The organism is Campylobacter showae (assembly GCF_004803815.1).
Lineage (GTDB): Bacteria > Campylobacterota > Campylobacteria > Campylobacterales > Campylobacteraceae > Campylobacter_A > Campylobacter_A showae.
In genome coordinates this window covers 631778-688023 of the sequence record NZ_CP012544.1, presented here as the reverse complement: position 1 = coordinate 688023, position 56246 = coordinate 631778, and the positions used below count along the sequence as shown (strand labels likewise).

General features: G+C 45.9%; 57 protein-coding genes and 1 tRNA gene (2 of these 58 running past the window's edge). 17 read left to right on the top strand and 41 right to left on the bottom strand.

Features of this window, described 5'->3' with window-relative positions; genetic code table 11:
- On the top strand, window positions 1–393 hold the 3' portion of the coding sequence (locus CSHOW_RS03375; RefSeq protein ID WP_002948561.1) for a DNA alkylation repair protein. Its footprint begins 345 nt before the window's first position; 393 of the gene's 738 nt are visible here — the last part of the coding sequence; its start codon lies beyond the left edge, outside the window; its stop codon occupies window positions 391–393.
- Window positions 394–785: 392 nt separating this feature from the next.
- Here CSHOW_RS03375 and CSHOW_RS03370 read toward each other — a convergent pair whose 3' ends face one another.
- The 4 genes from CSHOW_RS03370 to ybeY form a co-directional block, all read right to left on the bottom strand.
- On the bottom strand, window positions 786–1148 hold the full coding sequence (locus CSHOW_RS03370; RefSeq protein WP_002948557.1) for a hypothetical protein: 363 nt from the start codon (window positions 1146–1148) through the stop codon (window positions 786–788).
- A 9-nt stretch (window positions 1149–1157) separates the two neighbouring features.
- The gene (locus CSHOW_RS03365; protein WP_002948555.1) at window positions 1158–1958 is read right to left on the bottom strand and encodes a phosphatidylserine decarboxylase; all 801 of its coding nucleotides are present in this window, start codon (window positions 1956–1958) and stop codon (window positions 1158–1160) included.
- The gene (locus CSHOW_RS03360; protein WP_232502001.1) at window positions 1955–2989 is read right to left on the bottom strand and encodes a metallophosphoesterase; all 1035 of its coding nucleotides are present in this window, start codon (window positions 2987–2989) and stop codon (window positions 1955–1957) included. The genes CSHOW_RS03365 and CSHOW_RS03360 overlap by 4 nt, the downstream gene beginning before the upstream one ends.
- A gap of 413 nt (window positions 2990–3402) precedes the next feature.
- On the bottom strand, window positions 3403–3819 hold the full coding sequence (ybeY, locus tag CSHOW_RS03355; RefSeq protein WP_039895206.1) for an rRNA maturation RNase YbeY: 417 nt from the start codon (window positions 3817–3819) through the stop codon (window positions 3403–3405).
- 396 nt (window positions 3820–4215) lie between these two features.
- Between ybeY and queC the strand changes: the two genes are divergently transcribed.
- Window positions 4216–4887: a 7-cyano-7-deazaguanine synthase QueC gene (gene queC, locus CSHOW_RS03350; protein ID WP_002948545.1), complete on the top strand. Its 672-nt coding sequence runs from the start codon at window positions 4216–4218 to the stop codon at window positions 4885–4887.
- 370 nt (window positions 4888–5257) lie between these two features.
- On the opposite strand, the gene CSHOW_RS03345 is transcribed toward queC, so the two are convergent.
- Genes CSHOW_RS03345 through mobB form a run of 5 tightly spaced genes read right to left on the bottom strand, consistent with a single transcriptional unit; the run spans window position 5258 to window position 9757 of the window.
- Complete coding sequence (locus CSHOW_RS03345; RefSeq protein WP_002948543.1) at window positions 5258–6265, bottom strand: hypothetical protein; 1008 nt, start codon at window positions 6263–6265, stop codon at window positions 5258–5260.
- A gap of 6 nt (window positions 6266–6271) precedes the next feature.
- Window positions 6272–8191 (bottom strand): methionine--tRNA ligase, encoded by a 1920-nt coding sequence (gene metG / locus CSHOW_RS03340; RefSeq protein ID WP_002948541.1) that lies wholly within the window; start codon window positions 8189–8191, stop codon window positions 6272–6274.
- Window positions 8192–8208: 17 nt separating this feature from the next.
- A complete protein-coding gene (locus CSHOW_RS03335; RefSeq protein WP_002948536.1) occupies window positions 8209–8427 on the bottom strand; it encodes a hypothetical protein in 219 nt (72 codons plus the stop codon).
- Window positions 8424–9278 carry a class 1 fructose-bisphosphatase gene (locus tag CSHOW_RS03330; protein ID WP_002948534.1) on the bottom strand — a complete coding sequence of 285 codons (855 nt, stop codon included), beginning with the start codon at window positions 9276–9278 and terminating at the stop codon, window positions 8424–8426. The genes CSHOW_RS03335 and CSHOW_RS03330 overlap by 4 nt, the downstream gene beginning before the upstream one ends.
- Window positions 9275–9757: a molybdopterin-guanine dinucleotide biosynthesis protein B gene (mobB, locus tag CSHOW_RS03325; protein WP_002948533.1), complete on the bottom strand. Its 483-nt coding sequence runs from the start codon at window positions 9755–9757 to the stop codon at window positions 9275–9277. Before mobB ends, CSHOW_RS03330 begins: the two co-directional genes overlap by 4 nt.
- 100 nt (window positions 9758–9857) lie before the next feature.
- Here mobB and CSHOW_RS03320 point away from each other — a divergent pair, with 100 nt between their 5' ends.
- Window positions 9858–10352, top strand: a complete 495-nt coding sequence (locus CSHOW_RS03320) for a membrane lipoprotein lipid attachment site-containing protein (protein ID WP_039895203.1) — start codon at window positions 9858–9860, stop codon at window positions 10350–10352.
- Here CSHOW_RS03320 and CSHOW_RS03315 read toward each other — a convergent pair.
- The 3 genes from CSHOW_RS03315 to gltX are packed head-to-tail and all read right to left on the bottom strand — an operon-like array spanning window position 10258 to window position 13458.
- Window positions 10258–11889, bottom strand: a complete 1632-nt coding sequence (locus CSHOW_RS03315; RefSeq protein WP_002948531.1) for a lytic transglycosylase domain-containing protein — start codon at window positions 11887–11889, stop codon at window positions 10258–10260. The two genes, CSHOW_RS03320 and CSHOW_RS03315, sit on opposite strands and share 95 nt — an antisense overlap.
- The gene (locus CSHOW_RS03310) at window positions 11873–12160 is read right to left on the bottom strand and encodes a YggT family protein (protein WP_002948529.1); all 288 of its coding nucleotides are present in this window, start codon (window positions 12158–12160) and stop codon (window positions 11873–11875) included. The genes CSHOW_RS03315 and CSHOW_RS03310 overlap by 17 nt, the downstream gene beginning before the upstream one ends.
- Window positions 12157–13458 (bottom strand): glutamate--tRNA ligase, encoded by a 1302-nt coding sequence (gltX, locus tag CSHOW_RS03305; RefSeq protein WP_002948525.1) that lies wholly within the window; start codon window positions 13456–13458, stop codon window positions 12157–12159. Before gltX ends, CSHOW_RS03310 begins: the two co-directional genes overlap by 4 nt.
- A gap of 124 nt (window positions 13459–13582) precedes the next feature.
- Between gltX and mscL the strand changes: the two genes are divergently transcribed.
- Both mscL and CSHOW_RS03295 read left to right on the top strand, forming a co-directional pair.
- The gene (mscL, locus tag CSHOW_RS03300; RefSeq protein WP_002948523.1) at window positions 13583–13990 is read left to right on the top strand and encodes a large-conductance mechanosensitive channel protein MscL; all 408 of its coding nucleotides are present in this window, start codon (window positions 13583–13585) and stop codon (window positions 13988–13990) included.
- Between the two features lie 9 nt (window positions 13991–13999).
- A complete protein-coding gene (locus CSHOW_RS03295) occupies window positions 14000–14638 on the top strand; it encodes a Crp/Fnr family transcriptional regulator (RefSeq protein WP_002948519.1) in 639 nt (212 codons plus the stop codon).
- A 309-nt stretch (window positions 14639–14947) separates the two neighbouring features.
- Here the strand turns inward: CSHOW_RS03295 and mrdA are convergent, their stop codons facing one another.
- The 13 genes from mrdA to CSHOW_RS03230 all read right to left on the bottom strand — a co-directional run bounded on the left by mrdA (window position 14948) and on the right by CSHOW_RS03230 (window position 26686).
- Complete coding sequence (gene mrdA, locus CSHOW_RS03290) at window positions 14948–16801, bottom strand: penicillin-binding protein 2 (RefSeq protein WP_039895200.1); 1854 nt, start codon at window positions 16799–16801, stop codon at window positions 14948–14950.
- Entirely contained in the window at window positions 16798–17283 is a 486-nt protein-coding gene (locus CSHOW_RS03285; RefSeq protein WP_039895198.1) for a hypothetical protein, read from the bottom strand. Before CSHOW_RS03285 ends, mrdA begins: the two co-directional genes overlap by 4 nt.
- A 136-nt stretch (window positions 17284–17419) precedes the next feature.
- Complete coding sequence (gene yihA, locus CSHOW_RS03280) at window positions 17420–18043, bottom strand: ribosome biogenesis GTP-binding protein YihA/YsxC (protein ID WP_002948513.1); 624 nt, start codon at window positions 18041–18043, stop codon at window positions 17420–17422.
- Window positions 18040–18516, bottom strand: coding sequence for a lipopolysaccharide transport periplasmic protein LptA (gene lptA / locus CSHOW_RS03275; RefSeq protein WP_002948510.1), 477 nt, complete (start codon window positions 18514–18516; stop codon window positions 18040–18042). Before lptA ends, yihA begins: the two co-directional genes overlap by 4 nt.
- A gap of 8 nt (window positions 18517–18524) precedes the next feature.
- Complete coding sequence (lptC, locus tag CSHOW_RS03270) at window positions 18525–19052, bottom strand: LPS export ABC transporter periplasmic protein LptC (RefSeq protein WP_002948498.1); 528 nt, start codon at window positions 19050–19052, stop codon at window positions 18525–18527.
- A complete protein-coding gene (locus tag CSHOW_RS03265) occupies window positions 19043–19531 on the bottom strand; it encodes a KdsC family phosphatase (RefSeq protein ID WP_002948495.1) in 489 nt (162 codons plus the stop codon). The genes lptC and CSHOW_RS03265 overlap by 10 nt, the downstream gene beginning before the upstream one ends.
- Complete coding sequence (gene hisB, locus CSHOW_RS03260; protein ID WP_002948493.1) at window positions 19528–20091, bottom strand: imidazoleglycerol-phosphate dehydratase HisB; 564 nt, start codon at window positions 20089–20091, stop codon at window positions 19528–19530. Before hisB ends, CSHOW_RS03265 begins: the two co-directional genes overlap by 4 nt.
- Before the next feature lies 1 nt (window position 20092).
- Window positions 20093–20902, bottom strand: coding sequence for a septal ring lytic transglycosylase RlpA family protein (locus tag CSHOW_RS03255; protein WP_039895230.1), 810 nt, complete (start codon window positions 20900–20902; stop codon window positions 20093–20095).
- A 40-nt stretch (window positions 20903–20942) separates the two neighbouring features.
- Window positions 20943–22154: a lytic transglycosylase domain-containing protein gene (locus tag CSHOW_RS03250; RefSeq protein WP_002948485.1), complete on the bottom strand. Its 1212-nt coding sequence runs from the start codon at window positions 22152–22154 to the stop codon at window positions 20943–20945.
- A gap of 12 nt (window positions 22155–22166) precedes the next feature.
- Complete coding sequence (locus CSHOW_RS03245) at window positions 22167–22952, bottom strand: TatD family hydrolase (protein ID WP_002948483.1); 786 nt, start codon at window positions 22950–22952, stop codon at window positions 22167–22169.
- A complete protein-coding gene (locus tag CSHOW_RS03240) occupies window positions 22952–24205 on the bottom strand; it encodes a GGDEF domain-containing response regulator (protein WP_002948480.1) in 1254 nt (417 codons plus the stop codon). Before CSHOW_RS03240 ends, CSHOW_RS03245 begins: the two co-directional genes overlap by 1 nt.
- Before the next feature lie 71 nt (window positions 24206–24276).
- The gene (locus CSHOW_RS03235; protein WP_002948478.1) at window positions 24277–25800 is read right to left on the bottom strand and encodes an AAA family ATPase; all 1524 of its coding nucleotides are present in this window, start codon (window positions 25798–25800) and stop codon (window positions 24277–24279) included.
- Entirely contained in the window at window positions 25793–26686 is an 894-nt protein-coding gene (locus CSHOW_RS03230) for an NAD(+) kinase (protein WP_039895228.1), read from the bottom strand. Before CSHOW_RS03230 ends, CSHOW_RS03235 begins: the two co-directional genes overlap by 8 nt.
- A 93-nt stretch (window positions 26687–26779) precedes the next feature.
- Here CSHOW_RS03230 and aspS point away from each other — a divergent pair, with 93 nt between their 5' ends.
- From aspS to CSHOW_RS03205, 5 genes are all read left to right on the top strand, one after another.
- Window positions 26780–28531 carry an aspartate--tRNA ligase gene (aspS, locus tag CSHOW_RS03225; RefSeq protein WP_039895195.1) on the top strand — a complete coding sequence of 584 codons (1752 nt, stop codon included), beginning with the start codon at window positions 26780–26782 and terminating at the stop codon, window positions 28529–28531.
- Window positions 28532–28820: 289 nt separating this feature from the next.
- On the top strand, window positions 28821–29387 hold the full coding sequence (locus CSHOW_RS03220) for an adenylate kinase (protein ID WP_002948469.1): 567 nt from the start codon (window positions 28821–28823) through the stop codon (window positions 29385–29387).
- A gap of 137 nt (window positions 29388–29524) precedes the next feature.
- Window positions 29525–29908, top strand: a complete 384-nt coding sequence (locus tag CSHOW_RS03215; RefSeq protein WP_002948466.1) for a YgiW/YdeI family stress tolerance OB fold protein — start codon at window positions 29525–29527, stop codon at window positions 29906–29908.
- A gap of 249 nt (window positions 29909–30157) precedes the next feature.
- Entirely contained in the window at window positions 30158–30676 is a 519-nt protein-coding gene (gene ppa / locus CSHOW_RS03210) for an inorganic diphosphatase (RefSeq protein ID WP_002948463.1), read from the top strand.
- A gap of 78 nt (window positions 30677–30754) precedes the next feature.
- A complete protein-coding gene (locus CSHOW_RS03205) occupies window positions 30755–31288 on the top strand; it encodes a DUF937 domain-containing protein (protein WP_002948457.1) in 534 nt (177 codons plus the stop codon).
- 258 nt (window positions 31289–31546) lie between these two features.
- Here the strand turns inward: CSHOW_RS03205 and mnmC are convergent, their stop codons facing one another.
- From mnmC to CSHOW_RS03140, 13 genes are all read right to left on the bottom strand, one after another.
- The gene (mnmC, locus tag CSHOW_RS03200) at window positions 31547–33646 is read right to left on the bottom strand and encodes a bifunctional tRNA (5-methylaminomethyl-2-thiouridine)(34)-methyltransferase MnmC2/FAD-dependent 5-carboxymethylaminomethyl-2-thiouridine(34) oxidoreductase MnmC1 (protein WP_002948454.1); all 2100 of its coding nucleotides are present in this window, start codon (window positions 33644–33646) and stop codon (window positions 31547–31549) included.
- Entirely contained in the window at window positions 33643–35364 is a 1722-nt protein-coding gene (locus CSHOW_RS03195; RefSeq protein ID WP_039895192.1) for an N-acetylmuramoyl-L-alanine amidase family protein, read from the bottom strand. The genes mnmC and CSHOW_RS03195 overlap by 4 nt, the downstream gene beginning before the upstream one ends.
- Window positions 35348–36439, bottom strand: a complete 1092-nt coding sequence (locus CSHOW_RS03190) for a nitronate monooxygenase (RefSeq protein WP_002948452.1) — start codon at window positions 36437–36439, stop codon at window positions 35348–35350. The genes CSHOW_RS03195 and CSHOW_RS03190 overlap by 17 nt, the downstream gene beginning before the upstream one ends.
- Window positions 36439–37647, bottom strand: a complete 1209-nt coding sequence (gene tyrS / locus CSHOW_RS03185; protein WP_002948451.1) for a tyrosine--tRNA ligase — start codon at window positions 37645–37647, stop codon at window positions 36439–36441. The genes CSHOW_RS03190 and tyrS overlap by 1 nt, the downstream gene beginning before the upstream one ends.
- A gap of 17 nt (window positions 37648–37664) precedes the next feature.
- Window positions 37665–39863 carry a RelA/SpoT family protein gene (locus CSHOW_RS03180; RefSeq protein ID WP_002948450.1) on the bottom strand — a complete coding sequence of 733 codons (2199 nt, stop codon included), beginning with the start codon at window positions 39861–39863 and terminating at the stop codon, window positions 37665–37667.
- The gene (locus CSHOW_RS03175) at window positions 39847–40065 is read right to left on the bottom strand and encodes a DNA-directed RNA polymerase subunit omega (RefSeq protein ID WP_002948448.1); all 219 of its coding nucleotides are present in this window, start codon (window positions 40063–40065) and stop codon (window positions 39847–39849) included. The genes CSHOW_RS03180 and CSHOW_RS03175 overlap by 17 nt, the downstream gene beginning before the upstream one ends.
- 15 nt (window positions 40066–40080) lie before the next feature.
- Window positions 40081–40800 carry a UMP kinase gene (gene pyrH, locus CSHOW_RS03170; RefSeq protein WP_002948445.1) on the bottom strand — a complete coding sequence of 240 codons (720 nt, stop codon included), beginning with the start codon at window positions 40798–40800 and terminating at the stop codon, window positions 40081–40083.
- A 71-nt stretch (window positions 40801–40871) separates the two neighbouring features.
- Window positions 40872–42122, bottom strand: a complete 1251-nt coding sequence (locus CSHOW_RS03165; RefSeq protein WP_002948436.1) for a murein hydrolase activator EnvC family protein — start codon at window positions 42120–42122, stop codon at window positions 40872–40874.
- Window positions 42119–42928: a cell division protein FtsX gene (locus CSHOW_RS03160; RefSeq protein ID WP_002948435.1), complete on the bottom strand. Its 810-nt coding sequence runs from the start codon at window positions 42926–42928 to the stop codon at window positions 42119–42121. The genes CSHOW_RS03165 and CSHOW_RS03160 overlap by 4 nt, the downstream gene beginning before the upstream one ends.
- Entirely contained in the window at window positions 42915–43586 is a 672-nt protein-coding gene (locus CSHOW_RS03155) for a cell division ATP-binding protein FtsE (protein ID WP_002948434.1), read from the bottom strand. Before CSHOW_RS03155 ends, CSHOW_RS03160 begins: the two co-directional genes overlap by 14 nt.
- Window positions 43570–44748 (bottom strand): tRNA (guanosine(46)-N7)-methyltransferase TrmB, encoded by a 1179-nt coding sequence (gene trmB, locus CSHOW_RS03150; RefSeq protein ID WP_002948433.1) that lies wholly within the window; start codon window positions 44746–44748, stop codon window positions 43570–43572. The genes CSHOW_RS03155 and trmB overlap by 17 nt, the downstream gene beginning before the upstream one ends.
- Window positions 44748–45965: a fibronectin type III domain-containing protein gene (locus tag CSHOW_RS03145; protein ID WP_100066931.1), complete on the bottom strand. Its 1218-nt coding sequence runs from the start codon at window positions 45963–45965 to the stop codon at window positions 44748–44750. The genes trmB and CSHOW_RS03145 overlap by 1 nt, the downstream gene beginning before the upstream one ends.
- Window positions 45895–46911 (bottom strand): RluA family pseudouridine synthase, encoded by a 1017-nt coding sequence (locus CSHOW_RS03140; protein ID WP_050770750.1) that lies wholly within the window; start codon window positions 46909–46911, stop codon window positions 45895–45897. Before CSHOW_RS03140 ends, CSHOW_RS03145 begins: the two co-directional genes overlap by 71 nt.
- Before the next feature lie 52 nt (window positions 46912–46963).
- On the opposite strand from CSHOW_RS03140, the gene CSHOW_RS03135 reads away from it, so the two are divergent.
- A complete protein-coding gene (locus CSHOW_RS03135; protein ID WP_002948430.1) occupies window positions 46964–48070 on the top strand; it encodes an FtsW/RodA/SpoVE family cell cycle protein in 1107 nt (368 codons plus the stop codon).
- A gap of 246 nt (window positions 48071–48316) precedes the next feature.
- On the opposite strand, the gene CSHOW_RS03130 is transcribed toward CSHOW_RS03135, so the two are convergent.
- Window positions 48317–48393 (bottom strand) — tRNA-Ile (locus tag CSHOW_RS03130).
- Window positions 48394–48503: 110 nt separating this feature from the next.
- Between CSHOW_RS03130 and CSHOW_RS03125 the strand changes: the two genes are divergently transcribed.
- Window positions 48504–48920, top strand: a complete 417-nt coding sequence (locus tag CSHOW_RS03125) for an SseB family protein (RefSeq protein WP_002948429.1) — start codon at window positions 48504–48506, stop codon at window positions 48918–48920.
- Between the two features lie 81 nt (window positions 48921–49001).
- Window positions 49002–49865: a CbrC family protein gene (locus CSHOW_RS03120; RefSeq protein WP_002948427.1), complete on the top strand. Its 864-nt coding sequence runs from the start codon at window positions 49002–49004 to the stop codon at window positions 49863–49865.
- 1034 nt (window positions 49866–50899) lie between these two features.
- Here CSHOW_RS03120 and CSHOW_RS03115 read toward each other — a convergent pair.
- Together CSHOW_RS03115 and putP are read right to left on the bottom strand one after the other, a co-directional pair.
- Complete coding sequence (locus CSHOW_RS03115; protein ID WP_002948424.1) at window positions 50900–52147, bottom strand: DUF2130 domain-containing protein; 1248 nt, start codon at window positions 52145–52147, stop codon at window positions 50900–50902.
- Window positions 52148–53638: a sodium/proline symporter PutP gene (putP, locus tag CSHOW_RS03110; RefSeq protein ID WP_002948423.1), complete on the bottom strand. Its 1491-nt coding sequence runs from the start codon at window positions 53636–53638 to the stop codon at window positions 52148–52150.
- A gap of 141 nt (window positions 53639–53779) precedes the next feature.
- On the opposite strand from putP, the gene CSHOW_RS03105 reads away from it, so the two are divergent.
- The 4 genes in view from CSHOW_RS03105 to CSHOW_RS03090 are tightly spaced (at most 59 nt apart) and all read left to right on the top strand, a layout consistent with a single transcriptional unit that may run on beyond the window.
- Complete coding sequence (locus tag CSHOW_RS03105) at window positions 53780–54490, top strand: amino acid ABC transporter permease (RefSeq protein WP_002948422.1); 711 nt, start codon at window positions 53780–53782, stop codon at window positions 54488–54490.
- Window positions 54483–55211: an amino acid ABC transporter ATP-binding protein gene (locus CSHOW_RS03100; protein ID WP_002948421.1), complete on the top strand. Its 729-nt coding sequence runs from the start codon at window positions 54483–54485 to the stop codon at window positions 55209–55211. Before CSHOW_RS03105 ends, CSHOW_RS03100 begins: the two co-directional genes overlap by 8 nt.
- 12 nt (window positions 55212–55223) lie before the next feature.
- Window positions 55224–56045, top strand: a complete 822-nt coding sequence (locus CSHOW_RS03095) for a transporter substrate-binding domain-containing protein (RefSeq protein ID WP_002948420.1) — start codon at window positions 55224–55226, stop codon at window positions 56043–56045.
- 59 nt (window positions 56046–56104) lie between these two features.
- Window positions 56105–56246: the start of a basic amino acid ABC transporter substrate-binding protein gene (locus CSHOW_RS03090; RefSeq protein ID WP_002948419.1), read on the top strand. Its footprint extends 575 nt past the window's final position; 142 of the gene's 717 nt are visible here — the first part of the coding sequence; the start codon lies at window positions 56105–56107; its stop codon lies beyond the right edge, outside the window.

The following is a 56246-nucleotide window of genomic DNA, read 5'->3' as shown; positions in this document are numbered from 1 at the left end:
ATTGAGGAAATCACGAAGCGCGGCACGGGCGAGTATGCGGTGCGCGCCTTTATCAAAAAATATCCGCAAGACTCGCTCAAAACCATGACACAGTGGGCGCGCTCGTCAAATTTTCATCTGCGCAGGCTGGCGTCAGAGGGCCTACGACCAAAGCTACCGTGGGCTAGCAAGCTGGAGCTTTTCATTAGCGATCCGAGCCCGGTTTTTGCAGTACTGGAGATACTTAAAGAGGACGAGGTGCGCTTCGTGCAGCGCTCGGTCGCAAACAACGTCGCCGACTATCTAAAAGTAAATTTCGCCGCCACAAAAGAGCTGCTCGTGCGCTGGCAAAGCTCGCCAAACAAAAACACGCAACAAATAATCCGTCACGCGACGAGAAAGATCAAAATTTAGCTTTTGTGCAGACACGCAAGCTATCGGGCGTGTAAATTTGGGATTTAAATTTTTATAAAATTTAAAAAGCAAACGCGCTTGATAGACGATGCGCAACAAGTAGATGCAAGCTTAATGGTCGGCGCGCTAAAATATAATATAAAATTTACAGCCACAGCCCGAAATCAAATTTGAGCCAAGCACGCAACAACAAGCAAATTTTAAAAGCCGCCGTGCTCAAATTTAAAGCAAAATACCCAAGCAAATCCAAAAATCAAAGCGTCAAATTTAAGCTCTCACGTCCAAGCCCCAAGCAGTCGTGCGATTAACAAGTCAAATTTGCCCAGGCAAAAACCGAGCAAAATAAACTCCCGGCGCGCAAGCGTACCAAGCGGCCGAGCCCAAAACCAAATCTATCCCGCAAAAATTCTAAATGCCGCCCAAACGCAAAGAGCGCCTACAAAAACGCCGCCCGCAAAGGCCGAAGCGACATAGAGTTTTTGTTTTTTTCTGATCTGCTCGAATTTCTTTTCGTGATGCTTTTTCACGCCCTCAAAGGTCAAATTTAAGATCTTTTCGTTCGTTTGATTTAGCACATCGGCAAAGCTCTTTATCTGCTCGTCGTTGATATATCGCATGGTCTTGCGCGTCGCGTTAGCTAGGCGCTCGTAGTCCTCACTGTTTTCCCAGAGTTCGACCACCGTGTTGTTTTCGATGCGCTCTTTTAGTTCTAGCGTCTCTTTTAGCTCGTTTTGTTCGACTAGTTGCGTTCCCATTGCGCCTCCTTAGTTGATAGTTCCTATTTTGTCGCCGTATTTTAGCTTTTGCTCGACTGCTAGATCAAATTTGACCGCGCCCTGCTCGCTAAGGATGAGGATCGTAGAGCCCAGCTCAAACATCCCCAGCTGCTCGCCCTTTTTCGCGCTTAAATTTTCGTATTCGTAGAGCGCGACGTTACCGGCGCAGGCGTTAGTCTGTATGCGCGCGTCAAAGTCGAATTTCATCTTGCCCACGTTTAGCGCGCCGACAAAGACCAGCCACATCTTTTTGCCGCTTGCAAGCTCGCATTTTAGCACCACGCGCTCATTTTTGGCGTAAAGATTTGGCACCTTTAGCAGCGCGCTAACGGCCACGCTATATAGCTCGCCAGGCACGTATAGCGCGGATAATATCCTCATATCGCAAGGCGCGTGGTAGCGGTGATAGTCGCGCGGGCTAAGATAAATATTTACGTACTTTAGCTCGGCGTCTCGCTCACTGCGGTCCATACTATCGCCCAGAAGCTCAGCTATGCCGTACTCGTGCCCCTTGACGCTGATCGCCTTTAGCTCCTTGCTAACTCCGCGCTCCAGGCACGTGCCGTCGCTGGGACTGATGAAGGCTTGCGGTGAAACGTCGAAATTTCGCGGACGCTGAAGCTCGCGGGTAAAAAGCGCCGTGAGGCTCTCGTACTCCTTTGGCTCTTTAAACTCACTCATGTCGATTTTAAAGCCGCTTACGTATTTTTCATTGATAAATGTTTGCAAAACCCTCGGAAATCTAACCGCCGCTACAAACCCGAATATCCTAGAAACAAGTCCCCTCATACCTCTCCTTTTAGTCTTAATAACGAAATCTCGCTAGGCGCCATCACGCGCACCGGCGGCCCCCAAAATCCAGCACCGCGGCTAACATAAATTTGCGTATTTTTGTTCGCGCTATATAGCCCGGCAACGTATTTTTGATCGAGCTTTACCAGCAACGAAAACGGGAAAATCTGTCCGCCGTGCGTGTGTCCGCTCACCACCAGATCCACGGGCGCGCTTTCATCCATGTATTTTAAAAACTTAGGCTGATGCGCGAGCAAAACGGTGGGCAAATTTACGTCGCGACCGCCTAGAGCCGCAACTAGATCTGGCTCGTACGCTTTAAATCTAAAACCGATGATATCATAAACGCCGGCTAAATTTACCCCGCCGACTTGCACGTTTTCATTGCCTAAAATTTTAAAATTCGTCGTCTCGCGGATCGCTTTTAACGTGCCGTCGATACCGTTATAGTACTCGTGATTGCCCGGCACGTAAAATGTGCCGTATTTGCTCTTTAGCTCATTAAATGGCGCGATAAACTCGGCCAAACGGTGCGGCGGGAGATCCGCGATATCGCCCACGATCGCGACCGCATCGGCATCAAGCTCGTTTACGCGCCTAGTTACCGCCCGCGCAAAGTCCGCTCCTAAAAAATCGCCTAGATGGATATCAGTTAAAACCGCTATCTTTAGCTCGCCATTTAGCCCCTTTAGCTCGATATCCTGCGCTTTTACTTCGGGTAATTTTACGGCATTAAAGATGCCTCTAAAAAAGTAGCTAAACGCCAAAATAAGTATCGTGACGTCGAGGTAAAGACGCAAAAATTTACGCCTGCTCTCGCTAAACGCGTGCTTGGTTACGGGACGAACCGCGAGCGCGACGACGTTCGTAAACAGCACGAATGAAAAGATAATAAACGTCAACGCCAGCATCAGCGAACAGGCGATACGAAGGCTCGGCCCCAAAAAGTTAAACCGTAGCGAAAAAGCCAGCGCGACGCCGCCCATGGCAAGCGTCAGGAAAAACAGCCCAAGCGCCCTTTTATGCACAGCAATCGGCCTGAGCGCGGCATCTGCAAAAAGCCCGCGATAAGAAACGTAATTCATAAAAATGATGATCAAAGACGATAGAACATAAAACATTTCGTAAATTTAGCCAAAATTATTAAATATCTAACCACTGCGCGCGGCAAATTTGAGGAAATTTAAACGAAGAGGCAAAGCGTACACTAGAAACGTCTTTTTTACGAGGCGATATCCGTGCGGACGGAGGGTAAATTTGATAGCTTGTTTGAACGAATTTAGCGCTTAACGCTGCGTTGATTTACGACGCCAAAATGCAAATTTGATTTTTACGGGCTGCTTAAAACGCATTTTAGCAGGCAGCTAATCCAAATTTTATCGCCGCGCTTAGTTTTACGCTCTGCATAACCCGCACCTTTACAAAGCTAGCGAAATTTGATTTATTCTTCGCCAGTATCCTGTGTTCGCACGATGAGGCTCTTTGGTAGGCTAAATTTCTCGATCACCTCGCACTCCTTTGCCCTCATCTCGCCCGCGTCGCTCTCGTGATCAAAGCCTAGTACGTGAAGCAGTCCGTGCGTGAAAAGCAGCGCCGTCTCGTCATCCTCGCTGTGGCCTAGCTCAGCGGCTTTAGCAGCGACTAGCTCGGTGTTTATCACGATACAGCCAAGCGGCGCGTGCAGATGCATCTCAAGCGGGAAGCTCAGTACGTCCGTAGTCTCGTAGATGCCGCGCTGGCGGACGTTTATCTCCTTCATCTCCTCGGCGTCCACGAAGCTTAGCTCCACCTCGCCAGCGGTCAAATAGTCGCAAATTTGATCCAAAATCCTCGGATAATCGTCCTCGCAAAGTATCATTTTTGGCTTTCCTTTAGTAAAATTTGAGTATGATTTTAGCAAAAATTTGGGTTGATCTTAATAAAACTAGCTTTTGTTTGTTAAAGGGGAAAGGGCTTGAATTACAAAGTCGCTCCCTTCCCCTTTAACAATCCCCCAACCCCTACGACGTGAGAGGTGGCGACACGGCTTTGCTGGCGCAAAGCGTCGCAAATTTAAATTTGGATTTAGCATTTTCAAGGTGCGGGTCTCGGCGAGTAAAATTTGAATATAAGAAATCAAGGCGAAGTGTTTTGAGATGATTTTTGGGGTTTTGAAGTTAAAATTTGACGAAGATAAGGCATATAGCCTATCGAGTCAAATTTTAACAAAATCCGCAAAAAGCACTCAAAAGACAAGCCGAAAAAAGGAGAAAAAGTGAAAAAAGCGGTTTGCATAATGAGCGGCGGCATGGACAGCACTCTGTGCGCCGTCCTCGCTAAACGCGCAGGCTACGAGATCATCGCGCTGCATTTTGACTACGGCCAGCGCACGATGAAGCGCGAAAAACTAGCGTTTGAGCAGATCAGCGAGCGTATCGGCGCGCTAAAAAAGGTAAATTTAGACGCTAGTTTCATAGCAAGTATCGGCGGCAACGCGCTAACGGACGAGAGCCTAGCCATCCGCAAAGACGGCGCCAAACCAGACACTCCTACCACCTACGTGCCGTTTCGCAACGGCATCTTTATCTCTATCGCTGCCGCGCTAGCCGAAAAAGAAGGCGCGCAGGCGCTATATATCGGCATCGTCGAGGAGGACGGCTCGGGCTACCCCGACTGCACGGCGGATTTTATCGGCAAGATAGAAAGCGCCGTAAACGCCGGCACCTCAAAGGACTTTAGCCTGCGCATCGTAACGCCGCTGGTAAATTTAAGCAAGGCTGACATCGTGCGAAAGTCGATTGAAGCGGGCTCGCCGCTAGAGCTAACCTGGAGCTGCTACGAGCGCGAGGACGAGGCCTGCGGCGAATGCGATAGCTGCCGCCTAAGACTGCGAGGATTTGAGCTGGCGGGCGAAAAAGATAGGATAAAATACGTAAATTTGAAGTAAAATTTGGCCGCGTGCAGTTCTGTCCGTAAATTTAGCCCAAAATCAAATTTATCCGCCAAAATGCACTAATCTTTTTGGCGGGGATTTTGGGGATTTTGCATGGCGGACATTTGCAACAAGATCCGCCTTTGCGGACGGTAAAATAAAAAACGACCTCTTTTAAAATTTGACTGTATCTGCGTCGCTACACCAATCACCTATGCAAAGCACACAAGCACGATTTGCGACAAGCTTTAATGCTTTTCCGTCTTAAGCAATTTTTATCCGTCAAATTTAACGGCAAATTTGCGATTATAAAGCGGATAGTTTCAAAGATTAGGCTAAATTTGCAGTAGATAAAGCCGTCAAGCTCGGGCCAAATTTGAGCTTTTTATAAAATTTCGCCGAACAAATCAGGCTCTGGTGCGGCTAAATTTAGCATCGCTTCAAGCTCCTCTTTTTGGCATTTAACGAGCGCGTAGTGAAAATTTGAAAGATTTTTTAGCTCGTTAAGCTCCTTAAATCTCATCGTAGCCGCCGCGCTTCCGGCAAAATCATCCGGCACGCAGATCTCGATACCGCCGCTAAAATTTCGCTCTAAAAACGCTGCCTCCATACCAAAAAGCTCGTCGTCGCACTCGGCGATCAAGGCCTGAGAGCTCGCGCCAAAAGGCATGACGCGAAAATTTTTATTTATGAAAACGGGCTCAAAATGCCCCAAATTTCGCGTATCGCCGAGCTTAAAAGAAAAGCCCGCTCGGATCAGATACCTCAAAAGTCCGCAAAGATAGTGCGTGAAAACTTTTGGGAAATTTAAGTTTGGATAGTAAATACCCTCGCAAACGACGCTAGAGGCAAATAGTGAACCGCCCTGCGCGGAAACCGCGTCTATGTCGCTAAAAACGGTGTCGTATAGCGGCGCGATCTTGGATAAAATTTTAAGATCGTCCGTGAAAAATAGATCCCCCGCGCCCGCCTTCATTATCTTTATAAAAAGTCGCGTCGCATCCTCGGGTAGTAAGCTACCTGCGTTGCCATCGGCGTTTTTACCCAAACTCATGCGCGCTAGCAAGGCCTTTTGCACGGGATTAACGGAGCAAAATTTGAGATTTTTGTAGCTGGCCTCAAAGCGCATCAGCCGCATCAGCGCGGCGCTCAGGCTATCGACCTTGATAAAGGCGACCTCGGGATCGATGACCTCGCATCTTTGCTCGACGAGTACGGCGTAGGCGCCGTTTGCGACGGCCGCGGCTATCTCGTCCGCGCCCGCGCCAAGCCCGATGTAGGCGTAGCCCTGGCGCACGTTTTTACTCTCAAACGCAAAGCCCTCCACGGCGCTGACGCTTGGTTTATTTAGCGCTTCGCCGTTGATGAGGCGCCTTAGGTTTTCGATATTCACGCCGTTTTAGCCTACTTCTGAGCCGTTTTTGACCGCAGCCATCGGCGCGATGAGACACAGCGATCCATCCTCGGCGCTAAGGATCATACCCTCTGATATATGGCCGAAAATTTTAGCCGGTTTTAGGTTTGCCAGCACGCAGACCTGCTTGCCGACGAGATCCGCCGGAGCGTAAAATTTAGCAATCCCCGATAAAATTTGACGCGGTTGCTCTTCGCCCAGATCGATCTTAAATTTAAGCAACTTCTCGCTGCCTTCGATATTTGAGCACTCAAGCACGGTGCCTACTTTTATGACGCATTTTTTAAAGTCGTCGATTTTTATTTTCGCGTCCGATTTTTCTTGCGGCGCGGCGGCGGTTTTGGCAGGTTCGCTCACGCTCGGCACCGCAGTCGCCATCAGCTCTTTTTCGATTTTCGGGAAAAGCGGCTGCGTTTTTTGCGCTTTAAAGTCCAAAATTTCGTTGTTTAGGATGATTTTTTCATAAGTGGCCGTCGATATCTCAAAGCCTAGCGTCTGCGCGATCTTTTCGCAGGTTCTTGGCATCGCAGGGCTTAGTAGCACGGCCACGCGAGCTAGCAGGTTCGCACACAGCGACACGAGTGCGTTTGCTTCATCTTTTTTGCCGCTTTTCATTAGATTCCACGGCTCAAATTTAGCTATGCTCGCGTTTGCGAGCGTTAGCGCTTTAAATAGCTCCTCAAGATAGCGGTTTGTGGCGAAACTCTCTAAATTTTTGATAGCGTTTTGCAGATATTCATTGCCGCTATCTAAAACCTCGCCGTAAAATTTGCGTAAATTTTCGCCCTTTATCTCAAAGTCCGAGTATTTTTCGCTCATGCCGACTATACGGCTTAAAAGATTGCCCAAATCATTGCTAAGCTCGGAGTTTATGCGCTCGATCATAGCCTTTTGCGAAAAGTCGCCGTCCTGACCAAACGGCACTTCACGCAGCATAAAATAGCGGAAATTTTCCAGTCCGTACGCGTCTGCGACCTCGCTTGGGTTGATGACGTTGCCCTTGCTTTTACTCATCTTTTCGCCGTCTCTCGTCCACCAGCCGTGAGCGGCGACGCAGCGAGGCAGCGGCAGATCAAGACTCATCAAAAACGCCGGCCAGTAAACTGCGTGAAAGCGCAAAATATCCTTGCCGACTATATGCGTAGCACCCTTCCAGTAGTTCATCTTATCATCGCCGCGCGTGTAGCCAAGCGTGCTAAGATAGTTTATGAGCGCATCCAGCCAAACGTACATCACGTGTCTTGGTTCGTTTAGGCTCGCAGGCAGTTTGATACCCCACTCAAAGCTTGTGCGCGTGATCGAGAGATCGCGCAGGCCGCCTTTTACGAAGCTCACGACCTCGTTTTTCTTGCCGCGTGGCACGATACAGTCCTCGTTCTCCTCGTACCATTTTAGCAGCGCGTCTTGGTATTTTGATAGTTTGAAAAAATAGCTCTCCTCTTTTACCAAATTTGTCGGCCTACCGCAGTCAGGACACCTCTCGTCCTCTAAAAGCTGCGTCTGCGTAAAAAAGCTCTCACAGCTAACGCAGTAGTACCCCTCGTACTCGCCCTTGTAAATATCGCCTTTTTGATACATTTTAAGAAATGCGTTTTGCGCCGTAAGCTTATGATAGTCGTCGGTCGTGCGGATAAAATGATCGTAGCTGATCTCAAATTTATCCCACAGCTCCCTAAATTTAGCGCTTATCTCGTCAGCATAGGCTTGCGGCGTGTAGCCTTTTTTTGCGGCGGCTTGCTCGATCTTTTGCCCGTGCTCGTCGGTGCCCGTCATAAAGTACGTATCGTCGCCCTTTAGCCTTGCAAATCTCGCTACCGTATCGGCGATCACGGTCGTATAGGCGTGTCCGATGTGCGGCACGTCGTTTACGTAATAAATCGGAGTCGTAATATAAGTCGTGTTCATATCTTTCCTTTTTAAATTTAAAAATCAAATCCGCCGCCGTCGCCTTTAGACATCGAGCTATATACGGCGTCCACGTAGTTTTTGCGGGTTTTGCACTCAAACATCGCCTCGCAGGCAAAGCACGAGCTTAGCTCCTTTTCGCGCTGACAGGCTTGCAAAATTTCTCTTTGGCGCTCAAGCTCCAGCTCAAATTCGTCTTTCTGGGCTACGACATGCTCTACGACATGCTCGCTCATTTCGCGTTTCCATAAAATTTATGCAGTAAATTTATCTCGTCTTTGGAGCCGAAAAAGCAAGGCGTGGTTTGGTGGATTTTTTCTACCTTCATATCAAAAAGCGTCGCCGAGTATCCGTCGCTAGTAGCACCGCCTGCGCGCTCGTAGATGAAGGCAAACGGCAGCACCTCAAATAGCGCTCTTAGCTTGCCCTTTGGCGCGTCGCTCGTGGCAGGATAACTAAACAGCCCGCCGCCTTTTAGTAAAATTTGATGCAGGTCGCTCACCATGGCGCCTGAGTATCTGAGGCGATATCCCTGTAAAAACAGCTCGCGGATAAATTTAGCGTGAGTTTCGCTCCAGCCCTTTTGCGTCGCGCCCGTAGCATTTAGCTTGCCTTTTTGCGCGAGCGCTAGATTTTTGATAAATTTAAACTCGCCGTCCCTGCCCAGGCGGTAAAGCGCGGGAGCCGTCCCCTCCTCACAAATCACGAGCTCTAGGCGCGGGCCGTAAACGACGTAGGCGGCGGCTTTTAGATTTTGCGGAGTTAGCTCGTTTTCGTAAATGCCAAAAATCGAGCCGATAGAAAAATTTACATCCACTAGGCTAGAGCCGTCTAGCGGATCGTAGGCAACGATAAATTTCGCGTTCTCGTTTAGCGCCAGCATATCCTCTTTTTCTTCGCTAACGAGCGCTTTTACGCAGGCTAAATTTGCAAACTCGGCCGTGATGATATCGTCGCTTCTCACGTCTAGTTTTAGCTGCGTGTCGCCCGTGGCGTTGGCGTGATCAGTGTAGCCTAGGTCGGCATATTTTATCTCTTCGCCGATTTTTACGGCGATTTTTTTAATCGTTTCGAAAATTTCGTTCATTTTAATACCTTTGCATTTTTTAGTATCCACTCGCAGATGGCCTGCGTATCGTCTAGGTCGAAGTTTGGCTTATCTATGACGTAGTCTCTTTTGTAGCTTGCGATCGCGTTTGAAAAGCTAAGATAATCCTCGTTTATCTCATCCTTAAACACGCTAATGCGCGGCAGCGGCAGGGTTTTTAGCCCCTCGACTAATAGCAAATCAAACTCGCCAGCCATAGCTACGACGTCGTCCACGCTCTTGCTCTCCTGCGAGAAAAAAGTCGTGCGCGTCGGGCTCATGACTGCGACCTCGGCGCCTATTTGGCTAAATTTGTAGCTATCCTTGCCCTCGACGTCAAACCTCGCCTTGTCACCCGGATCGTGTTTGATGATCACGACTTTTAGCCCATCATCGATAAATTTTTTAGCAACCTTTAAAATAAGCGTAGTTTTGCCGCTATTTGAAGGTCCCGAAAACGCCATCGCCGCTTTTTTCATTTTTCTCCGAATTTTTGAAATTTACGCGGATTATAGCAAATTTAGGCTTTTTAAAAGCAAAATTTATCTAAAATAGCACCAAATTTAAAGAGGTATTAAAATGAAAAAGAGCGTATTTTTTTTAAGTTTTATTTTGGCGTTAGCCGGCTGTGCGGATAAAAAATATATCCACGAACCGTTAAAAAACGAGCTTTTAGCCTACACTAGCAAATCTGAAATCATAGATGCCAAGACGAATATCCTAATCGTCGCGACCTATCTAAATCCGATCTATAGCGAGCTTGTGGGCGAGCAAAAAAGAGAGAAATTCGTTGTAGCCGTGCATCCGAAGGAGGCTAAAATTTTAGAGGAGAGTTTTAGCGCAAACGGCTCGCAGAGAGGCATCATGGTTAGACGCCTGACAGCCAACGATCCGCTTTTAGAAAAAGTGAGCTTTGAGGTGCCGTGGGCTCAGTATTTCGAGGTCAGCACCCCAGAGATCAAAAGCGATAAAATCAATATTAATTTCGAAATTTATCCGTCAAAGAAGGCGTCTTTGAGCTTTCAAAAAGTGTCGAAATCGATGTACTGGAATGGAGAAGCCTTAGGTAGATAACATAGTTTGCAAGCACCTTTTTGCCGTAGTCGCGACTCTCGGCGAAGGGTACTAGCTCCATGGATAAAAACGGCTCGTATTTTCCTTCGTTAAAAAGGTCGCCTCGCTGAAGCATCTTTTTGGTAAAGCCGATACCGCCGTTATACGCATAAGCCACGAAAAGCGGATGGTAGAGGTATTTCTCCAAATAATTTAGATGATGATCCGCAAATTTTAACGCAAGACGCGGGTCAAACATATCGTCTTGGTCGAAATTTGGGATCGCAAGCTCTTTTTTGCCTATATGATTAGCTAAAAACGGCATAAACTGCATCATACCAAGCGCATAAGAGGTCGAGATGACGGCCGGGATAAAGCGGCTTTCTTGCCTACCGATCGCGTAAAGAAGCGCTTTTCTAGTCGCGTTTACGTCCTCTAGCTCATCAGCAAACGGCATAACGAAGTAGCTATCCTTGTAGCCGCTTGCCTTTTCCATCAGGTAGGCATACTGGCCTAGCGTCTCTTTGGTGTTAAAGGTTTCGGAGTGTTTTGCGGCATCCTGCGCACTCATCTCTTTTATCATTTTAAACGTATTCTGCCACAAAAACGGGTCTTTTATGTCATAGCCCTCTACCTTTTCTTTCGTAGGCGTCGGCGAGACGATGTTTGCGGCCGGACTTGTGCCCGTTAGCTCGTTTGCATAAAGCGTATAGATATTTACGTCGCGGCTTTGATTTAGCTTATCAAGATAGCTTTTATCTTTACTTAGCAGATATAGCCAAAATACCGCGTTATCCTTGCGGTCTTGCCTATCAAAGGCAGCCTGCGCTCTAGTAAAAAACCTAGCCGCGTCTTTTGGAGAATTTAATAAAACCGCGTTGATGCCGAGCATAAAGGCATCCTTGCCCGCGAGCTCGGTTTCTTTTATCGCGAGAAAATTTTGTCTAAATTTGGCCGATTTTTTATCGATTATCAAATCGTTTACTAGAACGTGAAACTCTTTTTTAGCTGCGAGCGAATTTATAAAATTTGCGTCAAATATCTTGTCAAATTTATCCTTGTGCGAGGACTGGTTAAAATAAACCAAAAACGCGTCCGTATCGTTAAATTTGGCAAATTCGTCCTCGGGATGCTTTTCGTTTAGCGAGCTCAAGCGGCGGTAAAGAAGCGGATCGGAGTCTTTAAATTTATCCGCCAACTTTTGCCTCGTTTCCTTTTTTAGCTTCATCATAAAAGGTACTCTGAGGCGCTGTTTTTGGCAGGTTACGTTTGCATCCAGGATATTTTTCGCGCTTACGCCGTCGCACTCGCTTTTTACTTTTTTGGGCGGCAAAATCTCAGCCAGTTTCTTTGCTAGTACGCCCGCTCGGCGAAAGACGTCTTTGTTTAAAATTTGCGCCTGCTCCTTGGTGTAGTCGCCTTCGGTTAAAAGACGGTAAAAGTAGTAATCCTTGGCAAGCCCCTTAGGCTCGTCTTTTATCTCCTCAAAACTCTTAACTCCGCCAAATGCCGCCGCCGCAAAAATCGCGGGCAGGATAAATTTAAGCAGCGTACGCAAACATAAGCCTTACGAAAAATCTATCTATAAACTGAAGCGATAAAAGCACGATAATAGGCGCTATATCTATACCGCCAAAAACCGTCGGTATCACGCGGCGGATAGCGGCATAGACGGGCTCGGTGAGGCGGTAGAGCAGCTGCACGATAGGGTTATAGGGATCAGGGCGCACCCAGCTTATGATCGCGGCGCCTATGATGATCCATGTGTAGGCGCTGATAACGATATGCAAGATACTGCTGACTGCTTCTAAAAATACCGAAAATATCATCGTAAAATTTCCTTTAGGTACGGTTTGATGAGCGGATATAGCTCGCTAAGCTCAGGGCCGTGTTCGGCGCCCGTGAGCAAAATCCTAAGCGGCATAAAAAAGCCTTTGCCTTTTAGGCCAGTCGCGTCCATGAGAGCTTTTTTTAACTCGTTAAATTCATCAAATTCGCTCAAATTTAGCGAATTTACAGCGGCTTTTATAGCCTCGCAACCCGCCTTAAACTCATCTGGGATAAATTTGGTCGCGAAAATAGCATCGACCTTAGTTTTTATCTCGGTTAGCAGGCTGCTTTCTTGAGTGTAAAATCTAGCTATCGCGGCAAATTCTGGCTTTATACCCATTAGCGCGGCTAGTCTTGCGTCGCTTGCTCTTTTGATGTGTTCGCGGTTGATGTGCTCAAGCTGCTTGACGTCAAATTTGGCCGGAGACGCCGAAACCTTCGAGATATCAAACCACTGCGCGGCCTCTTCTATCGTAAATATTTCAACCGGTGCTTTGTAGCCAAGAGAAACGATATAGTTTGCGATGGCTTCAGGCATAAAGCCTTGCGAGAGTAGCCATTTTACGCTACTTTCGTTCTCGCGTTTGCTCATTTTTTTGCCCTCGACGTTTAAGATGATAGGCAGGTGAGCGTAGTTTATCTTTTGCGTGTAGCCTAGGCCCTCGCGGATGAGGTCTTGTTTTGGCGTATTGCTGACGTGATCCTCGCCGCGGATGACGAAGGTAACGCCCTCTAGCATATCATCTACCGCGCAGGCGAAGTTATACGTCGGCGTAAAATCAGCGCGCATAATCACAAAACTATCGACGTTTTCAGGCTCGAAGCTGATCTCGCCTCTTATCGCGTCTTTAAATTTCATCGTGCCTAACGGCTTTTTCATGCGCACGACGAAAGGCTTTTGATTATTTAGCACTTCGTTGTCGCTTAGATGCTCGCATGTGCCGTCGTAGCGGTAGGCTTCACCCCTAGCCTTTGCGGCTTCTTTTTTGGCTTCAAGCTCGCTTTCGGTGCAAAAGCACGAAAACGCCTTTTTATCTATCAAAAGCTTTGCCGCAAACTCACGGTGAAATTTTAAATTTTTACTTTGATAATAAAGCGTGTCCCATTTGATACCAAAAAGCTCTAAAATTTCTAAAATTTCCTTGTCTTTTCCGGGGATATTGCGCTCCTTGTCGGTATCCTCGATACGGATGATAAAGCCGCTTTTATCCTGGAGCGAACAGACGTAGTTTAGGATCGCAACCCTTAAATTTCCCATATGCATATCGCCTGTAGGCGACGGCGCAAAACGATACATTTTTGTTTCCTTATTGATTTTTGGGGCGATTATAGCATTTTTGGCATTTAACCTCGCTTTTTTATCTTTTGTGAAGCTAAAATAAATATAATTGATATCTAATTTTAAAATTTAAAGGAAAAAGATGAGTTTCATCAAGGAATTTAAAGAATTTGCGATGCGCGGCAACGTCATCGACATGGCCGTGGGCGTCGTGATCGGTGGGGCTTTCGGTAAGATCGTTAGCTCGCTAGTGGGCGACGTAATCATGCCGATAGTCGGCGTACTAACAGGTGGCGTAAATTTTACGGATTTAAAATTTACGCTAAAAGACGCAGTCGGAGATACGGCTGCCGTAACCGTAAACTACGGCTCGTTTATACAAACGATGGTCGATTTTACGATTATCGCGTTTTGTATTTTCTGCGTCGTTAAGGCTATAAATTCGCTCAAAAAACCAAAAGCAGAGGAGCCAAAAGCCGAGGAGCCTGCGCCGGTACCTGAGGATATAGCGCTTTTAACCCAGATCAGAGATCTTTTAAAAAATAAATAAGCATAACAAATGCTAGAGCAAATCCCGTTTTTTCAGGAGCTAAACGAGGCCGAGCTAAAAAGGCTAGAAGATATCAGCATCCTAAAAAAATATAAAAAAGGCGAGTTTTTATTTATGGAGGGCGAGGAGTCAAAGTGGCTCCACCTCCTCATAAAAGGCTCTCTCAAGCTCTATAAAATAGGCCCAAAAGGCAAAGAGATTTTTATGCATCAGTTTAACGGGATTAGCTTCGTAGCCGAGCTTGCCAACTTTGAAAATATCAAATTTCCGGCGACGGCGATATTTTTAACGGGCGGCGAAGTGCTAAAAATTGACTACGATAAATTTTACGCCGAGTTTTTATCAAACCCGCGCGTATCGCTGCAAATCATAAAATCGCTCTCGCAAAAGCTAAAAATCGCAAGCGAGCTGATACATCAAGAGCTCGTGCTAAACTCCGAGGCAAAGGTCGCGAGCTTTCTCGTTAATCACGCCGATCTTTTTAACGAGCTAAAACACATCAAAATAGCCTCCATCCTAAACATCACTCCAGAGACGTTTTCAAGGATTTTGGCGAAATTTAAAACCCAAAATCTGATCGAACTAGACGCAAATAATAAAATCGTAAATATCGCTACAAGCGAACTTTCTGAGATGTTTGAAGGCTAGAGTCGGTATTTGCAAATTTAATGCTTTTTTATTTTTGCGCATTTTTAATCGTCAAATTTCCGAGCCTCTCGCATATTGTAGTTTTATCCGCGCCATCGTAACACCGCGTAAAATTTATAAATTTATTCGTCGCAAGCCCGGCTCAAATTTAACCGATTACATAAGCAAGGATGTATAAAATCTATAAATTTAAAAATACGATAAAATTTAAGCCGCCAGCCGCCGCATTAACAAAAAGCCACGAGAACGCAACGCGCTGTAACACCGGCGACAAAGCGGGATTTTTCCTTTAAATTTGAAGGCTGGATTTTAGTTTTTCTTCTTTTTTTCCGTAGCTGCCGCTTCGGTATCTGCCAGCGAAGTAATTTCGTATTTTTGATCGATATAGCCCATTTCTAGTAGCTTATTAAAGATTTTAGCCGTGAGAGGTCCGGCAGCCAAACCGCCGTGTCCGCCGTGCTCGATGATAACGGTAACGGCATATCTAGGCTCCTCGTAAGGTCCATAGGTCGTGACCCACGCGTGCGAGCGGCGCAGATACTCCATGTCCTCTTCTTTCATACGCTTTTTTTCAGCCTGCGAGATGCCTACGACCTGCGCGGTACCCGTTTTCGCCGCTAGAGTGAGCTTTGCCTCTTTGAAATATTTATGCGCGGTGCCTTTTTTATGATTTACGACTTCATACATCGCCTTTTGGATGTATGGTAGCTGCTTTTTCTCAAACGGCGTGAGGATGTCATCGGCAGGCTCAAATTTAACCTCCTCGCCGTTTACGCTACGTAAAAAATGCGGGACGATATTTTTCCCCGTCGCCAGGATACCCGTATAGCGCACCACCTGCATCGGCGTCACGAGGAAGTTGCCCTGTCCGATCGAGGTGATCAGCGTCTCGCCCTGATACCACGGCTGAGCGTATTTTTGCATCTTCCACTCGCGTCCAGGCACGATACCGACAAATTCGTTAGGCAGATCCACCCCACTTTTTTGCCCAAAACCTAGCCGCTCTAAAACCGGGGTTATAGCGTCGATACCGACCTTTAAGCTGCCTTTATAAAAATAATCGTCGCAGCTCTCGCGGATGGCCGAGTTCATATCCATAAAACCGTGTCCGTAGACGTTCCAGCAACGGAAATTTCGCCCTCCAAGCTCAAACGAGCCCGAGCAAAAATACCCATCGGAGCGACTCATCTTGCCAGTATCTAAAAACGCCATCGCCACGCCCATTTTTATAACCGAACCCGGCGGATAAAGGCCGTTTACGAGCTTGTTTGTGAATGGATGATCGATACTTTTAACAAGCTCGTCCCATTTAGCCTGCGATAACCCCGTAACAAACGGATTTAAATCATACTCTGGAAAGCTGCCCGCAGCCAGTATCGAGCCGTCTCTCACGTCCATCACGATGATGACGCCCGCGTTATCGCCGAAAATTTCCTCGATGTATTTTTGCATCTCAAGGTCGATCGTAAGCGATATATCCGAGCTTTGCGGGTAGCTCACGGATATCTCCTCGACCTCCTGATTTAGCGCGTTTACTTTTATCTTTCGCACGCCCTCTTGACCCTGCAAGACGGAGTTATAAAAGCGCTCCGTGCCGCTTCTGCCCGTGTGATTGGTTAGCTTTGCGACGGGATCGGACTCGACGTCTTGCTGATTTGCGCGGCCGACGTAGCCGATGATGTGAGAGGCTAGGTTATTGTAGGGATAGTGGCGCTTGGATGCCGGTTTGACCTCCAAATTTTCTCGTAGCGATAGTTCGGCGATGCGCGGTATCATCTTATCGTAGTCCATAAAATCGATAATCTGAATAAAGTCTTGATTATAAGGCGAGTCGGCCTTGATGTATTCGCGCTTTAGCTTCGTGACGTTTAGATCCTCGAATAAATTTTGCAAATTTGCAAGCTCAGCGTCTAAAATCTCCGCCCTCTTGCCGCTCAGGTGCGGCTTTAACGCGACGGAAAAACCGAGGCGATTTACCGCCATCGGACGGCCTTTGGCGTCTAAAATCAGCCCCCTGACGGGAGCTAGATACTGCGTTTTTACCGCATTTTGCTCGGCGATCTCCTCGTAAAAGTCGTTTGATTTGACGCTAAGATAATAAACGCGCACCAGCAAAAGCACCCAGACGCTAAATATAATGCCAAAGACTATGCGCATCCTCATAAGCGTCCCCTAAACAAAACTACCGCCAAAACAGACTCCACGCCGACGCAGATTAGGTACTCGTAGTCAAATTTTAACATAGGCAAATTTGCCGCGTATGAGATAAAAGAGCTGGTCGCGCAGGTCCAAACGTAGCCGCTAGCGACGAATCCCGCCGCCAAAAGCTCTCTTGATTTTAGCGTAACGATGAGCCAATCGGACATAAAATGATAAAAAAGCATAAACGCGATCACCGCTGAAAACAGCGCAAACCCGTGCGCCTGCTCGGCAAAGGTAAGGTAAAATAGACAAAAATACCACTCCTTGCCAAACTCTTTGAGAGTCTTTTGTTTCTGCAAGGTTAGCATGATCATGTAGGTAAAAAATATCCCGATAAGAGGCGGCAGATACGCAAATACGGTCGTTATGCTCTGATAAAAAATGAGAAAAGCAACCCAAGCAAGCTGCTTTAAAAATCGCTTCTCTGCGCCCAATCTTCGCATTGCCGCACTCGTTTGCATTGTTATATGTTTTTAGCTAAATTTATAAATTTGGCTTTGGCGGCGCTTAAATTTGTAAATTTAGTTAGAAAATTTGATGGTAAAAATGCCAAAATTTGCCTGTGGCTTTTTGATTTCATTACAGCCCCAGCGCGTTTAGATATATAAGCTCGTTTGCCTTTTCTACGCCTATTTTTTTAAGCGCCGAAACGAAATGCGCGCCCGGATAGACCTTTAAAACCGCGCTTTTTTGGCTTTGATTTAGCTTGTCTGATTTTGTGAGGAAATTTAAAATCTTTTGGTCGGGGCGCAAGAAGCTTTGCAAATAGTCGTTTACGTCCCTATCTATTTGCATATCAAATTGGCGCGAGTCGATGAGGTGCACGAAAAGCTTGATGTTGGCTCTAAATTTTAGGTACTCGTCGAGGTTTTTTCTCCACTGCGCATGCATACTTTTGGCAACTTTGGCGTATCCAAAGCCAGGCAGATCGACAAAAGTCAAATTTGCCCTCTCCTCGCTTGGCTCGCCTTGCTCGTTTTTGACGCCACGCGCATACTCGACCTCGAAAAAATTTATGAGGCGCGTTTTGCCCGGTGTCAAGCTGCTCTTGGCTAGGCTTTTTTGGTTTACGAGAGTGTTTATGAGGCTACTTTTGCCCACATTTGAGCGCCCTAGAAACGCCACTTCGCTAGAGTTTGCAGGCGGAGCTAGCGAGATGTCGGGCGCCGAGATAAGAAATTTTGCGTTTAAAACGCGGATCACTTTTTGTCCTCGACTTGGAATATAAATTTGACCGGCTCTTTTTTGCCGCTATTTACGTTATACGTGCCGCTATTTTGATTGACCGTGATCTTTTCGCCATAGACTTTTTTATCAGTCTCTATCTCGTGCAAAAAGCCGTTGCCGTTTATCGTATATAAATTTGGCGCAGGCTCGTAAACAAGCTCGCTACCGCTACCGTCGTATGTTTTATTTTTGATAAATACTCTAAATTTGGCGTTGCCGGAAGCGACGTATTTTAGCGGATTTCGCTTTTTGTCGAAATATATCACTACCAAATTTGCAGTGAGCGTATCCTTGCCTTTTTTAATATTTACATTGCCTTTAAATTCGCTTATTTGTTTGCCTTCGTCAGCATAAAACTCGTCCGCTGTGATCTCCACCTGCTCTGCTAAAAGCGGTAAAGCGCTAAGCGCCAAAACTAAAGCCACTTTTTTAAAACCAAAATTTATCATTTTCCGTCCTATCTTTTTCTATCTTGCTCTATCAAAGCAAAGGCCTTTTTGATATAAGCTTTTTTTAACTCAAAGTCGTAAACCAAGGCTTTGCCGACTATTTTATCTTCGTTTTTCGTTAGCGTAAAAGGCGTTTGCGTAGTAGCTACTTTTGTTGCGGTACTATAAATGACCTCGTCTGATAAAAAGGTCAAATTTTCATTATTTACATAGCGCGCGTTACCCTTAAGTATAATTCGACCGCCGTTATAAAACGCTTTATCGGAGCTCACGTTATGCTCTTTATTGTCTTTAAAGATTTCCGCTCTAAATTTGATAAATTCGTCAAATTCAGAGTATCTATTCCACGTATCAGCTTCATATCTAGCATTTACTACAGTAGCATTCATCTCGTAGTCAGTGACTGCGTTCATCTGCATGTTTGTAGTCACTTCGCCACCCTTTAAGAGCTCGCTATAGTAAGGCTCCTCAATCGCCAAATAAACCATCGCCACGCTAAAAACGCTGACGACTAGGTAAAAAATCCTTATAACCAACGCTTAGCCCACTCTTGCATTAAGCCCTCGCTGCGGATAAGTATCTCTATCATCTCGCGCACCGCGCCGTTGCCGCCTTTGTAGTTGAGCCTCGTTCTTACTTCAAGCTCTTTGATCGCATTTTTCGGTTTAAAGCTCCATCCGACGCTTTTTAACAGCTTGTAGTCGTTGTAATCGTCGCCTATTGCTGCTGCATTTTCAAACTCGAGTCCCTCAAATTTAAGTATCTGTTTTGCGGTTTCGAGTTTATCGCTAATGCCTTGATAGACGTGCGTTATCTTTAGATCCTGCGCCCTTTTTTCAACGATAGGCGAGCTTCTACCAGTGATGATCGCGACCTTTTTACCGAGCTTTAGCCAGCTCTCAATAGCATATCCGTCCTTAACGTCAAAAAATTTAAGCTCGTCGCCGTTTGGACTATAGACGATCTTGCCGTCGGTTAGGCATCCGTCGACGTCTAAAAATATAATCTCTATCATAGCACGCCTTTCGTGCTAGGTACGCCGACTCTAGCATTTTTAGCTAGAGCTCTTCTTAGCGCGACGGCACAGGCTTTAAAGCTAGCCTCCAAAATATGATGGGAGTTTCGTCCGCGGATTTTAGCGATATGTAGCGTGATTGCGGCATTAAATGCTAAAGCCTGGAAAAACTCATTCGCTAGCTCTATGTCAAATTCGCCAACTTTACCCTCGCTTATACTTTCATATACCAAAAACGAGCGATTTGAGAGGTCAAGGGCACAGTTTACCGCTGCCTCATCCATAACCACCGTTGCTTCGCCAAATCTCTCGACTCCGCTAATCGGATAAATTTTCTCGCGCAAAGCCTGCCCGATAACGATACCCACGTCCTCTACGCTATGATGAAAATCCACGTGCAAATCGCCCTTACAAACAAGCTTCATATCAAAAAGCGCGTGCTTACAAAAAGCCTCAAGCATGTGGTCAAAAAATCCTATGCCCGTGCTTATCTCGGCTTTACCGCTGCCGTAAATTTCAAGCTCTAGGCTGATATCCGTCTCTTTTGTCTTTCTTTGCATCTTATTCCCTCACGAAAAATGCGCCCGAGATATGCCCTGCGCTTATGAAGTCTTTTGCTTCCTCTTCGCTTCTAAAGCCGCTTATAAATACCCTATAAATTTTACCGCCATCAAGATCATAGGACTTTATGACAGTATCATAGGCACCGTTGCCGTATTGTCCAGCGTGCTGACGTTTATGGGCGTTTGCGCCGCTCAAATTTTTAAATGCGCCGATTTGCACCATAAAAATACCGCCGACAAAAGACTGTTGTTGCGGTTGCGCTTTAGTTTGGGTGCTCGTTTTTTGCGAGCCGCTAGGTTGTTTTGAGCTAGGCTGAGAGGATGCTACAACAGCTCCGCCGACGTTGCCGTTAAAGCCAACAACCTCTAGTAAAACGGGGGCCGTGCCGGCGTTAAATACATCAAGCTTAACCGCGCCGGTTTTTGACAAATCTATCACGCGACCTGCCACGAAAGGGCCTCGGTCGTTTATACGCACGATGATGTTTTTACCGTTTTTTATATTCGTCACGCGCACCATAGTGTTCATCGGCAGAGTCTTATGCGCCGCCGTCATAGCATGCATATCGTAAGTCTCACCGTTTGACGTCTTTTTACCGTGAAAATCCGGACCGTACCAACTGGCTATACCGCTAGCCCTATCACCGACCTTGACTACGGTCGGATAATAAGTTTTTCCATTTATGGTATACGGGCGCATGGTTGCTTCATGCACACCTTTTGAACTGTTTATTTTGCCGCTCTTTTTTGAGCCGCCGCTAGCGGTAATCCCGCCGGAAGGCGAGGTCAAGAACGAACAGCCGCTCATAAAAAATACGAAAAATAGACTAAAAAATATAAATTTAGCCCTACTCGGTTGCGGCAAGTTTGGCTCCAATCGAGCTGTTTGAGCTCATAAGAGTATTGGCTTCTTTTAAATCCTCAAGCGCTACGTCAAATTTCTGTGAAACTTCTCCGAGCGTATCGCCGCTTTTTACCATATACTCGGCTAGATAGTTTACGTTTTGCTCACTTGGGATAACTAGCTTTTGGCTAGGCTTGATCTCGTTTGAAGCAAGTCCGTTGTACTCTTTTATGATTTTATGATTTACGCCGGTTTTTTCCGCTATAGTTAGTAGCGTATCGTTCTCTTTGGCAGTATAAATTTCAAATTTTCTATTTTGCGCTACTTCGAAATTGTCGCTAAACATTTTCTTTTTGTTTAACGGAATATAAAGATAATAAGGTTTTTCCGTAGGTGGAGTATAGACGAATTTTAGATGCATATTGTACTCTTTCATCTTTTTTAGACTAAGACCTATGCTGTCTCCTACCTCCATTAGCGTTGTACCACCGGGGACGTCTATCTTTGATAGTTCTATGCCTTTCGCTCCACTTAAGGCCTGCGTTTTAGCCAGCAAATTTTCCTGCTCTTTTGCTATATGCGCAATGACTAAAATTTTCTTTACGAAATTTTTAGTTTCTTTTGGAATATAGCTTTTTTTATCGTCTAACAATGTTGCCAGATCGGTAGTTCCGGCTTTTTTAATACCTTCCCTTAATCTAGTGTCGCCACAGTTGTAAGCCATCATCGCAAGATACCATTTACCAAAGTCATTTTTTAGACTCTGTAGGTATTTTGTAGCTGCAACGGTAGCCGCTATCGGGTCTTTTCGCTCGTCGGTGTATTTATCGACTCTAAGACCGTAAAGTTTTGCCGTAGACTCCATAAACTGCCAAATTCCGATGGCTTTTTTGCTAGAAACTATGTGATTTGAAAAACCGGACTCCGTCATAGCAAGATATAAAAACGACTCCGGGATACCTGAGTCTTTTATAATCTTTTGAAGCATCGGGATATGTTTATAGCCGCCTTTGACGGTATCTATAAACTCTTTTCTTTTACTATCTTTAATGGAATTTTTTATAGAAGCGTAGTGAGAGCTTTGTAAAAATTTAGCATCTATGTCAAATTCTTTTAATATCATCTTTTGGGTTTGCTCTGCGTCGCTGCTAGCCGCGGTCGCAAAAAGCCACCCCGTACATGCTAGACACAGCATTATTACTCTAAAGATTTTCATTTTTCTCCTTGATTACGTGTTAAATTTCGTAAAGATTTTCTTTGCATTTTTCGTTGTTATTTCCATTACCTCTTCTTCTTTTAAATTTAAAATCTCAGCCATCTTCGTCGCAACTAATCGCGTAAATGCAGGCTCGTTTCTGCGCCCCCTAAAAGGCTCGGGCGTTAGATACGGCGCATCTGTTTCAAGTAGCAGCCTATCTCGCGGAATTTGGGGCAAAATTTGAGCCAAATTTTTTGCGTTTTTAAACGTCAAAACCCCGCCGATACCAAAGTAAAACTCGCCCATTTTTGCAAGCTCTAGAAGCAAAGGCGAAGCGTTATAGCAGTGCAAAACCGCTCCGACAAGCCTGCTTGCATACTCTTTTAAGATATTAAAACTATCTTCGTTTGCATCTCTAATATGCAAAATGACCGGCAAATTTAGCTCTACCGCCATATCAAGCTGCGCTCTAAACACGCGCTTTTGTTCTGCTTTTTCAAGCTCTTTTTCATTTTCGTCCTTAGGCAAGCGGAAGTAATCAAGCCCGCACTCGCCCACGGCAATGCACTTTTCGTCTTTTGCAAATTTATAAAGCGCACCCTTGTCAAATCCATCCTTATCATACGGATGAACCCCGACGGCAAAAAATACATTTTCAAATTCGCGGGTTATTTTAGCCGCTTTTGGTAAATCATTAATATCAGCACCCGGTATTAGCACTCCGCCGACACCGTTTTCATGGGCATTTGCGATAACTTTTACTAGATCGTTATCAAAGCTTTCATCGTCCAAATGACAGTGAGTGTCTATTATCATCAGGCTATTTCTACCCTATTTCGCCCGTTTTGTTTAGCTCTGTAAAGAGCCTCATCGGCAAGATCCAAAATCTCGTCGACGTTATAATCGCTTTTACCGAAAGTAACGCCTATGGAAACCGAAATTTTAACCGATTCGTTTTTTATATTTACCGGATTGGCTGCTATTGCGGCTCTTAATCCGACGAAAAATTTAACCGCGTCTTCTTGCGATACGTTTTTTAATAAAACGCAAAATTCTCCGCCGCCGAATCTAGCCGCTATATCGCTGCTTTTGGTGTCGTCGATTAATTTTTTAGCCAGTAGTTTTAAAATTTTATCGCCGCTATCTTGTCCGTATTTATCGTTAATATTTTTAAGCCCGTCTACATCGATCACGGCTACGGCGTAAGGCATAGGATTTTCTTCCAAACTTGCCAAGTATCCTTGCATATCGTCGTAAAAATACCTTCTATTAAATAATCCGGTTAGAAAATCTTTATTGGCGAAATTTGCGATTTTATTAATATTTTCCATATTTTCTATAGTATTATTTACGCGGCAAATAAGCTCTTCTTTTAAAAACGGCTTAGCGATAAAATCATTAGCTCCGTTTTTCAAAAATACCGCGCCGCTAACGTTTTCGTTCGCGCTAGTCATCATTATAACGCCTAGTTCGTTTTTATCTTTTTGCTCCCTTAGCTCTTTTAAAACCTCCAAACCGTCTTTTACCGGCATACCGTAATCAGAAACCACGAGTTTTATATCTGGATTATCGGCAAAATAATTCATCGCCTCTTCGCCGTGAGCCGCCGTAAATACTTGAAACTGCAAATTTTGCAATATTTTTTTTACGTCGTTTCTAGTCTGCATTACGTCTTCTACTACCATGACTTTATACTGCTTGTTGTTTTTTAGCCTATCTATCATATGAAATATATAATTTACGTCGCTCATATTTCCCTTATAGACGTAGTCCACGATGTCCTTGTCCATAAAAGTCTCTCTGGTCTTATCGTCCATACTGCCCGTTAAAACTATAATCGGTAAGCCCTTAGACGCTACGAAATCGACCACTTCGCCGTTTGGAGCATCGGGCAAATTTAAATCGAGCAAAGTTATAAAATAATCCTTAGCCTTCGTAAGAAACGCCTGCGCTTCGGCTAAGCTGTGAGCGACGTCCACTTGCATTTCAGTATTATCTTCCATCTTTTTAGCGATTAGCTTTGCTAAGGCTTTGTTGTCTTCTACTATTAAAATTTTACTTTTTTCCATAAACACCCATTTAAAAATTTTCGAGAATATACCATTACTTTTCTTTTTTCAACCTAAATTTTAAGCCAAACTTAAACAACCAAAAGCTGACGGGCGAAATTTAACGCTTCATCGGTAATGCGTTCGCCGCTTATCATTCTGGCTAGTTCGCTCACGCGCTCCTCGTTTTTTAGCTCCCTTACGTTCGAGGTTTCGCCGCGCTTTTCGACTAGAAAATGCGAATCGGCCTTAGAGCTTAGCTGCGGCTGATGCGAGATAGCAAAAATTTGATAAAATTTGGCCAAATTTAGCAGCACGTTTGCGATACTCATCGCCTCTTTTCCGCTTAGATTCGCATCTATTTCATCTAGGATTATGACGCCCTCGCCGCCTCCGGTGATCTTGCTTTCGCTCGCTATAAAAGCTAGCCTTAATCGGTTTAGCTCGCCCGAGCTTAGATTTTTTAGCGCCGTCTCGTTTAGGCTTAAATTTACCTCGTCCCTGCCAGCGGCGTCCAGGGTTTTGCTATTTATCTTTAATGAAATCTCGCTCATATAAAGCTCTTTTAGAAACGAATTTATGAGCGCTTCAAGCTCCTTTAAATTTGCCGCGCGAGCCTGGCCGATTTTATCCGCCAGCGCGTTTACCGCGGCTTCGTTTTGCTTAAATTTACGCTCCAGCTCGCTCTTTTCAAAGCTTATATTTTCGTATCTTGCTAGCTCGGCTTTGCGCGTTTTTAGTGTCTGGAGCGCCTCCTCCTCGCCGCCATAGCGACGCACGAGCGAGTTTATCGCCTCGATGCGGTCTAGCACGCCCTCGATATCTACGTCTTCTAGCTCGTCCATGTTTAGATTTTCGCGCGCTACTCGTAGCTCGTTCATCGCCTCCTCAAAAAAACTGCTATCGATATCGCTGATGTTTAGCGCGTCTACTACAGCCTGCTCGAAATTAAAAATTTGCTCCGCCCTATTCCACGCTTCTAAAATTTTATCCTTTTTACTCAGGCGCTTTTTTAGCTCCATTAGCTCGTCAAATTCGCCGATTTTCGGACTTACGCTTTCTATTTTATTGATTTCAAAAGAGGCAAATTCCTTTAGCTCCTCCACTCTTTTTTCTTCGTCGATTATTTTTTTTAGCTCGCGAGAAATTTGGCTAAATTCGTCAAATTTGAGCCTAAATTCGCTCAAAATTTCGTTAAATTTAGCGTCTTTTTTCGCTTGCAAGCTATCCAGCAAATTTAAAAATCTATCGTTTTCAAATTCGTTTATTTCCTTTGCGGATAGGTATTTGACGTGCTCTTTGGCGATGCTGGCTAGATTTTTTTTAGAAACGGCTTGCGAGTTTATAAAGTAGCGCGTCGTTTTGTCGCGAAAAAGCTTAAAGGTATTTATCTCCTCGCTCTCAAGGCCGAATTCCTCAAGGTTAAATTTATGCGAGACGTCGGCCTCTATCAGCTTTGCTTCGCTGTCCTTTAGCCCCAAAACCGCCATGATCGAACCCATCAGGACCGATTTGCCCGCACCGCTCACGCCCGTAAATACGCTAAGTCCGCGCCCGAAATTTAACTCGACGTTTTCAAAACTCAAATTTTGCTTTATCAAAATCCGCTCAATCATTATAACCCCAATGTAGCTTTTCTTTTAAAATTTGAAAATAATCTCTCCCGACGTGGCGGATTAACCGCGCCGTGCTCGCGCTTAGCGTCATGCTCACGCCTTCAAGCTCGCTCATCTTATACCTATCCTGCCCATCGATAACCAATACCGCCGCACTTGCGGTTTTAAATTTGATCTCAAATCCGCGCGGAAGCACAACCGGACGTTGAGTTAGCGAATGCGAACAAACGGGCGTCACCAAAAACACCTCGCTCAAAGGATAGGTTATCGCTCCGCCCGCGCTCATATTGTATCCGGTTGAACCCACGGGCGTAGAGACGATGACGCCGTCGCCAAAATACGCGTTAAAGTATTTTTCGTTCCAAAAAGCCTCCACGTGCGTCATGGAGCCAACCTTTTCGCCCACGATTACCGCGTCGTTAAATGCGATTTTGCGTAAAATTTCCCCGCTTTTTTTGTGCAAAAAAACGTCAAGCATAAAAGGGGTCTCGACCTCAAATTTGCCCTCGAAAAACTCGGCAAAAAATTTCTCGCATTCATTCATCGTGATATCGGTCAAAAATCCTAGCCTACCCGCGTGTATGCCTAGCACGAAGGGCGAAATCTCGGCCGCGTTTCTACAAAGCGAGATGATCGTGCCGTCGCCTCCGAGCGAGATCAAAAAATCGCACTCCTGCGCCAGCTCGCGCACCTCAAATCCTTGCAAATTTGAGCTCTCTTTTAAATTTAGATGTTTAGCGAGCGCGTTTTCAAACAAAATTTGAACGCCGTACCTAGCTAAAATCTCGCGCAAGATTCGCGCGTTTTTTACCAAATTTGCATTGATTTTTGCGACTAGGCCGACTTTTTTTACCTTAGCCGGAAGTAATAAATTCTCTTTTTTCATAGAGCGGATTTTATCACATTTTATTTTAAAAAAGCTGGGAAAAAGCAAATTTCTAGTATAATGGGCGCGTTAAAAACAGCAAAAGGAGTGAAAATGCGTAGCCATTACTGCACTGATTTAAGCAGTGCCGACATAGGCAAAGAAGTTACGCTTTGCGGCTGGGTAAATACCTACCGCGACCACGGCGGCGTTATATTTTTGGACCTGCGCGATCGCACGGGACTGATCCAGATCGTCTGCGATCCGGCAGATAGCAAGAGCTCTCACGAGGCCGCATCGCACGTTCGCGACGAGTACGTGCTAAGGATAAAAGGCAAGGTCCGCGCTCGCGGCGAAGGCCTGGTAAATCCGCGCCTAAAAACGGGCGAGATCGAAGTAGTCGCAGACGAAGTGATCGTCGAAAACCCGAGCGAAACGCTACCTTTCGTCATCGGCGACGAGAGCGTAAACGAGGACATCAGGCTAAAATACAGATTTTTGGACCTTAGAAACGAGAAACTTCAAAATATCTTTAAAATGCGCTCAAAAGCGGCGATTGCAGCTAGAAACAGCCTAGATAAAATGGGCTTTATCGAGTTTGAAACGCCGATTTTAACGCGCGCTACGCCGGAAGGCGCAAGAGACTATCTAGTGCCTAGCCGCGTATATCCGGGTCAGTTTTACGCCCTGCCGCAAAGCCCGCAACTTTTTAAACAGCTTTTGATGTGTTCCGGCTTTGATAAATATTTCCAGATCGCAAAATGCTTCCGCGACGAGGACTTGCGCGCGGATAGACAGCCTGAATTTACGCAGATAGATATCGAGATGAGCTTCATCGGGCAAGAAGACATCCTAAATATGGCTGAAAACATGCTAAAAGACGTCTTTGCCGCATGTGGATACGATATACAAATCCCTTTCCGCCGCATGAGCTACAAAGAAGCGACCGAGACCTACGGCAGCGACAAGCCCGATCTGCGCTACGATCTAAAGATGATCGACGTTATCGACATTTTCGCGCGCTCTAGCAATGAAATATTTAGCAAAATCGCAACCGAACCTAAGAAAAACCGCATCAAAGCGCTAAAAGTGCCAAACGGCGATAATATCTTTAGCAAACGCGAGATGAACCGCTTTGAGGAATTCGTCCGCAAATTCGGCGCTCAGGGCCTTGGCTACTTCCAGATGAAAGAGGACGGACTAAAAGGACCGCTTTGCAAATTTTTCGAGCAAAGCGATCTTGACGAGATCGTAGAGCGCTGCGAGCTAAAAGTCGGCGACGTCGTATTTTTCGGCGCCGGCAAGAAAAAAGTCGTACTTGACTATATGGGTCGATTTAGGATTTTCCTCGCCGAGCAAATGGGCATCATCGACCAAAACAAAATGGAGTTTTTGTGGGTGCTCGACTTTCCGATGTTTGAGCAAAACGACGACGGCAGCTACTCGGCTATGCACCATCCGTTTACCATGCCTAAAAACATCGATGAACCCGATCTCGAGGACATCCTATCGGTCGCTCACGACGTCGTGCTTAACGGCTATGAGCTTGGCGGCGGTAGCGTGAGGATCCACAAAAACGATGTTCAGCAAAAGGTATTTAAGCTACTTGGCATCGACGAGGCCGAACAGCGCGAGAAATTCGGCTTCTTGCTCGATGCGTTAAGCTTTGGCGCGCCTCCGCACGGCGGTATCGCGATCGGCTTTGACAGGCTAAATATGCTGGTAAATAAAACCAGCTCGATCCGCGACGTCATCGCATTCCCTAAAACTCAGCGCGCTCAGTGCCCGCTAACGAAAGCGCCAAGCGAAGCTAGCGGCGAGCAGTTGAGGGAGTTAGGGCTAAGGCTGCGAGAAAAAGAAAAATAAACTATAAAGCGTCGTCTCGCCGCGCTATACGTCGTTGGTTTTAAAATTTGGCGCTCCGCACGCTATATGCCTAGCGCACGCTTAAATTTTAAAACCGCCTAGTCTAGCTTGGCGATACTTTCGCTTTGAAATTTAATAGTAAAAATGTAGGCGAAGTATTTTTCACTTAGACGAGGCGGATTTTAATTTTTAAGCGTAGATAGAACATATAGTCCATCGAGCTTAAAAATTAAAATTCAACGAAGTAAAGTATAAGTAGAAAAAGACAAGCCGTTTTAAAGGAAATTTTATGAAAAAACTATTTTTAATCATCGGCGCTCCAGGCTCCGGCAAAACCACCGACGCATCTCTAATCGCGCAAGAAGATGCTAAATTTGCGCACTTCTCAACGGGCGATCTGCTACGCGCAGAGGTTGCTAGCGGCTCAGAGCTAGGCAAGCTAATCGACGGTTTCATCTCAAAAGGCAACCTGGTCCCGCTTGACGTCGTCGTAAACGCGATCGTCTCAGCGATCAAAAGCTCGGAAAAATCAAACGTCATCATCGACGGCTATCCGCGTAGCGTCGAGCAGATGACCGAGCTAGATAAGGTGCTAGCCGCGCAAAACGAGATCGCGTTAAAAGGCGTGATCGAAGTGGACGTTAGCGAAGCCGTTGCACGCGAGAGAGTACTAGGACGAGCGCGCGGAGCCGACGACAACAACGAGGTTTTCAACAACCGCATGAAGGTTTATTTGGAGCCGATCGAGGCGATACGTAAATTTTACAAAGAAAAAGGCCTACTTCACGTCGTAAACGGCGAGCGTGCGATCGAGCCTATCGTGGCCGACGTCAAAGCTCTCGTAAATAGCCTATAAACATTAAATTTAGAGCCTCAAACCAGGCTCTAAATTTAAGCTTCCCATAAATACAAATTAACAAATAATTCACGAAATATCATTAAAATCCGCACTATGATTTCACAAAAATCACATCAAATTTTAAAGGATACATAATGTTTAAGAAAATAGTTTTATCAGCAGCCCTTACTAGTGCGATGTTTGCAGCAGGTGGGTTTACAAGCTCAAACGTGCAAAGCGCAGCAAATCAAGGCGGCTTCGTCGGCAAGGGCGCCATGAGTGCAAGCACGGTAAAACAAGCCCTAGCGCTACCGGATGACGCTCGCGTCGTGCTTGAGGGCAAGATCGTCTCCGAGTTTCGCCCTGAGCACTACCAATTCGTCGATAAAAACGGTGACACCATCGAAGTCGAGATCGACCACAAGGACTGGAGAGGCGTAACTGTCGATGAAAATACGCCCGTACGCATCTACGGTGAGGTCGATAAGGACTTTATGAAAACCTCTATCGACGTGAAAAGTATCGAAATAATCAAATAATTTTAGGGTGGTTCGCCGCCTTAAAATTTCCCCCAAATTTTAGTCCCCCCCAAAAAAAATTTACAAATTTTACTTTTTAGCATCAAATTTACCGCCGTAATGCCCGTCAAATTTTAGCATGCCCCGATTCTCGTTTTACTCCAAATTTAGCCGAGATTTTATATAATCTCTTACTCAAATTTCAAGGCAAGTATCTCAAAGCGTTTTGCTACAAAACGCCGCGAGATAGGAGCTTTACAAAGGATTAAAATGGACGTTTCAAAAATCAAAGCAGGTTCAAACCCGGACAAAATCAACGCCGTGATCGAGATCCCGTACGGCTCGAACATCAAATACGAAATCGACAAAGATAGCGGCGCGGTCGTAGTCGATCGCGTGCTCTACTCGGCGATGTTCTACCCGGCAAACTACGGCTTCGTGCCAAACACGCTCGCAGCAGACGGCGATCCTGCCGATATCTTGGTGCTAAACGAATACCCTCTGCAAGCAGGTAGCGTGATCCCGTGCCGCCTCATCGGCGTGCTCGTGATGGAGGATGAAGCAGGCATGGACGAGAAACTACTAGCCGTACCGGTTACCAAGATCGATCCGCGATTTGACGCGATCAAAAGCTACAAAGACCTACCTGAGGCCACGCTAAATAAGATTAAAAATTTCTTTGAAACTTATAAAATTTTAGAGCCTAACAAATGGGTCAAGGTTAAAGAATTTAAAGATGCAAACGCCGCAAAAGAGATCCTGGACGCGGCGATCAAAAACTACAAATAAGCCCCCCTCGGCTTGTCGGCCGCCACCTCGTTAAACCCAAACAAGCGGCGGTAAAAATTTAATCAAAAAAGGATAAAAATGGATATACTAAAGCTGCTTTTGGGCAACTCCGGCGGTATGTTAGATGCGATGTCGCAAAAAAGCGGACTGAGCACAAACGACGTAGAGGCCGTGATTTCTAAGGTCGCGCCGATTTTCATGCAAAGAGCCAACGAGAATTTTAAATCTGACGCCGATTCGTCAAATTTCCTCGAGATGATCCGCCGCTCAAACCTTGGCGAGATGGCTAACGCCCCGCAAAACATCAGCGTCGCCGAAGGCAACGAGCTGCTAGGCGTACTAACGGGCTCTAAAGAAAACAGCAGGGCTCTAGCTAGCGACGTAGGCTCGCAGCTAGGCATCAGCGCAGACTCTATCAAGACTCTACTACCGATGATCGCGCCGATGATCGCGGGCATGCTAAACAATCAGCTCAAAGCATCAAATTTGCAAGACTCTGCAGATAGCGGCTCTATGATGTCGATGCTCACGCAGTTTTTAGATCAGAACAAAGACGGCTCGATCGTAGATGATATTTTTAGGATCGCAGGCGACTTTTTCGGTAAAAAATAGGCGAATCTCGCCTATTTTAGCCGTTGGGGATTTTTATGTTTTTCTAAATTTTACGGCTTTTTATAGCTCTCTAAAAAACCGCTTCGTCTGCATTACCGCTTCTATGTGGTAGTGCGTCAAATTCTCTTCCTTTAATGAGCCCCTACTTTGCCTTTACATATACGAATATTGCGCCCATTATTCCAAATTTGACAAATTTGGTTTATGAACATAAAGCAGCGTCGCGCAAATAGAATTTTAAGAGATTTGAGATTGCGCTTACTTCAGCCCTTTTTTAAGTTTCCTAACGAGAAATCTCGCCAAGTGAAGCTCGTCAAAAAGCGATTTTTCTATACAAAGCGGGCGGTCAAAAACGAGGTCGCAGATGAGCTCGGCGCCAAGCACGGCCGTACAAAGCCCACGCGAGCCGTGAGCGGTGCTAACGTAGACGTTTGGTACGTATTTTGGACGCGGATTAGACTTGCCCTTAGTCCAAAGCAGCGACTTGTAAGCATCTTTATAAAAATCCTCATCATAAAGCCGTCCGATGAGCGGAAAACGGTCGCCGCTATAGCTGCGGTAGCCGACTTTTGAGCCGACTATTCGGATATTTTGCGGTATTTGAGCCGCGATGTTTGAGTTATTTTTAGGCGCGGTCAAATTTGACGCACTATTCGTCTGTGCCGGGCCATCTGCGGTTTTAGCCGGCAAATCCATGCTTTTGCTTAAATTTACGCCGCCCTTGTTCACCTCCAAGCGATCCGTATTTTCAGCATCGCCGTCTGGGCCGATAGTCAAATTTAGCTCCCGCGCTCCGTTTAAATTTAGCCACTCGTTTTTTGCAAATTTGTCGCCTAAAAACTCTGCGACGTCGGCCAAATTTTTCTCGTCGTCGCTAGAACGCGGCTCGTCTAAAAAAAGATTTCTGTCGTAAGTCGCACCGATCACCTGCACGCCTTGGGCAGGCGGACAAACATAGCCTTTGGCGCTAAAAGGCGTAGACGTCAAAATGGCGGGCGCGATATGCGTGACCTGGCCGCGCACGGAGCTAAGCCTGATGTCGTAGTCCGCAAAAAGTTCCATACTCTCGCTACCGATAGCAAGCACGAGCACGTCGGCGTCGATGCTTTGCCCATCCTTAAAATGAGCCCTAACCGCGCCGCCCTCAAGCGTCTCAAAGCCCGCAAATTCGCAGTTTAAAAGCGTTTTTATACCCGCGCTTGCCGCCTTGCACATCTTTCTAGGGCGAGCTTTTGCGCCGCTAAATATAAACGCGCTAGCATAGGGCTCGTTATCAAATTTTAGCTCAAAAACGCCGTTGTTCGCGTCAAATTCGCGCCACTCGTAAAAGCGCTCTAGCGTCTTTTGCTCGTATGCGTAGTCCGTCGCGCCGCAAAACTCTATCTCCCGGGCGCCGAGGTTTTGGCCGTAAAAGCGCGCTGCCTGCAAAAAGGCGTTCATATGCATGCGGCCTAAATTTACGGTTGGTTTCGTGATAAGCGGCATCAAAATCCCGCAGTGATTTCCAGAGCCGTTTAGCGCGATGTCGCCGCGCTTTTCGGCGATCGTGACCTTTAAACCTTGCTTGCGCAACTTAAACGCGCAAACGCAGCCAGCCACGCCGCCGCCGATCACTAGCGCCGTCTTTGGAACGATCCTGGCGGCGGGATCAAATCTGCTAAACCAAATTTCATTCTCAGCTTGCCGCTCACCGGTAAATTTAGCGCGCAACATCTCTCGCTTTTTGCCGTAGCCTTTTAGTAAATTTACCTCAAAGCCGCTATTTTGCAGGGCTCTTTTTAACGCGCCCGAGGCCGAATACGTACAAACGCTAGCGCCCAAAGCGCATAAATTTGCGATTTTAGCGCAAACCAGCTCGCTCCACATCGCTTCGTTTTTAGCGGGAGCAAAGCCATCCATAAAAACGGCGTCCGCATTAAAACTAAGCTCGTCCAAAACCTCGGCCACGTCGCCAAAGCACAGCGTAAGCGTGACGTTTGGAGCTAAATTTAATCTATGAAATCCGCGAATAGGAGGCGGGTAGGCCTCCAAAAGCTCGCCCGAAACGTTCGATAGCTCGCTAAAATTCGCGTAAATTTTAGCCAGATCATTTTTGGAGATCGGCGTTTTTTCGATACTGACGAAATTTAAAAATTTATCCGTATTTTTAAATCTTTTAAAAGCGCAGAGGAAATTTAACCCTGCGCCAAATCCCGTCTCAAGCACGTTGAATTCGCTCTTTTTGTTCCAAATTTCGTCAAAAACGGAGTTAAAAACATACTCGCTCTGGCCGATAGGGTCGTCTGCGTTAAAGTAAATGTCGTCAAATTCGGGGCTAAACGGGATGCCGCCATTTAAAACGACTCGCGCGCTTTTCATTGCTGGTTTGAAAAATAGACGTCAATGCCGTCCGCGAGCCCCTTGGCTAGGGCATCTTGGTATTTTGAGTTATTTATGAGATCGCCTTCGCTAGGGTGAGTGATGTAGCCGACCTCAAGCAGCACCGCAGGCATCAGTGCGCCCACTAGCACCCAAAAAGGCGCCTCGCGAACGCCGCCGTCGGAAGCCTTTGAACTAACTGATTTTGCTCGCGCTAAAACTTCGCGCTGAACGTCGATGGCGAGCTTGTTTGAGGCGATGATTTTCTCGCGGTTAAGGAAATTTAAAAATGTCTGCTTAGAAAAATAGTTCATCTCCTCGATGTCGGATTTGTTTTCCAGGGCAGCGGCGTTTTTGCTACGCTCGGAACGAGCCGGCGAGAGGAAAAACGTCTCTATGCCGCGCATAGTCGCCGCCTTGGTTTTGCTCGGCGCGGCGTTTGCGTGGATGGAGATAAAGAGGTCAGCAGCTTTGTCGTTGGCGTATTTCGTGCGGTCGCGAAGGTTGATAAATTTATCCTTGCTACGCGTGTAATAAACCTTATAGCCGCGCTCTTGCAGCTCCTTGCCCGCCTTTTGCGCGATGCTTAGCACGATGTTTTTCTCTTTTAGAGAGCCGTTTATAGCCCCCGGATCGTCGCCGCCGTGCCCTGCGTCAAGGACGACAACCTTGCCTTTAGCGCTTGTGGTTTTTTTAGTGGCCGCCGTTTTTACCGGTGCTAACACGATTTCTTGCTCATCCTTTTCGGTGGTGCTTTGGGTTTTTTTAGCATCCGTCTTGGTCTGCGCGGCAACTTTTTCTTGCTTTTGCTGAGCGAGCTTTTGATTTTGAGCTTGGTGTTGAGTTGCTTTTTGCTGTTGTATTTGAGTTATTTCAGATTTCGAATTTGCAGCGATTTTGGGGAGCTCTTGCTTGATAGACGGTTGATGATTTTTTTGTTTACTGTTTTGACTCGTTAAATTTTGGCTTTGCGTGGGCTTAGCCTTTGAGAAAATTAAAGACTGATTATCGACTCTAAGTTTTAAATTTGGCTCGAATTGACTTACGAATACCACCCTAACGATTTTTTCGTCAAACTGACTTATGCGGATCTCGTCCACCAAGTAGTTCTTAAATCTTTGCAGTTTTCCGCCGCTCCAAATTCCTTTGAATTCATAAATCGTTTTATAAGAACCTTTTTGATTAAGGTCGGTTTTTTTAATATCATTGCCGTTTAGCTGGCGGTTAAATTTTAGCTCGAAATTTCCGTCGTTGTCCAAAGCTTCTAGAAGCTGCAAAGTTTGATTTTTGACGGTTTTAGTATTTTGAACGGCCAACGGAGCGGAGGAAAGCTGACTTAGCTTTACTTCTTTTTGCTTCGGCTCTTGTTTTTGTTGTTCTTTTTTGACCTGCTTTATTTCTTGTTTTGGTTTTTCTTCGCTTGGCTTTGCAGACTGCGGTATGCTCGCGAGCTCTTTTTCATACGGTTTGGTATCTAGCCCTAGGGCTTTTGAGCTTTTTATTAGTCTAGTTAGGCTTTGGACTCTTAAATTTACGTTATTTTCCATTATGGATTTTACGTAAAGAGTCCTTAGCTCTTGATGCATTGCGATCTTTTCTTTATTGGCTGCGCTATCAAAATTTTTATCGAATTTATCTAAACTCGATAAAGCGCTTGCGCAAACCGCGCTATTCAAAAAAAATAGAAGTATTAAAAATAATTTAACTATCTTCGCCATTTATCAGTTTTTCAAATAGTTCTTTCACGCTTATTATCTCGTTCAGCCTGTAGCCGTTTGCGCCCGTGAAAAACAGCCCCGTCTCCTTGCGCCCCTCAAATGCGTCGTAGAGGCGATCCGCGATGCAGTATCCTACCTCTTTAGCCTCTTTGCCGCGCTGACACGGGCTTACGCAGTTGCTTACGCAGCTGATTTTGGGCCCTTGGCGTTTATCGACTAGATTTATTAAATTTGTCCTGACGCCGCGCGCTGGGTAGCCTACGGGGCTTTTGATTAGCTCGATGTCCTCTTTTTTAGCCGCAAGGAGTACCTGCTTAAACTCTTCGCTAGCGTCGCACTCGTGCGTACCGATAAAGCGAGTGCCCATCTGCACGCCGTTTGCGCCAAGCGAAATAGCCCTATCGATGTCGTTTTTATCCCAGATGCCGCCCGCGGCAAATAGCGGAAAATCGCCCCACTGCTTTATCTCTTCGCTAACTGGCGTTATCAAATTTTCCAGGCTGTACGCGGGATCGATACACTGCTCGTAGGTAAATCCCTGGTGCCCGCCGCTAAGAGGCCCCTCGAGCACCACCGCGTCTGGAAGCCTACCGTAGCGCCCCTGCCAACGTTTGCAGATGATTTTTAGCGCCTTTGCCGAGGACACGATAGGCACCAAAGCCACGTCCGGGTAATCTACGGTAAATTCAGGCAGATTCGTAGGTAGCCCCGCGCCCGTGATGATCACGTTTATGCCGTGGTCGCAGGCGTCTTTTACGATGCGTTCGTAGTCGTTGCTTGCGTATAGGATATTTACCCCAAGAGGCCTGTCGCCGCAAATTTTACGCGCGTTATCAATGACGGCTTTTAGCCCCTCTCGCGAGTAGAAATTTCCGCTGCCGTACGGCTTGGCGTTTAGCTCTTTGGTGATGTATTTTCGTCCTTCGTAGTAGCCCGTTCCTACCGAGCTTATGACGCCTAGGCCACCTTCTAGGCTGACGTTTCCGGCGAGTCTATCCCAACTGATACCAAGCCCCATTCCGCCTTGGATTATCGGGTATTTTATATCGTATTTTCCGATTTTTACGGGTTGCATCAGGTTACCTTTAGTTTTGCAAATTTACGCTTGCCGACCTGCAAGACGTATTCGCCAGCGCCCAGCTTTAGCTGCTCGTCGGCAATCTTTTCTTGATTTAGACTGACGGCGTTTGCCGCGATGTCTCGGCGCGCCTGAGAGCTGCTAGCGCATAGTCCGCAGTGAGTGAGCGCCTGCACGATCCAAACAGGAGCCGAGAGCTCAAACTCGTCCATCTCGGTCGGGATCAAATTTTGCGAGTGCACGCGGTCAAATTCAGCCTTCGCCTCTTTTGCCGCCGCTTCGCCATTATATCTAGCCGTGATTTCTAGCGCGAGAGCCTCTTTTACGGCTTTTGGGTGAGCTTTGCCGCTAGCTACGTCTGCTTTTAAATTTGCGATTTCTTCCGTGCTTTTTTCGCTTAGAAGCTCGTACCAGCGCCACATCAGCTCGTCGCTCACGCTCAAAACTTTAGCAAACATATCGTTTGGCTCGTCGGTCACGCCTATGTAGTTGCCTAAGCTCTTACTCATTTTATTTACGCCGTCAAGCCCCTCTAAAAGCGGCATCATTATGACGGCTTGTTCCTTGCCGACGTTGTAAACTCGCTGCAAGGTTCGCCCCATTAAAAGGTTAAATTTCTGATCCGTGCCGCCCATCTCGATATCGCACTTCATCGCGACGCTGTCGTAGCCCTGAAGCAGCGGATATAAAAACTCGCTAATCGAAATCGAGGCTCCGCTTTTATATCTTTTTTCAAAATCATCGCGCTCAAGCATCCTAGCCACGGCAAAGGTGCTAGTTAGCTCCACGATGCCCGCGGCTCCCAGCTCGTTTAGCCACTTGGAGTTAAACATCAACTTCGTTTTTTGCGGGTCTAGGATTTTAAAAACCTGCTCCTCGTAGGTTTTAGCATTTGCCACCACGGTCTCGCGGTCTAGCTTTTTTCGCGTCTGGCTTTTGCCGCTTGGATCGCCGATTTGCCCCGTGAAATCGCCTATCAAAAACTGCACTATCGCTCCGTGCTTTTGTAAAAGAGCCATCTTTTGAAGCACTACGGTGTGACCTAGGTGCAAATCGGGAGCCGTCGGGTCAAAGCCTGCCTTAACGTAGAAATTTTCGCCCTTTTCATAGTAGTTTTTTACTAAATTTTCGATGCGCTCCTCGTCTATCATCTCGGCGACGCCCTTTTTTATATCGCTCATTATTTTGCTCAAATTTTCGCCCATATTCTCTCCTAAATTTATTAATGTCCGTATGCGTCGTCAAGCGACACGAAGTCGATGATCTTGTAGCGATCTCTTAGTCGCTCCTTTATCTCGTTCACGTTCAAATTTTCGCCAAGCTCGATCGTCAGCTCGAAAAAGTCCGCCGTTGCCTCTCTAGTTTCGGTGAGGCTGATAGTTACGAGATCAATCTGCATTTTCGCCATATACGTCAAAAACTCCGCAAGCGACCCGCGTCTGTTTTCTAGGCTTAATATGATCTTAAATCTATGAGGAGCGACTCGCGTCCATTTGACGAAAATCATCTCGTTTTTTTCTTCGGCTAGCTTCATAAACCGCTCGCAAAGCTTGTGGTGGACTGTGACGTGGTGATAGTTTCTAAATCCCACGATATCGTCGCCGCGCTTTGGATTACAGCAATAATCAAACTCAATGCTGTTTATCTTGTGGTTCGAGTAAATCACGATGTTTTCAAATTTTTGCTTTTTGACGTTGTATTTGTCCGTCATCGCGATGGCAAACGGACGGTCTCTTTTTACGTATTTTTTTAGCGCGTTTACCACGTCCTGCAGGTAAACTGAATCAAACGCGGCTCTAAAAATTTTCTTGGTCAAATTTTCAGTCTCTAGCCACTGCTCGATAGTTTGAGAAGGCACGGCAAAGATGCCGCTTAAAATTTCGATCGCGACCATGTTGTTTATATCTCTTATCTTTTGCTTGCAGTACGATCGGATCGTGGCTCTAGCTTTGCCCGTTTTTACGCTGCCCAGCCACGAACAGCGGTATTTTGGCTCATCTCCCGTCACGATGCTAACGATATCGCCGTTTTTTAGCTCCGTTAGTAGCGGCACGCGCACGCGGTTTACGTAGGCTTCTTTGGCGTGCAAGCCTACGTGCGTGTGTATCTCGTAAGCGTAGTCAAGTGCCGTAGCGCCGCGCGGAAGCGTGAATATATCGCCCTTTGGCGAATAAACCGCGACATCCTCGACGTAGAGGCTGTCTTTTGCGTATTCGTAGAGCTCCTCCGGGTTTTCGCTCGCTTCCTCCATGCCGTTTTCTATGCCGCTGATGTCGCTTAGCCAGTCTAGTTTGGGATTTAAAAAACCGCCGCTTTTGTATTTCCAGTGCGCTGCGACGCCGTATTCTGCGGTCTTGTGCATGTCAAAGGTGCGAATTTGAACCTCAAAGATGCTTTTATTGTCAAATATCGTAGTGTGTATCGTCTGGTAGCCGTTTTGCTTCGGAAGCGCGACGTAGTCTTTGAAACGCGAGATTAAGGGATTAAAATTTATATGTAAATTTCCAAGCACTAAATAGCAATCCTGCGGCTCTTTAACCAGTACGCGCGCAGCTAGCAGGTCTAGCACCTCCTCGATCGAGATGCCTTTTCGCTGCATTTTTAAGTAGATCGAGTAGTGGTGCTTGATGCGCTTTTGTATCTCAAAGTCGTTTTCGCTAAAACCGTTTTTAAGTAAAATTTGAAAAATTTTATCGGTAAATGCGTTTAGCTTTAGTACGAGCTGCTGTTTGTGCTCGGTTAAGTAGTCGTCGATTTTTTTGTACTCTTCGGGCAAAGCATACTTAAAGCTAAGATCCTCAAGCACGTTTTTTATCGACGAAATGCCCAGCCTATGCGCGATCGGAGCATAAACCATAAGCGTCTCTTCGGCTATTCGTTTTTGCTTTTCAGGACGCAAAGCTTGTAGCGTGAGCATATTGTGCAGTCTATCACAGAGCTTTACCACGAGCACTCTCACGTCCTCGATGGAGATTAGTAGCATCTTGCGAAATGTCATAGCTGACGCCGCTAGACGCTCGTTTGACTCCGAGCTTGCGAGCTTATCCTCTCTGATGGCTACGATTTTGGTTAGCCCCTCGACTAGCTTTGCGACCTCTTCGCCAAAGTCCTCTCGCACACTCTCGATCGATCTATCCGTATCCTCGACCACATCGTGAAGCAAGGCGGCAATAATCATATCCTCGTCTCCGCCCATGTGCGCCACGATGCAGGCCACTAGGATAGGGTGTATTGCGTACGGTTCGCCGCTTTTTCTAAACTGCCCCGCATGCGAGATAACGCAACATTCGATCGCGCACTCTAAATTCGGCGTAAAATTTATCAGCTCGCTAAGTAGTTGTCTCGCCTGAGCGACGTCCTTGCAAGCGGTTATATCGTCGATTAATTGTTCTAGTAAAAATCCGCTATTTAGCTGCTTCAACTATGCCCTCTAAAGCTATCTTGCCCTCAGCTATCTCGCGTAGGGCGATATCGGCAAATTTCATCTTAGTAACGTCGATATCAAGTAGGCTTTTTGCGCCGCCGGCTAGAGCCTCAGCTCTTTTAGCTACCGCTAGAGCCAGCATATATCTATCGTCTCCGACGAGTTTTAGAGCCTTTGCCGCTACTTCTTCAGATCTCATTTATTCTCCTTAAATTTAATTTCTTACGATAGAGCAAAACGCACTCTCGTCGCCTTGTATGATTTTGAGCAGGTTTCCGTCTTTAAACATATTGCACACCAAGATCGGTAGCGAATTATCCTTAGCTAGCGCGATAGCGGTATCGTCCATCACTTTGATATCGTCACTCATAGCAAGTTCGTAGTTTAGCTCTTTCAGCAACGTCGCATTTTCAAATTTATGCGGGTCTTTATCGTAAACGCCGTCCACTTTCGTAGCTTTGATTATCATATCTGAGTCTATCTCGATAGCACGCAAAGTAGCCGCCGTATCAGTGGTGAAAAACGGATTTCCAGTTCCCGCGGCAAAGATCACGACGCGGCCTTTTTCGAGGTGTCTGTTCGCGCGTCCGACGATGAAAGTTTCACAGATAGCTTCCATCTTTATCGCGCTTTGTACGCGCACATCCAGACCCACGCTCTCTAGCGCCTCTCTCATCGCGATAGAGTTTATTACGGTAGCTAGCATGCCCATGTGATCGCCGCTGGTGCGCTTTATGATGCCGTCTCTAGCCGCGCTAACGCCGCGTATGATGTTGCCTCCGCCGATAACGATACCTACTTGGATGCCGTTTTCTACTAGCTCTTTGATCTGTTTTGCGATAAATTTAAGCACCGCGTTATCTATACCAAAGCCGCTGTCTCCAGCTAGCGCCTCGCCTGAAAATTTAACTAAAATTCGCTTTTTTCGCTCCATTTTTCATCTCCTTAAATTTTCGGATTTTAGCTAAATTTGCTTTAAATTTTGCTAATCTCGGCGCGCAGGTGCTATTTTAGGCTGATTAGCTCGAGGGGGTCTATGTGGTAGTTTTTCTGCGTAACTTCAAAGGTCAAATCTCGCTGCACGCGGCCGATGACGTAGCCTTTTTGCACTTTTGCTCCAACTTTTACGGTAGGGGCGATCTGGCTAAGGTGCGCATAGATCGTGTGGATACCATTTGGATTTTCGATGATGACTACTTTATCTAGCATCGCGGTTTCTTTGGCAAAGACTACTTTGCCGTTAAAGACGCTTTTTACCTTTGCGTCGGCCGAATTTGCGCTTAGCACGACCGATTCGTTAAAAATTTTGATGTTATAGATGGGATCGACGTAGTTGCCGAATTTTTGCTTAACCGTAAAGCTCTCAAGCGGCGCGATAGTCTTTTCGCCGCTATATTTTTTAACAAGGCTAGTTTGATAGCTCGAGCCAAACTGTTTCACGTCGCCCTCAGACGCGTTTGCTACGGCCTCGCCTTTTTTATCTTTCTTATTTTTTTGAGCTTTAGCCTCAGCCGCTTTTTGTGCGGCCAGAGCTTTTTTGGCCTCCTCGCTCTCTCTTTTGGCGACGATTTTTAGCTCTTCTAGAGTCTTTCTGATCTCGTCTTGTTGGGCTTGTAGGCGCGAGAGTTGCTTTTGATAAATTTCCTTATCCCGCTTTAAATTTGCCAGCGTTTTCATCTGCTTATCCTGCAGGGAAACGAGCTCGGCTTGCTTAAATTTAAAGGTTTTTAAATTTGACTTTATCCCGTCTATCTTGTCGTTTTGGGTTTTTATCAAATTTTGCGTACTTTCGTACTGTTTAGCTAGCTCGTTAAAATCATCCTTTAGCACCGAGTTTAGCTTGCTTAAAATCTCGGTCGCGATGATACTATCCACACCCTCCTCGTACTCTTTTGGCATTATGAGATCGAAAGAAAACTCGTCCGAGATGATACGCACTATGCTTTTTTGGATATCTTTTTGGCTTTGCGTGAGGTCTTTGTTTTGCTTTACCAACTCGTCAAGCTCGCCGCTAGCGCTCTTGGCGCTATTTTCCAGCTGCGCTATTTGGACGATGAGCTCTTTCATCTTGTCGTCGGTTTGCTTGACGCTTTTTTCGCCGCCGAGTATGTCGCCGGCCAGGTCGTCGAGCTTTTTATTTAGCTGCTTTTCAAGCTCTTTTGAGGACTCGAGATAGGTCGTTTGATTTTTTATTTTCTCGCCCGTGCTTGCATTTAAGCAAAGCATGGCAGCCAGCAAAACACAAATTTTTCTCATATCGCCGTTGCTTTTCTAGTCACGAAATAAACGGCAAAAAAACTAATCGCAAGCGAAACGCCCAGCAGTACTCCGCCCTCGTAAAACAGATCTATTGCCGGCAGATTTATATTTAGATCCGCAGCGACCTCTTTAACGGGCTGCAAATCCGGCAAGATAATGTAAAAAACCGCCACCAAAACGGTCGCTATAAACGAATCAAACAGCGCGTTTTTGTATAACGCGCCCGATTTTAGCCACGACGGAGCGCCCAGTAGCGTCATTATCTCGATGCGCTCCTTGTGCTCGTATAGCCAAATTCGCATCTGTTTTGCGATGAGCATAAGCCCGATTAGCCCGATTAGCCCCGAAAATATCGCCGAAATATTTTTAATAAGCTGCATGATTTTATAAATTTTATCATGCGTTTTTGAAAAGGTCTCCACCTTGCTCACGCCGTTAATCTTTGAAATTTTATCCTTTATCTCTTGCATATATTGGGTGCTTGGAAAGGCATTTAGCTTTAGCGAGTAAAATTTAGGCAACGCATTTTGCAAAATGGCGATATTTTTTGATGAAATATCTTTAGAGAGCTTCTCTAGTACGGGCTTTGAACTAAGCGGTTCAAGAGATTCAAACGTATGAACGAGCGGCTTTACGTCGGTAGCGTTTAGCTCGTTTTGACTTACGATTATAATGTTATAGTCTTTGTTCATCACGGACTCATACTCGTCCACCACTCGCCCGACTAGCAATATAAACTGAATGCCCACGAGTAACGCCATAAGCGGAATTATAGTGCTTAAGTGGTTTTTAAAGAATTTCATATAGGCGTCCATTTTCTATAGCAAGATGTCTGTAGGGCACTCTTAGCGAGCTTGGCACCCTGTGCGTGACGACCACGATGCAGGTACCTAAAAACTCCTTAGCCGAGCGCAAAAGCCCCCAGATAACGTCGCTTGAGTATTCATCGAGGCTACCCGTCGGCTCGTCGCAAAGTAGCAAATTTGGATTATGCGCGAGCGCCCTAGCCATCGCGGCTCGCTGCTGTTCGCCGCCGCTTAGCTCATTTGGATATTTGTGCGCTCTGTGGAGCAAATTTACATGCTTTAAAAGCTTGGTCGCCTGATTTTTACAAACGTTAGCGCTAAGGCCTTTTATCATTAGCGGCAGCATCACGTTTTTTTCGATGTTCCACTCGCTTATCAAGCGGTAGTTTTGAAAAACCACGCCGATGCGCTGCCTTAGTTTATCTAGATTTTGCCCGCCAAGATTCATCATATCGGTTAGGCAGACGTTTAGCGAGCCAGCACTCGGTTTTATCTCGCCGTAAAAAGATTTTAAAAGCGTTGATTTGCCGCTGCCGCTTTGCCCGGTGATAAAAACGAAATCATTGGCGTAAATGTCAAATTTCGCGTCCGTTATGAGCTTTTCGCAGCCCTCGTATCCTAGGCAAAGCCCGCTTGCGCTAATTATTTTTTGCATCCGCCAAATACTCCTTCAACGCAAGATGCGCCTTTAAATTTTCAGCCGTAACGAGCGGCTTTTTTATAAAATATTCCGCGCCTTTTTCGCCGAGCAAAACATAACAGTGCTCGGGCGCGTTAAATGCGCCAAACGCAGCGCGAATCAAAATTTCGCCGTCATTTTTTTCGTATTTTTCCTCTAAATGCAAGAAAAAATCATCCTCTTTTATCGTTTGATTGCTAAATTTAGCCGAGATCTTGCTCACATCGTAGCCGTTTTCAAATTTTAGCTCGCCTTGACCTGTCCTTGGTTCGCTTTGCTTTTCGCAGGTAAAGATAACGTCGTAAATATCTTTTTGGTGCCTTTTCCAGCGGTCTTCATATTTGCTGCTTACTTTTAGATCGCGGTTTTTGTAAATTTGCACGTCGGCGTCGCTTAGATCTAAAATTTGAGCCAAAGTAAAGTCTGCATACTCGCGGCTATCGGTTCGCAGCTCAAATTTGCCGCCCACTTTTAGCGTTCGCTCGCACTCCAGGGCAAATTTAGCCGACGCCACGCGCCTATGAGGAGCATCGTCCCAAGGCACAGGAAAATGAAGGAAAATTTTATCTATAAAATTTGACTCCACAAGCGATAAAAGCAGTCTCGCGTCGCAGTTTACGAGCATGACGTTGTTTAGATTTTTAGCTTTTGCCAGCTTTGCGACTTGCTCGAGCGAGGGCTTGTAGACCTCGATGCCGATAACTAGCGTATTTGGGTTATTTTCCGCCTGAAATAGCAAATGCCTGCCCGAACCAAATCCAATCTCGATAAATTTGCTATCAAATTCGCTCTGATTTAAATTCTCAAGCAACTCGCCCACGCTAAAGATCGCCGAGTCTTTTTGCGTTAGGCGCGTGTTTTTTACCGCGATAGCTTCGCTTAAAATTTGATCGCAATAAAGCTCTTTAAATTTAACCAAAGCATTTTGCAAAAGCCCTATTTTGGCAGGCTTTGTTAGCTTTTCGCCCTTTACGACCCAGTCGCTTTCACGCTTTTTTAGCGTGATAAAAAACTCCTCGCTAGAGCTTTTAGTATAAATAAGGCTTACGCCCTGCCTGCCGCGAGCCTCCCAAAAAAAGCTTATCTCGCCGCAATCTTTTGGAGTAAAATTTACGTTTTTAGCTATAAAATTGGGCATTATTCGACGGCTATCTCGGCTTTAGCAGAAGCGTCGGAGCTTATGCCGTATTCATCTACGGCGATCACTTTATAGCTATATTTTTGCCCGTAAGCAACGCTATTATCGACAAATTCATTGCCGCTTATATTTGTAAATTTCTGCTCGCTTCCTCCGCCGTCTCTTATAACGGTAAAGTTTCTAGCCTTATCAGAGGCATTCCACGTGAGCTTAACCGCCGTGCTGTCGGCTACGATAGAGGATACGACCGGCGCGTCGATAGCTCCTAGCGTCATACCGATGATAGGCTCGCTAGGCTTTTTAGACTCTAGGCCGTCTTTATCGACGATGGTGATTTTATAGTATCTAGTCGCGCCGTTTTCGTTTATGAGATCCTCGTAGCTGTTTGACGTGGTTTTGACGAGATAGGTGTATGGCATAATTTTGCTTGACGTGCTGTAAATTTTATAGTAGCCAAAATCGTCGCTAGCCACGCTGTCCCATGTCAAAATAATCTTTTTAGGCACATTTTGAGTAGCCTGCGCGTTTACGACCTCGCTTGGCAGCTGCTTTGTCGTGGAGTCCACGATCTCGCTAGGTTTTGAGATCGTTCCGCTAGTAGTTTTTACGAAAACTCTATATTTATAGCTTCTGCCAGGCTTCACGTCGTCATCGATATACTCGGCGTTTAGTCTGCCTTTTACCTCGGCGATTTGTCTCCAGTTTTCTTTATTTATATCGGCTTTTTCGACGACGTAAGACGCCACGCGAAGGTCTGGATGCGGTCTCCAGATGAGTTTCACGCGCTCTGGTAAATTCGTAAGCGCTCTAACAAAAGGCACGGAATCCATAAGCGCCTTGGTTGTGGCGCTAACCATCATACCGGGGCCTGAAATTTGCTTACTCGCGTTATACGTTCTCATCTCGTAGGTATAGGTCGTCTCGGGAGCCAAATTTGCATCCACGTAGTGGCTGGCAAAGCGGTCTTTTATGTCGGCTACGACCTTCATTTTGCCGTTATTTTCGTTTGGATTTGAGCGGTATAGATAGTAGCCCGCGACGTTTGATGTCGGAGTCGGAGTCCACTCAAAGCCCACTTCGGTCATATCGCTTATAGTTTTTAGGCTCTGGACGGTCGGCAAATTCGGATTTACTTGCGCAGGGCCGCTAGAGGATACACATCCACTCATCACAATGGCTAAAGAGCTCGCTAAGCCCCATAAAATCAATCTTTTCATCTATATTCTCCTTGCTAAATTTGCTAAGTAAAATTTCACTAAAATCATCCCAAATAGGCGCGACGAAGCTCATTTGTTCGCCTGAGCGCGGATGTGTGAAATATAGCCCGTAGGCGTGAAGCATTACTCGGCCGATTTTATCCTTTTCGCTCTTAAAACCGTATAAAGCATCGCCCAAAATATGGCGGTTTAGGCTAGCTAGATGCACTCTGATCTGATGAGTTCTGCCTGTAAAAAGCTTTGCCGCGATCAAATTTACGCCCGCGTTTTTGCTCTGCACGGGGCCGTCAAATTCGCTAAAAAGCAAATTCGCAAAGGCGCTTTTCGCCGCGCGGCCGCTTGAAACTATCGCCTTTTTTAGGCGGTTAGCGGGATTTCGTCCGATAGCTCGCTCGACGATGCAGTTTTGCTTGAGCGGCAGATCGGTTAGCGCTAGATAAATGCGCCCCATGCTTTTGTCGCTTAGCTGATTTGAAAGCGCGGCGTGAGCGGCGTTATTTTTGGCTACGACGATAGCTCCGCTAGTGCCCTTATCTAGCCTGTGAACGATACCTGCCCTACTTTGCCCGCTTAAATTTGACAGCAAAAATCCCTTTGCACCGAGCCAGTCCACAAGCGTGGGTTCCTTAACGCTGGGAGCTGGATGGACGACTAAATTTGCTGGTTTATTTAGCACGAGCAAATCATCGTCCTCGTAGATGATCGGCACTTCAAATTCCGCTTCAAATTTAGTCGTCTCAGGGTCGCTTTGCTCAAATTTTATCCTCAAAATGTCGCCCAAATTTAGCTTTACAGAAGGCTTATTTAGCGGCTTGCCGTTTAGGCTAACTAGTCCGCTTTTTATCAAATTTAGCGCTTGGTTTCTAGCGACGTTTAGCTCGGTAGCCAAAAAAGCGTCCGCCCTAGCCTGCGCGCCGTCTAAAATTTTGATCTCTTTTTCCGTCATTTTTAGATTTGTTTCCTTTAAAATGCTATAATCGCTCAAAAAAGGCAAATTTTTGATAAGACTCGATAGGCGAATTTTAACCCATTTTGACTTCGTTCAGCCGTTTTTGATACTTCCTATTATTATTTTATCATACATTTTGGTTTCTGAGGCAAATTCTATCCTGGCTAGCAAGCAGCTTGTATATTTTGGCGTCGGTTTAGCATTGTTTTTATTTTTCTTTTTGCTTCCCATTCGCAAGATCGCCTGGCTCATACCGCTATTTTACTGGATTTGTATCGTGTTGCTTATTAGCGTAGATTTATTTGGCACGAGCAAACTGGGCGCAAAAAGATGGCTCGAGTTTCCTTTTATCCACTTTACGCTTCAGCCCTCAGAGATCATGAAGCCGGCGCTTCTTTTGATGCTAGGCTACCTCATTAAACAACGCCCGCCAGAGGAAAACGGCTACGGTCTTAAGGACTTTTTCCGCCTTAGCCTTTATATCCTTTTGCCTTTCGTCCTGATTTTAAAAGAGCCCGATCTTGGCACTGCACTGATACTACTCATCGTGGGCTATGCCGTACTTTTTATCATCGGTGTAAATAAAAAAATTTGGGTCGTAATATTTGCGGGAGTTTTATTCTCGGCGCCCGTGATCTACGAAAATTTGCACGATTATCAAAAAAAGCGCATTACCGATTTTTTAAGCGAAGAGTCCAACTACCACGTGCGTCAGAGCATCATCGCTATCGGCAGCGGCGGACTAAAGGGCAAGCCAAAAGACGAGGCGACGCAGACGCACTTTAAATTTTTGCCGATTTCTACTAGCGACTTTATTTTCGCGTACACGATCGAGCGATACGGATTTTACGGAGGGTTAGCGCTACTTAGCTTTTACGGAGCGCTGATAGCTCATCTGCTCAGCTTAAACTACGGGCTAAAGGATGATTATTTCACGCAAACGATGGCGTCTGGGATCGGGATACTTATCTTTATCTACGTGAGTATAAATATCATGATGACGATCGGCTTTGCGCCTGTGGTGGGCATTCCGCTGCCGTTTTACAGCTACGGCGGCAGTAGCTTCGTTACTTTTATGTGCCTTTTTGGGATTTTGCAAAATTTGCTCGCGTTTAGGTTTGATCCGACGTATAGGTTGGTTAAATTTAAAATTTAAACATAAAAACTTTACTAAATACATACGTGAATTTTGATTGAAATAATTTTCAATCAAATCCCAAATAGAATTTGAAGTTTTTAAATATTAACCGCATTTGTTGTTAGGTCACTTTATTAACGACGTTTTTTGACAGCCTGCCCCGATCATACAAACGCATACATACAAAAGCTTTATATGTACCGAACAAACTTATAAAATAATAAGACGATGCACTTTAAAGTATTTGATAAAGATGAATTGAAGTGGTGGGTTCACCAGGACTCGAACCTGGGACCATCCGGTTATGAGCCGGATGCTCTAACCAACTGAGCTATGAACCCGCCAGCTGAAGTGAGGTTGTGATTATAGCAACGCAAAGCTTATTTAATACTAAATTTTGATTTAAAAACGCAAAAATGTATAATACGCCAAATTTAATCCAAGGTAAAAGATGAACGAAAATTTAAACGATTTCATAGAGGCATTTTTACTAGACGGCGGCGAGCAAAGCGAAAAGGCACTAATCGCGGCGCTAAAAAAGGCTGAGTTTTTGGCTCCCGTACTCATAAATCAAGCCCTAGCAAAACCAGACGGCAGCGCGGTTTATGAAGAGGAGGGCTCAAATATCAAGTTTGTCCTACTAGAAGACGAGGAGAGCGGACTTAGCTATTTCTCGGCGTTTTCTAGCAGGGGCGAGATGATGAGATGGCGAAACGACGCCGAGCAGGAGGCGATAAATCTGCGCCTAAAAGACTACGCCGCTATGCTAGAAAGCGCTGAGGGCAAATATGCAGGCGTCGTGATAGACGCGTTTTCGCATAGTTTGATTTTAGATCTTGCTAAGCTCAAAGCGATCTGCACAGAGTGAAATTTGATCAAAAAATAGCAGGTCCGCTCGGTAAAATTTAAAGGATAATCCCGCCAGCAACCGCAAATTTGAGGGGATAAAATGGATAAATTTAGAGAAAAATATATCGCGCTTCAAAAGGCGTTTTGGGGCTCAAACGGCGGCGCGGCGAGCGTTTTGGCGCTGTATGAGTTCAAAGACGAGCTTGAAAAATGCGATGAAAAAGAGGCAAAGCTCGTGCTGGTGGATGTTTACGAGCTACTGGGACTCAAAAAGAGCGCGTGCGAGCTACTCGGCAAAATTTGCGATCCGAAGGATAGAAAGCAACTCAAAAAGCTCGGCTATCTGAAGCAGTATGTGCAAAACGGCGACGCGGGAGCGATAAAGCGTCCCAAAACCGCGAGCGAAGCGGCGCGCCAAAGCAAAAAGCTAAAAAGCCTGCCTCATTTTCGCTATCACCCCGATCCCGTTAAATCGGGCGTGCTTAAGGACGATGTAAGCGTGGTTTGCGAGTGCTGCGAGCAGGAGACGGACGTTTATTATTGCGGTCACGTTTATAGCGAAAGCGACGTGAAATACCTCTGCCCGCACTGCATAGCTAACGGTGAGGCTGCGGCGAAATTTGACGCTAGCTTCATCCAGGACGCAGATCCTCTGCCGCCTAGCACTTCGGACGCGCAGGCTAAAACCGAGGAGCTTTTTAAAAGGACGCCCGGATATTTTAGCTGGCAGGGAGAGCACTGGCTTGCTTGTTGCGGCGATTACTGCGAGTTTTTGGGCGACGTGGGCACAAAGGAGCTGCAGGAGATGGGTATTACCGACGAAGTCTTTGAGGAGTACGCCCTGCACGGCGAATTTGCGGTAGAGGACGTGCAGAGTTACCTCGTCGCAGGAGGCGATATGGCAGGCTATCTGTTTCGCTGCATCCGCTGCGACAAGTATAAAATTTATGTCGATGCGAGCTAAATTTGAGGCTAAATTTAAAAAATTTTACTCGCCTAGACCCGCATCTTGAAAACGTAAAATTTGCATTAGTTAAATTTTACGTTATTTTGCTTTTATGTTGAGGGGTTTTAAACTGCACTATGCTTGGCGGTTGCAAGCGTAGCAGTCTCCTCTTGCTTGCAGGCTGCTTTGAGCGGTAGCGAACGCAGTGAAGCTAAAGTAGAACTTTGCTGGCTTTTTAAATTTTGGCCGAGTCAAATTTGCAGATTTAGCCCCGTTGCAAATTTAAAATATATAGCGCGACGGCGGCACGCCGAACCAGTGCTTAAATCAATATGCTTTTGCGTACTTGCACTATTTTATTAATTTCCTTATCGCATAGCTCTTGGCGAATCCATACGCTCCGCTACCTAAATCAAATTTAAAATCTTCATTAAGCGAGATGTCGTAAATAGCGCTCATCGCAGTTTTAAAATTTACATCATCCTCGACAAATAAAAAATACAAAAACTTTTTATTTTTATAAAAGACGATTGCGGGACGATATCCGAATACATAAATTGTATAGAAATATGATATTTCCTCTTTTTTTGTTTTTACACTATTTCCGGTAATAAAATTTTGATTGGTAATACATATGCATCGCCTTTTATAATTTAATATCTCGCAACACATAATGTAAAATAGAAAAATTGAAACGGCGGATATGACAATCATAGACAAGATACTGCCGTCTATGATATTAAACAAAACGAATAGCAAAAACATGCAAATAAGCATCCTAACGACAAAAAAATAATTTGTATTTTGATAGGAATACAGAACCTTCTCATCGTCATCAAGCCTGGCGCCTTTAGACAAATCATAATCACTCAAATTTGAGCCTTTCGTTTTTAAATTTTGGCAAAGTTAAATTTGCAAATTTAGCAGGATATGAGACAAATATTCCAGACAAAATAGGCGTAGTTTAAATAAATTTTTCTTGCCCGCAAAGGAGCGGACTGGTCGTCCGTGACTGCGGCGGGCGCAGAAAAATTTATTCTAAAATCCGTCATTTATGGGGAATCAAAATCGCCCGCATCAAACCCCAGCTCCAGCATCTTTATCTCCCCTATCGCATTTCCCGCGATTCCCTTTATCGAGCCAAACATCTCGATCGCGTTGTCGCGCACCTTTTCGATCTGTTTTTCGCGGCTCTTCCAGATGCGTTTCATCGCGTTTTTCTCACGCTCTAGCTCCTCGCTCATCGCAGAAAAACCCTCTACGATGGCCTCGATACGCATCTTAAACTCGTTGCTGACGAGATACGAGTAGAGCATCTCCATCTTGTTTGAGCGGTTTTGCGCGGAGTTCCTAGCAAAATTTAGCTCCACGACACCCTGTCTTAGCACGAAGCAAAGCGCCTTAAACTCCTCGTAGTTGCACACCCATACGCCTTCAACTAACCCCATACGCTCTAGTTCCTTTGGCCGAGCCTCGCTAACTAGCACCCCGACGTCGGCGCCTGAGGCACGCATATCGGCCTTAAATTTTTCTATCCATTCGTTTGAAAAATTTTTCGTGCGTTTGCTTTCGTAGTAGATTTTGCCGCAGTTTTGCACCTCGCGAGTATTTACGATCTGCATCACGTCCGCGCCGTTTGCCCCCTTTTTGACCTCGTCTATGGTGTCAAATACGAACTTCTCCCGCAGCCACGCCTCGATGGCGAGCTCCTGCGTCTCGCCTTGTAGCTGCTCGCTGCCCTGCTCTATGCGCCTTTGCGCCTCGTTTAGCTGCTTTTTTAGCGCCTCTAGTTGCTCGTCTTTTTGCTTAAATTTTAGCTCGTTTTGCTCGGCCAAAGCCCTGCCCAGCCGCTCTTTTTCCTCGTTTAGGCGCTTGCTTAGCTCAGCCTCGGTTTTTGCCATCAGCGCGCTTTCAAATTCGCTCTTTTCTCGTTTTAGCTTTTCTATCTCAAGCGTCTTTAAATTTAGCTCGTTTATCTGCTTTGACTTGGCTTCAAGCTCGGTTTTTAGAGCATTTACTATGTTTAAATTTTCGCCCTCGAGCTTTGCTTTTATTTCATTTTCAAGCTCGGTTTTTTTAGCGTTTAGGGCTGCGGCAAATTTAGCGTCGAATTCTTTTTCCTTCGCGTTTAAAGCGTCTAAGTGCTCCTTATATTGCGCTCTTTTAATCTCGATCTCTTTGTCGAAATCTCGCCTAGCCGCCGCCATTTTTTGCTTCATTTCAAGCTCAAGCTCGGTTTTAAGGGCTAAATTTACATCGACCTCGGCGCCGCAGTTACCGCATTTTACGCTACTTTGCATTTACAGCCTCGTTTTCATTTTTTCAAATTCGTCCTGCACGGTGGCCGAGTTTGGCTCGTTGCTCATCTTGTCTATCGCGTCGCCGTAGAGGCTGGTTAGATAGATCACGACGCAAGAGACCGCAAAACCCGGCAATATCTCGTAAACGTAAGAATTTAGCCCGAGCGCTATCCACGCGATCACCGTCGCTCCGCCCGTTATCATACCCAGCAAGGCCGCTAGCGCGCTCATCCTACGCCAGTAAAGGCTAAAAAGCAGCACCGGCCCAAAGCTCGCGCCAAAGCCCGCCCACGCGTATCCCACGACGTTTAGCACGCTTTCGTTAAAACTAAAAGCAAGCGCGGTAGCCACGAGCGCGACGGCCACGACGGCGTATCTGCCGGCTGAGACCTGAGCTTTTTGCGAAATTTCTTTTTTATAAAAGGCAAACACGAAGTCCTGCGTCACCGAGCTTGCGCTAACCAAAAGCTGGCTAGAGATCGTGCTCATGATAGCCGAAAGCACGGCTGAAATGATGATACCCACGAAAAACGGATGAAACAGCGTCTCGCCAAGCTGCAAAAAGACCTTCTCGGGGTCTGCTAGAGGTAAATTTAACTCGCTGTAATACACGAAGCCGATCAGTCCGCTCATCATCGCTCCAGCTAAGCCTATCGCCATCCAGCCGATACCGATGCGGCGCGCCTGAGCTAGCTCTTTTGAGCTTCGTATCGCCATAAACCTAACTATGATGTGCGGCTGTCCGAAGTACCCAAGCCCCCACGCCATGAGTCCTAAGATACTTAAAAAAGTCTGATCGTAAAAGACGTTTAGATGGTTTTTGCCGTATTTTGACACCTCGCTCCAAAAGGTAGCGCCGTCAGGCAAATTTAGATTACAAAACGCGACTACTGGTACGGCGACTAGAACCAAAAACATCAGCATGCCCTGAAACGCATCCGTGATGCAAACCGCGCGAAAACCTCCGAAAAACGTATAAAAAACGACGATAGCAAGCGTAAAAATCGCGCCGAATTTAAAATCTAATCCAAAAAAGCTCTCAAAGCTTTTACCGCCCGCGATTATCCCGCTGCTCACGTAAAGCGTGAAAAATATCAAAATCAAAAGGCCGGAGACTATGCGTAAAATTTTAGTCTCGTCTTTGAAGCGGTTTTGTAAGAAATCGGGAATCGTGATGCTGTCGCTCGCAACCTCGGTATAGACGCGCAAACGCTTTGCTAAAAATAGGTAGTTACAATACGCTCCTATAACGAGCCCCAAAACCATCCAAATCGTAGCTAGCCCCGTGGCATAAAGCGCTCCAGGCACGCCAAGCAGCATCCAGCCGCTCATATCGCTAGCTCCGGCGCTTAGAGCAGTTACGACCGGCCCTAGGCGGCGGTTGTCGAGCAGGTATTCGCCCATATTGGCGTTTTTGTTATACGAGTATCGCCCCACGAAAAGCAAAAATCCAAAATACAGCGCGATGGCGATATAGCGTGCATAGTCCATTAAATTTCCCTCGGTTTTTTTAAATTTGAGTTACGATAATATGATAAATTTGTTTAAAAGATAATTTTTTCGCGTAAAAAAGGTTAAATTTATATTTTTTTCCGTATTATTAACCCTCATTACACTTTTAAGGTTTAAGAAATGCTAAACGAAAAATTTTTCAGGGCGTTGTTTTTCGTCGTCATCGTCTCCGCGGGCGTTTACTATTTTTATCCGACGGAGTTAAACGAGGCGCAACGTCTAGCCTACCTTAAAAGCTACGGCGTGACGCTAGGGCTCACTATCGGCGGCACGGCTATCGGCGTGACTTTGGGTTTTATTTTGGCGTTTTTAAAGTTTTTAAATATCAAAATTTTAAGCTTTCTCATAGACGAATACGTAGATATCCTGCGCGGAACGCCTATTATTTTGCAGCTTCTTATATTTTCGGTCGTGATTTTCGCGACCTGGAGCGATAACTTTTACGTCGCTTTGATCGCGCTTGGGCTAAACAGCTCCGCATACGTCGCAGAAATCGTGCGTAGCGGTATAAATAGCGTCGATAAGGGCCAAATGGAAGCCGCAAGGGCGATGGGTCTAAACTACTACGTTTCGATGCGCGAAGTGGTGTTCCCGCAGGCTACCAAAAACATCTTGCCTGCGCTTGCGAACGAATTTATCTCGCTATTTAAAGAGACGTCAGTCGTAGGCTACATCAGCGTCATCGACATCACGATGCAAAGCAAAAGCCTGCAAGCGGTGTTTTATAGCCCAGAGCCCGTCATTTTCACGGGTATAGTTTACTACGTCAGCGTGAAGTTCTTTACGTTTTTGGTTAAAATTTTGGAGAGGAGGCTAAATCGCCATGATTGAGATTAGAAATTTGAGTAAAAATTACGGCGATTTGCGCGTCCTAGACGACATCAGCGTAGATATCAAACAAGGCGAGATCATCGCTATCATAGGCCCGAGCGGTGGCGGCAAGAGTACGTTTTTGCGCTGCATAAACCGCCTAGAGGAGCCAAGCGGCGGGCACATCAAGATAAACGGCGAAGACATCACCGACAAAAAAACGGACATAAATAAAATCCGTCAAAAAGTAAGCATGGTTTTTCAGCACTTTAACCTTTTTGCAAATAAAAACGTCTTGCAAAATTTAACTCTAGCTCCCATAAAAGCGGGGATTTTGGATAAAGAAAGCGCGGAAAAAAGAGCCGACGAGCTACTAAAAAGCGTGGGTCTAAGCGATAAAAAATACGCCTTCCCGCACAAGCTCTCGGGCGGTCAAAAGCAGCGTATAGCAATCGCTAGAAGCCTAGCGATGAATCCAGAGGTCATACTCTTTGACGAGCCAACCAGCGCGCTAGATCCCGAGATGATCGGCGAGGTGCTAGACATCATGAAGGACGTCGCGGCAAAAGGCATCACGATGCTAGTAGTCACCCACGAGATGGGCTTTGCTAAAAACGTGGCAAATAGGATATTTTTCATGCACGGCGGTAAAATAGCCGTAGACGACACGCCTAAAAATGTTTTCGAAAACCCTAGCAATCAGCGTTTGCAGGATTTTCTAGGTAAAATTTTAAACCACTAAAAGGAGGTCAAAATGTCACAAAACATTGTTGCGGCTTTGTCCGCCGGCAAATTTAAAAAACTTTTCGTTTTCGTAGCCGCCGCTTTAATGCTTTCAGGCTGCGGTCAAAGCTCGAATGAAAAAGCAAGCAAAGACGCCGCAGTAAAAAACGAGGCAGCCCCCGTAGCGGTACAACAAACGATAAGAGTGGGTTCGAGCGCGGACTATCCGCCGTTTGAGTATATTGACGAGCACAACAAGATCGTAGGCTTTGAAATCGATATGATAGAGGCCGTCGGTAAGAAAATCGGCGTCAAATTTGACATACAAAATATGAGCTTTGACGGACTGATCCCAGCCCTAAAAACAGGCAAGATAGACGCCGCACTAAGCGGTATGAGCGCGACCGAGGAGAGACGAAAATCTGTTGATTTTACGAAGCCTTATTATTTTTCGGATAATCTTTTCATCCGCAAAAAGGGTACCGACGTAAATGCGACCAATATGCACCTCAAAAAAATAAGCGCGCAAATAGGCACATTGCAAGAGAGCGCGGCTAAATCTATCTGCGGCGACTTATCCGTGCCTGCAGAGACCGTAGCGGCTGCGATCTTGTCGCTAAAAGCGGGTAAAATCGACGTCGTACTAACAGATAGCCCGATCGGTTACGAGTATCTAAAGCAAAACTCGGATCTGGAGGAGTTTTTAAAGCTTCCTGACGGTACCGAGGGCTTTGCCGTCGCATTTGATAAAGACAAGCACCTGGAGCTAATCGGCAAGATAGACGCCGCCATAGAGGAGCTCAAAAAGAGCGGCAAATTTGACAAGATGATGGAAAAATACGACCTAAAGTAAATTTACGAGCCCGCACCAAAACGCGGGTTAAATTTGAAACCAAATTTAAAGGAGAGAAAATGAAAAAGATTTTTGCGCTGCTTTTAGCGGCCCTAGCTACGCTTGGCGCCGCCGAGCTAAAGATCGGTACAGCCGCCAACTATCCGCCGTTTGAGTATGTGGACGAGCAAAATAAGATTACGGGCTTTGATATGGATCTAG

Bases quoted from the DNA above. Each gene is read 5' to 3' on its own strand.
- CSHOW_RS03370 (WP_002948557.1), bottom strand. From the start codon at position 1,148: ATGGGAACGCAACTAGTCGAACAAAACGAGCTAAAAGAGACGCTAGAA.
- CSHOW_RS03365 (WP_002948555.1), bottom strand. From the start codon at position 1,958: ATGAGGGGACTTGTTTCTAGGATATTCGGGTTTGTAGCGGCGGTTAGA.
- ybeY (WP_039895206.1), bottom strand. From the start codon at position 3,819: ATGATACTTTGCGAGGACGATTATCCGAGGATTTTGGATCAAATTTGC.
- metG (WP_002948541.1), bottom strand. From the start codon at position 8,191: ATGAACACGACTTATATTACGACTCCGATTTATTACGTAAACGACGTG.
- CSHOW_RS03335 (WP_002948536.1), bottom strand. From the start codon at position 8,427: ATGAGCGAGCATGTCGTAGAGCATGTCGTAGCCCAGAAAGACGAATTT.
- CSHOW_RS03330 (WP_002948534.1), bottom strand. From the start codon at position 9,278: ATGAACGAAATTTTCGAAACGATTAAAAAAATCGCCGTAAAAATCGGC.
- mobB (WP_002948533.1), bottom strand. From the start codon at position 9,757: ATGAAAAAAGCGGCGATGGCGTTTTCGGGACCTTCAAATAGCGGCAAA.
- CSHOW_RS03320 (WP_039895203.1), top strand. From the start codon at position 9,858: ATGAAAAAGAGCGTATTTTTTTTAAGTTTTATTTTGGCGTTAGCCGGC.
- CSHOW_RS03310 (WP_002948529.1), bottom strand. From the start codon at position 12,160: ATGATATTTTCGGTATTTTTAGAAGCAGTCAGCAGTATCTTGCATATC.
- gltX (WP_002948525.1), bottom strand. From the start codon at position 13,458: ATGTATCGTTTTGCGCCGTCGCCTACAGGCGATATGCATATGGGAAAT.
- mscL (WP_002948523.1), top strand. From the start codon at position 13,583: ATGAGTTTCATCAAGGAATTTAAAGAATTTGCGATGCGCGGCAACGTC.
- CSHOW_RS03295 (WP_002948519.1), top strand. From the start codon at position 14,000: ATGCTAGAGCAAATCCCGTTTTTTCAGGAGCTAAACGAGGCCGAGCTA.
- mrdA (WP_039895200.1), bottom strand. From the start codon at position 16,801: ATGAGGATGCGCATAGTCTTTGGCATTATATTTAGCGTCTGGGTGCTT.
- CSHOW_RS03285 (WP_039895198.1), bottom strand. From the start codon at position 17,283: ATGCGAAGATTGGGCGCAGAGAAGCGATTTTTAAAGCAGCTTGCTTGG.
- lptA (WP_002948510.1), bottom strand. From the start codon at position 18,516: ATGATAAATTTTGGTTTTAAAAAAGTGGCTTTAGTTTTGGCGCTTAGC.
- CSHOW_RS03265 (WP_002948495.1), bottom strand. From the start codon at position 19,531: ATGATAGAGATTATATTTTTAGACGTCGACGGATGCCTAACCGACGGC.
- hisB (WP_002948493.1), bottom strand. From the start codon at position 20,091: ATGCAAAGAAAGACAAAAGAGACGGATATCAGCCTAGAGCTTGAAATT.
- CSHOW_RS03255 (WP_039895230.1), bottom strand. From the start codon at position 20,902: ATGAGCGGCTGTTCGTTCTTGACCTCGCCTTCCGGCGGGATTACCGCT.
- CSHOW_RS03250 (WP_002948485.1), bottom strand. From the start codon at position 22,154: ATGAAAATCTTTAGAGTAATAATGCTGTGTCTAGCATGTACGGGGTGG.
- CSHOW_RS03245 (WP_002948483.1), bottom strand. From the start codon at position 22,952: ATGATAATAGACACTCACTGTCATTTGGACGATGAAAGCTTTGATAAC.
- CSHOW_RS03240 (WP_002948480.1), bottom strand. From the start codon at position 24,205: ATGGAAAAAAGTAAAATTTTAATAGTAGAAGACAACAAAGCCTTAGCA.
- CSHOW_RS03235 (WP_002948478.1), bottom strand. From the start codon at position 25,800: ATGATTGAGCGGATTTTGATAAAGCAAAATTTGAGTTTTGAAAACGTC.
- CSHOW_RS03230 (WP_039895228.1), bottom strand. From the start codon at position 26,686: ATGAAAAAAGAGAATTTATTACTTCCGGCTAAGGTAAAAAAAGTCGGC.
- aspS (WP_039895195.1), top strand. From the start codon at position 26,780: ATGCGTAGCCATTACTGCACTGATTTAAGCAGTGCCGACATAGGCAAA.
- CSHOW_RS03220 (WP_002948469.1), top strand. From the start codon at position 28,821: ATGAAAAAACTATTTTTAATCATCGGCGCTCCAGGCTCCGGCAAAACC.
- CSHOW_RS03215 (WP_002948466.1), top strand. From the start codon at position 29,525: ATGTTTAAGAAAATAGTTTTATCAGCAGCCCTTACTAGTGCGATGTTT.
- ppa (WP_002948463.1), top strand. From the start codon at position 30,158: ATGGACGTTTCAAAAATCAAAGCAGGTTCAAACCCGGACAAAATCAAC.
- CSHOW_RS03205 (WP_002948457.1), top strand. From the start codon at position 30,755: ATGGATATACTAAAGCTGCTTTTGGGCAACTCCGGCGGTATGTTAGAT.
- mnmC (WP_002948454.1), bottom strand. From the start codon at position 33,646: ATGAAAAGCGCGCGAGTCGTTTTAAATGGCGGCATCCCGTTTAGCCCC.
- CSHOW_RS03195 (WP_039895192.1), bottom strand. From the start codon at position 35,364: ATGGCGAAGATAGTTAAATTATTTTTAATACTTCTATTTTTTTTGAAT.
- CSHOW_RS03190 (WP_002948452.1), bottom strand. From the start codon at position 36,439: ATGCAACCCGTAAAAATCGGAAAATACGATATAAAATACCCGATAATC.
- tyrS (WP_002948451.1), bottom strand. From the start codon at position 37,647: ATGGGCGAAAATTTGAGCAAAATAATGAGCGATATAAAAAAGGGCGTC.
- CSHOW_RS03175 (WP_002948448.1), bottom strand. From the start codon at position 40,065: ATGAGATCTGAAGAAGTAGCGGCAAAGGCTCTAAAACTCGTCGGAGAC.
- pyrH (WP_002948445.1), bottom strand. From the start codon at position 40,800: ATGGAGCGAAAAAAGCGAATTTTAGTTAAATTTTCAGGCGAGGCGCTA.
- CSHOW_RS03165 (WP_002948436.1), bottom strand. From the start codon at position 42,122: ATGAGAAAAATTTGTGTTTTGCTGGCTGCCATGCTTTGCTTAAATGCA.
- CSHOW_RS03160 (WP_002948435.1), bottom strand. From the start codon at position 42,928: ATGAAATTCTTTAAAAACCACTTAAGCACTATAATTCCGCTTATGGCG.
- CSHOW_RS03155 (WP_002948434.1), bottom strand. From the start codon at position 43,586: ATGCAAAAAATAATTAGCGCAAGCGGGCTTTGCCTAGGATACGAGGGC.
- trmB (WP_002948433.1), bottom strand. From the start codon at position 44,748: ATGCCCAATTTTATAGCTAAAAACGTAAATTTTACTCCAAAAGATTGC.
- CSHOW_RS03145 (WP_100066931.1), bottom strand. From the start codon at position 45,965: ATGAAAAGATTGATTTTATGGGGCTTAGCGAGCTCTTTAGCCATTGTG.
- CSHOW_RS03140 (WP_050770750.1), bottom strand. From the start codon at position 46,911: ATGACGGAAAAAGAGATCAAAATTTTAGACGGCGCGCAGGCTAGGGCG.
- CSHOW_RS03125 (WP_002948429.1), top strand. From the start codon at position 48,504: ATGAACGAAAATTTAAACGATTTCATAGAGGCATTTTTACTAGACGGC.
- CSHOW_RS03120 (WP_002948427.1), top strand. From the start codon at position 49,002: ATGGATAAATTTAGAGAAAAATATATCGCGCTTCAAAAGGCGTTTTGG.
- CSHOW_RS03115 (WP_002948424.1), bottom strand. From the start codon at position 52,147: ATGCAAAGTAGCGTAAAATGCGGTAACTGCGGCGCCGAGGTCGATGTA.
- putP (WP_002948423.1), bottom strand. From the start codon at position 53,638: ATGGACTATGCACGCTATATCGCCATCGCGCTGTATTTTGGATTTTTG.
- CSHOW_RS03105 (WP_002948422.1), top strand. From the start codon at position 53,780: ATGCTAAACGAAAAATTTTTCAGGGCGTTGTTTTTCGTCGTCATCGTC.
- CSHOW_RS03100 (WP_002948421.1), top strand. From the start codon at position 54,483: ATGATTGAGATTAGAAATTTGAGTAAAAATTACGGCGATTTGCGCGTC.
- CSHOW_RS03095 (WP_002948420.1), top strand. From the start codon at position 55,224: ATGTCACAAAACATTGTTGCGGCTTTGTCCGCCGGCAAATTTAAAAAA.